This window comes from Gemmobacter nanjingensis (genome assembly GCF_014652195.1).
GTDB classification, from domain to species: Bacteria; Pseudomonadota; Alphaproteobacteria; order Rhodobacterales; family Rhodobacteraceae; genus Gemmobacter; species Gemmobacter caeni.
Genome location: NZ_BMYI01000007.1, coordinates 1 through 56,210, shown reverse-complemented (window position 1 = coordinate 56,210; position 56,210 = coordinate 1). Strand labels below are relative to the sequence as shown.

Sequence of the window (56,210 nt, the reverse complement as noted above, 5' to 3'; positions counted from 1 at the left end):
GTTCAGGCAGGTTGACCATCGGGAAGGCGGCGGATCGCGGACTGCATCCAGACGAGGCTGGCCAGCACGATCACAAACAGGGCGGCAAAGCAGCTTGACCAGTCGCCGGTCACGTCGCGGAGCCAGCCGAACAGCAGCGGCAGGACGAAGCCGCCAAGCCCGCCGATCATGCCGACCATGCCGCCGACGGCCCCTACATTCTGCGGATAATAAACGGGGATGTGTTTGTAGACCGCAGCCTTGCCAAGCGCCATGAACAGGCCCAGCACGAAGACGATGGCGATGAAGCCCGCAGGTCCGATGCCCAGCGGCAGCGCCAGCAGCAGGGTCGCCACAGCCGAAATACCAAAGGTCCAGTAAAGGATCGCCCGCGCACCGTATTTGTCGGACAGCGCGCCGCCCCACGCCCGGAACACCGAACCGGGCAGCGAATAGGCCGCGCCGATCATGCCTGCCGTGGCCACATCGAAGTGGTAAACTCCGATCAGGTAGCGCGGCAGCCACAGTGCCAGCGCGACGAAACCACCAAAGACGAAGAAGTAGTAAAGCGAGAAGCGCAGCACGCGGATGTCGGCCATGACGGCAAATTCTGCCTTCAGCCTGCGGGGAGTGGCGGTGGCCTGTTGCGGATCATCCTCGGACATGAGCCAGAACAGGATGGCGGTCACGGCCAGCACGGCGGCATAGACCTGCGCCGCGCCCTGCCAACCCAAGGCGATCATCAGGAAGGGCGCGCCGAACTTGGTCAGCGCGGCGCCGACATTCCCGACGCCGAAAATGCCAAGCGCCGTGCCCTGCCGCCCGGCGGGGTAGAACCGCGAGACATAGGCGACGCCCACCGCAAAGGTGCCGCCTGCCAGACCGACGCCAAGCGCCGCGACAAGGAATTGTGCATAGGTGGTCGCAAAGCTGAGCAGCAGGGTCGCCAGCGCGGCGGCCAGCATGGTCAGTGTAAAGACTGATCTGCCGCCGATACGGTCTGTCCAGATGCCAAGCACGACGCGCACCAGAGATCCGGTCAACACCGGCATGCCGACCAGCAGGCCGAACTGGGTGTCGGTGAGTTGAAGCAATTCACGGATTTGCAGGCCGATGATCGCAAAGATCGTCCAGACGGCAAAGCAAATGGTGAAGGCGAAGGTGGACAGGGTCAGCGCCCTGGTCGGGGAGGAAAGGGAAATCTGGGCCATGGGCTCGGGCTCCGGTTTCGTCAGAGGATGGGGAGGGGCGAGGCGGCGGCAACATGGCTGCCGCTGGGGCGGGCGCCCTTTCGGGCGAGCGGGCCGGGCCATCGGATCAGCAGGATGGCCGGATTGGTCATGTCGGCGGCTGCGGCGGCCATGCCGCGCAGCACAGTTGTCAGGATGCGCTCTGCCGCAGTTCCGGCCTGCTGGACGATTTCGACCGTGCAGGTTTCGGGGGCGCCCGTGGCCAGCAGTTCCGCCTCGACGGCGGGCAGGCGGTGCATCGCCATGTAAAGCGCCAGCGTGGTGCCGGGACGGAAGCTGCCTGCCAGATCGGCGGTTTCGCCGGGACGGCAGGTGGCAGTGGCGAGCACCAGCCGCTCGGTCTGGCCCCGCTCGGTCAGCGGGCGGGTCAGCGCGGCGGCGGCGGCGCTGGCCGCCGTGATGCCGGGCACGATCTCGACCGGCACGCCTGCAAGTCGGGCGGCCGCGATCTCTTCGCAGGCGCGGCCGAAGACCGAAGGATCGCCGGATTTCAGCCGCACGACCCGCAGTCCCGACAGGGCGGCCGCGATTACAACGCAATTGATGCGGGGCTGGGGCCAGTGGTTTGCACCGACCGCCTTGCCGACATCGACCTTGCGTGCCGGGGTCAGGGCCAGCACCTCGGGGCTGGCCAGGCGGTCATGGAACACGACATCGGCCTCGCGCAGCCGGTGCAGTGCCCGCATGGTCAGCAGATCGGCCGCGCCGGGCCCGGCACCTACAAGGGCAATCCTGCCCAGCGGGTGCCCGTGGGGTGGGTCGGGGGGCAGCAGGCTCATGTCTTCACCGCAGTCGGGATCATGGGGTGTCCCTTTCTGGAAATGAAAAAGCCGCACGACAGCAGGGAACGGACCCTGCGGTCGAGCGGCTTTGCTCGGATGATGTTCGGGGGGTGTCTTGCGGGAACGCCATTGTTCCCGAAGTCCCCTTCACGCTGCGCCCCGCTGCCGGTCTGGTCAAGCGATCCGCCGGGCCAGCCGGTGAAGGCGCGGAAAATGCCTAGAATATGTGCTGATCAGGCGGTGTCTGGATCAAAAACCGCACCGTCGAAGAACCTGTCAGGCAGCAGAAGCACCCGTCCCGCGGCTGCCGGATGCAGGCCGGGTTCACTGACCGCGCCTTCCAGCCGGGAGGAGGCGGCGGGCAGGTCTGCCCCTGCCGGTCTCAGATGGAGACGGTAAAGATCGCTGCGAAACACTGCCTGCGCGGCATGGCGGGCCTGCGTGACATCCAGCCCGTGTCTGCGGGCCAGCCGTGCGCCGATCCATTCGGCCTGACTGCGCCAGGGAAAGGTCGCGCAGCCTTCGAAGAACTCCACACCGCTGTCCATCGCGCGCTCGATCAGGTCGGGCGGCAGGTCGAGATAGGGGCTGCGGGCCATGATCTCGGCGGCCGTGATCCGGTTCTCGCGCAGCCGCAGCCAGCGGCAGGCCCGCCAGACGGCCCGCATCAGACGGCCGGTCAGGTCAGGGTCGGCCTCGGCCCGGTCGCGCCGCATCGCCAGCACCTTGTCGGGCGGCGCCCGCCAGATCGCGGTGCCAGGCAGCAGAAGGCTTGCGATGCCCCGGTCTGCCGCCCCGGTTGCCCAGGGTTCGCCCACGATGAACAGATCCAGCTCGCCTGCCGCCATGGCATCGGGCAACAGCGGCGGCGGTACGGTCTGCACCGTGATCTCCTCTCCCAGCCAGCGATACAGAAGCTCGGCATGGATCGAGAAGGGAAAGGGCACCCCGATCCGCAGCGGCATCGGCAGCGCAGAGCGAAGAGCCACCGGATCGGTGCGATCCGCCCCGCCCAGGTGCCGGACGATATGATCAGGAAAGGCGATCATCTCGCCCCCCAGCGATGTGACCATCAACGCATCCAACGCCGCAGCCCCGCCGCCCAGCCCAAGCGCCTGAGCCACCGGAATGGGTGACAGCATCGAGGCCGCATCGACCTGACCAAAGGTCAGCAGATCCCGCAGCGCCGACCACGAGGGCGCGCGGCGCAAGGTCAGGTTCAGCCCCTCCTCCTCGGCGAAGGCCAGTTCACGCGCCACGATCAGCGGTGCGGCGTCGATCAGTGGCAGAAACCCGGCGGTGACGGACAGATGGCTCATTTCAGCAGGTCCGCTGCCGTGAGTATGGCTTGGGCGATTTCGACGATCTTCTTCTTCTGGTCCATCGCAGTGCGGCGCAGCAGGGCATAGGCCTCGTCCTCGCCGATGCCGCGCGCCTTCATCAAAATGCCCTTGGCGCGGTCGACGATCTTGCGTTCCTCCAGCGCCGCGCGCGTGGCGGCCAGTTCGGCGCGCATCCGCTGGAACAGGTGAAAGCGCGCGATGGCGGCATCCAGCACCGGGCGCAGACGCTCGGCCCTGAGGCCGTTCACCACATAGGCCGAAAGCCCCGCCTCGATGGCCGCGCGCGTCAGATCGCGGTCAGAGCGGTCGACGAACATTGCCACCGGGCGTTCCATGGGCGAGGAGGCGAGGCTGAGTTCTTCCAGCGTATCGCGCGAGGGGTTGGCCACGTCGATCAGCACCAGATCTGGGGCGAGTTCGGCAATACGCCTGGCCAGCCCCTGCTCACTGTCGATCACCGTCACTTCACATTCTGCACGCAAGGCCTCGGTGATCAGCACGGCGCGTTCTGGGATTTTTTCGATCAGGACGATGGACAGGGGTTTCATCAGGCCGGTCAGTCAGCAGGACAGGGTGAGCCACAGGATGCGGCGCACCCCGCGACATGGCAATCCCGCAGCCCCCGGCGCTGCCGGCCGGCCCCCCGATCCGCCCGCCGTTTCAGCACCAGCGCCTCAAAGGTCATCATCACATGGCAGTTTGAAACCCCGGCTCAGGCCGGGCGCCATGGCGTGGCGGTGGGCCCTGCGAGGCGCAGCAGATCTACCGCGCGGGCAGCGATCTGCGCACTGGCCTCTGCCAGCGAGGCCGGCCGAAGGTAGAAGGCCGGCACCGGCGGCAGGATCACCGCCCCCATTTCGGTGGCGGCGGTCATGTTGCGCAGATGCGCCAGCGTCAGCGGAGCCTCGCGTGCCAGCAGGATCAGCGGGCGGCGCTCTTTCAGTTGCACACCCGCCGCGCGGGTCAGCAGCGTGTCGTCCAGCCCCTGCGCGATCGCGGCAAGGCTGCGCATCGAACAGGGGGCGACGATCATCCCCGCCACGGGATACGACCCCGAGGCGATGCTGGCGCCAAGGTCGCGGATCTCATGGCAGCGGTTGGCAAGGGCGCAAAGCTCCGCCTCGGCGTCGGGCCCAAGTTCCTCGGCCAGTGTGCGGCGCGCCATGGGTGAGATGACCAGATCGACCCCGGCCCCAAGTCGGTGCAACAGCCGCGCGCAGTCCCGCGCCAGCATGGCGCCTGAAGCTCCCGAAACCCCCAGAACCACCCGCGCGCTCATCGAAGAACTTCTGCCAGAAGCGTGGCGGCGCGGGCTTCATGGGCCGGGTCCAGCGCCATTATGCGGCCCCAGTCGCGCGTGGTCTCCGTCCCGGTCTTGGTGGTTGCATCCAGCCCTATCTTGCCTGCAAGGGCCTCTGTCGGGCTGGCGAAATCCAGATAGTCCATCGGCGTGCCGGTCACCTGCATAATATCGCGGCCGGGATCCATCCGGGTCGAGATCGCCCAGAGCACATCGTCCCAGTTGCGGGCGTCGATGTCCTCGTCCACCACGACGATCATCTTGGTATAGCTGAACTGCGGCAACATGCCCCAAAGCGCCATCATCACGCGGCGCGCCTGACCGGGATAGCTTTTGGCGATCCTGACCACGGCGATCCGGTAGGAACAGGCGGCGGGCGGCAACCAGAGGTCCAGCACCTCGGGGATTTGTGCGCGGATCACCGGCAGCGCCAGATCATTGAACACCTCGCCAATGACGGAGGGTTCGTCGGGCGGGCGTCCGGTGACGGTGGACAGATACAGCGGATCATCCCGGCAGGTGATGGCGCTGACCCGCATGACGGGGAAAGGCTCGGCTGCATTGTAATAGCCGGTATGGTCGCCGAACGGGCCTTCGGGCGCAAATTCGCCGGGGTGAACCCAGCCCTCGATCACGATTTCGGCGCGTGCGGGTACCATCAACGGCACGCTGACGGCAGCCGCTACCTCGGCTCGCGCTCCGCGCAACACGCCGGAAAAGGTGAGCTCCGACACCGTTTCGGGCAGCGGCAGCGCGGCTGACAGCAACAACGCCGGATCGCAGCCCAGGGCGATGGCTACCGGCATCGGCTCGGACCGGGCAGCCCAGGCACGGTAATGCGCCGCGCCGCCACGATGGGCGAGCCAGCGCAGGATCAGCCGGTCCGGCCCGATCACCTGCGCGCGGTAAACCCCGAGGTTCAAGGCATTCAGATCTCCGGGCCCGGCGCCGGGCGGGCGGGTGATGACCACCGGCCAGGTGATCAGCGGCCCTGCATCTTCGGGCCATGGCACCTGTACGGGCAGCGCAGAAAGATCGGCCAGCCGCGCTGCCTGCACCGGAGGGCGGGCCAGAACTTTCGCACGCGCAGACAGCGCCGCGCGCATCATCGGCCAGCGTGACAATGCGTCCCGCAGACCGGCAACCGGGGCCGGCGCGCGCAGGGCGGCCAGAAATGCGCCCAGGTCCGGCACCCGGTCAGGCGTGATCCCCAGCCCGGCCGCGACGCGCGCCCGGGTGCCGAACAGATTGCCGATGACCGGCAGCGCAGCAGCCCGGCCTTGAACCATGGCCGCGTCAAAGCGCAGGGCGGGCCCTCCGGCCCGCAGGGCCGCCAGCATCACGGCTGTCATCTCGTGTCTCGTGTCCACCGGCGCGGCGACTGTCGCCAGGCCGCCCGTCCGCGCCAGATGGTCGAGGAAGGCGCGCAGATCGGGAAAGACAGGCAGGTCACGCATCACGGGGGTCCGGTTCTCTTTTGTCGCGTGATAGACCCGGAGGCGGCTGCCAATCTTGATCATAGTCAAGTCCTGCCCGGCGCAGAGGCGTTATGCCCCGGTCATGCAACCTGACTTTCCGTTCCCGGCGTTTGTGCTGCCCGGCCCGCTGAACCTGATCCTGACCCGCCTGATGCGCGGCATGGCGCGCCGCCATCCGGCGATCCTGCGCCGTCTGGGTGACAAGGCAGGCGCCCGCATTCTGGTCGACGTCACCGACGCACCCTTTCCGCTGCTGATGGAGCCTGCCGCCCTGCGCCTGACCGCCGTGCGACGCGATGTGGCCTGCGATGCGGTGATCCGGGGGCGGCTGGCAGCTTTTCTGGACATGCTGCATGGCGGGGCGGACGGCGATGCGCTGTTCTTCTCGGGCGCGCTGGAAATCTCGGGCGATACTGCAGCGGTGCTGGCCCTCCGTAATGCGCTGGATGATGCCGAACTGGATCTGACCGACGAACTGGCGGCCGAGGGCGGCCCGCTGGCGCCGATCCTGCGGCGGGGCGCGGCCCTGCTGGCACGGCGGTCAGGCCTGATGCTGACCCGTCATACCGGAGGAATGCGATGATGGAGCTGGTCTGTCCGGCGGGTACTCCCGCTGCTCTGCGGGCGGCTGTAGAGGCGGGGGCCCATGCCGTCTACTGTGGCTTTGCCGACGAGACGAATGCCCGCAACTTTCCCGGCCTGAATTTCAGCCGCGCCGAACTGGCCGCAGGCGTGGCCTTCGCCCATGCGCGTCATGCGAAGGTTCTGGTGGCGATCAACACCTTTCCCCGCGCGGGGGAACAGGCGCTCTGGCACCGTGCGGTGGCCGATGCGACGGCGGCGGGCGCGGATGCGGTGATCCTTGCCGATCCCGGCCTTCTGGCACATGCCGTCGAGCATCATCCCGGTCTGCGGCTGCATCTTTCGGTGCAGGCGGCTGCCGCCAATCCCGACGCGATCAACCTTTATGCCGAGGCTTTTGGTGTGAGGCGTGTCGTGTTGCCCCGCGTGCTGACCGTGGCCGAAATTGCCGCCATCACCCGCGAAGTGACTGTGGAGACCGAGGTATTCGTCTTCGGCGGGCTTTGCGTCATGGCCGAGGGGCGCTGTTCGCTGTCGTCCTGGGCGACGGGGCTGTCGCCGAACATGAACGGGGTCTGCTCTCCGGCCAGCCATGTGGCCTATGCCGATGTCGCTGGCCGGAACGAGGCGCGGCTGGGCGGCTATCTGATCCACCGGACCGCCAAAGAGGCGCCGGTGCCCTATCCGACGCTGTGCAAGGGCTGTTTCAGCGCGCCTGACGGCAGGGGAGGGGGGCAGACCGGCCACATCTTTGAAGATCCCGCAAGTCTGGATGCCACCCGTCTGATCCCCGCGCTGGCGCGAGCCGGTGTTCGGGCGCTGAAGATCGAGGGGCGGCAGCGCAGCCGCGCCTATGTGGCGCAGGTTGTCCGCACCTTCCGCGCGGCAGTGGATGCGGCGGCCAGCGGGGCGCCGATGCCGGACAGCCTGTTGGCCAGCCTGACCGAAGGACAGGCCGCCACGACAGGTGCCTATGCGAAGACATGGAGGTAAGCCCTTGGACCTGACGATCGGCGCCATCCCCTTCTTCTGGCCTGCTGAAACTGTGCGCGCCTTCTATGCAACTCTCGCCAGGACGCCTGCCACGCGGGTTTCGGTCGGGGAATGGGTCTGTTCAAAGCGCCTGCCTTTCTGGCAGCACGAAATCCCGGCTGCCGTCGATTGCTTGCAGGTGGCGGGCAAGGAGGTGGCACTGGCCAGTCTCGCGCTGATTACGCTGCCGCGTGAAAGGCGCCAGACCGCCGAACTGGCAGAAGCCGGGCTGCCGGTCGAGGTGAATGACCTGAGCGTGCTGCGCCACCTGCCGCAAGGTGCGGCCTTCTGGGTTGGCCCGGTGGTCAATGTCTACAACGAGGGCACGCTGGACTGGCTGGCACGACGGGGTGCCACCCGCATCTGCCTGCCGCCGGAGCTGCCCTTGCCCTCGGTCGCGCGTCTGGCTGCGGCTGGCCGTTCGGCTGGCGTCGCGGTCGAGGTCTGGGGGCATGGTCGTGTGCCACTGGCGATCTCGGGCCGGTGCTATCACGCGCGGCTGCATGACCGCGCCAAGGACAGTTGCCAGTTTGTCTGCGGCGATGACCCGGACGGTCGCGATATCGACACGCTGGACGGCCAGCCCTTCCTGACCGTGAATGGTGTGCAGACGCTGGGGCGGGCGATCACCACGGCGGCCAGCCATCTGGAGGCGCTGCAAGCCGCCGGGGTGGCGGCGCTGCGGCTGTCGCCGCATGCCGGGGATTTCGCCGGAGTGGTGCATCTGTGGGCGTCGGCGCTCGCAGGCGGTCGCCCTCTGTCGCTTGGCGACCTTGCCCGCCTGATGCCGGGACAGAGTTTCTGCAATGGCTTTCTGTCCGCCGCGCCGGGCGCCCGGCCAGCGGCAACGCTCTGACTCGGCTGTCTTGACTATGGTCAAGGCTGTGGCGGCCCTGCGGACCTAGACCTGCCGCATGCGCCGCCTTTTCCAAGCCCTTCTCTGCCTTTCGCTGACGCTGGCCTTCGTGCTGTCAGGCGCGCTGCGCAGTGATGCGGCCCTTGGCGGCGTCACCGAAATGGTGATCTGCGGAGAAGGCGGGGCCTCTACAATCCTGCTGGATGCGCAAGGCAACCCCGTTGACGGCAAGCGTTGCTGCGATTGTGTGAAGTGCCTGCCAGTCCTGACGTTTCTGCCCGAACCTGCTGTCGTCGTTCGCCCCGCGCCGGTCGGCTTTGTCCGGCTGGGCAGGGTGTTGTCCGGTGCGACCGTCATGCGGCGCCAGCACCTGCGCCCGATGCCGCGCGGTCCACCGCTGGCATCGCACATACGTCATCGCCGGCGCGGCGGCCTGCCGCAGCCCCGACGTTTCGCCACGGGTCTTGAGTTTGGTCAAGTCCTCTTGCGCAGCGCCGGGGCAGAACCCGGGCACCTGAAAGAGGTTGCCCGATGATTCTGCTTGTCCGCCTGATTCTTGTTTGCCTTACGCTGATGCTGCCACGGTTCGCACTGGCCGAGCCGCTTTTGCCCGGCCTCCTGGCCAAACTGCCCGCCGCTGCACTGGTGCCACAGGCCGATGGCTATGGTCCGATGCGTGACGACCTGCCGGTTGTTCCCGTCCTCAGGGGCGGCGAAACCATCGGCTGGGCTTTCGCGACCAGCGATTTTGTCGGCACCACCGGCTATTCCGGCAAGCCGATCCACACGCTTGTCGCGCTGGACCCGCAGGCGCGCATTCTGGGGGTCGCGCTGGTCAAGCATTCCGAACCCATCGTGCTGATCGGCATTCCCGATGCGAAAATCAAGGCGATGGTCGCGGGCTATGTCGGGCTGGATCTGGTGGCCGAGGTCAATGCCGGCGGCACCGGACATGATGTCGACATCATTTCCGGCGCCACGGTCACGGTCATGGTGATCGACGATTCCATCGTGCGGTCGGGGCTGAAGGTGGCGCGGGCCCTGAGGCTTGGCGGTCTTCACCCCGAGGCCCCTGCGCAGGGGCCGGTGTTGCAGGTCGATCCCGATGCCGCCGCCCCTGCCGACTGGACCACGATGGAAGGCGATGGCACGCTGCGCCGCCTGTCGCTGGATGTGGCGCAGGTGAACGAGGCTTTCGCCGCGCTGGAGGACAAGCGGGCGGGCGAACGCGCGCTGAAGGATGCGCCTGACACCCGCTATATCGAGATTCAGGCGGCGCTGGTGTCCGTGCCGGGGATCGGCCGCGCGCTGCTGGGCGAGGCGGAATACGCCAATCTGCAAGGCTGGCTGCAACCGGGCGATCATGCGCTGATGCTGGCGGGGCGCGGCCTCTACAGCTTCAAGGGGTCTGGCTATGTGCGCGGCGGCATCTTTGACCGCATCGTGCTGATTCAGGACGATGTCTCGGTGCGCTTCCGCGACCGGATGCACCGCAGGCTTGTCAGCCTCGCCCCTGCCGATGCGCCGGATTTCACCGAGAAAGACCTGTTCCGCATTCCCGCCGACAGCGGCTTTGATCCGGCGAAACCCTTCCGCATCCAGTTGCTCGTGCAGCGCGAGATCGGGCCGATCGAAAAGGCATTTACCACCTTTGATCTGGGCTACCAGTTGCCCGCCGCCTATCTGCGCAAGGTAACGCCCGTCTCGGCCCCTGCCGAAGCGATGGCTACGCAGGAGGAAGGCAGCGCCCAAGCCGATCTGTGGAAGAAGATCTGGCGCGGCTCGAAGGCCGACATCATCGCGCTTGGCGGGATGCTGCTGGTGCTGACCGGGGTGTTCTTCTTCCAGACCTTCGCCACCCGTAATGCGCGGCTTTTCTTCTGGTTCCGCATGGGCTTTCTGACCGTCACGCTGGTCTGGCTGGGCTGGATCGCCAATGCGCAACTGTCGGTCGTGAACCTGATGGCGCTGTTCGGCGCGCTGGTGAACGGGTTTTCCTGGCAGGCGTTCCTCCTGGACCCGCTGACCTTCATCCTGTGGTTCGCCGTAGCGGCGGCGCTGCTGTTCTGGGGGCGCGGAGCCTATTGCGGCTGGCTTTGCCCCTTCGGCGCGCTTCAGGAAATCACCAACCGCATCGCGCGGGCGCTCCATGTGCCGCAATGGACACTGCCCTGGGGCCTGCATGAACGGCTCTGGCCAGTGAAATACATGATCTTCCTCGGCCTGTTCGGGGTCAGCCTCATGTCCATCGAACAGGCCGAGCATCTGGCAGAGGTAGAGCCGTTCAAGACCGCGATCATCCTGAAATTCATCCGCGCCTGGCCCTTCGTCGCCTATGCGGCGGCGTTGCTGATGGCCGGGCTGTTCGTGGAGCGGTTCTATTGCCGCTATCTCTGCCCGCTGGGGGCGGCGCTGGCGATCCCCGCGCGTATCCGCATGTTCGACTGGCTGAAACGCTACAAGGAATGCGGCAGCCCCTGTCAGAGCTGCGCGAACCAATGCCCGGTGCAAGCCATTCATCCGACAGGGGAAATCAACCCCAATGAATGTGTGAACTGCCTGCATTGCCAGGTTCTGTACCAGTCAAAAACCATCTGCCCGGTGGTCATCAAAAAGATGAAGCGGCGCGAGGCGATCGGCACGCCACCCGCCGGGCATCCCAACGCAAAACCCGTCGCCTCTGAAGGAGTGACCCCATGACCACCGAACCGAAATCCGGCCTGAGCCGCCGTTCCCTTCTGGGCGCCACCGCAGGCGGGGCCGCCCTTGCCAGCACCCTTGGTGGACGGCTGGCGCTTGGCGCCGGTGCCTCGGGCCTTGCCACCATGGCCGCGACGAGCGCCGCCCGCGCCGCGGGCATCGAGGTCGCGCCGGGGCAGCTTGATGAATACTATGGCTTCTGGTCTTCAGGCCAGACCGGCGAGATGCGCATTCTGGGCATCCCCTCGATGCGCGAACTGATGCGCGTGCCGGTGTTCAACCGCTGCTCCGCAACCGGCTGGGGCCAGACGAATGAATCCCTCCGCATCCACCAGCGTACGATGAGCGACAGCACAAGGAAATTGCTGGAGGCAAATGGCAAGAAGATCCACGACAATGGCGACCTGCACCATGTCCACATGTCCTATACCGAGGGCAAGTATGACGGCCGCTACCTCTATATGAACGACAAGGCCAATACCCGTGTGGCGCGGGTGCGTGGCGATGTGATGAAATGCGACGCCATTCTGGAAATCCCGAATGCCAAGGGCATTCACGGCATGCGTCCGCAGAAATGGCCGCGTTCCAACTATGTCTTCTGCAACGGCGAGGATGAAGCGCCGCTGGTGAACGACGGTTCCACCATGAAGGATGTCAGCACTTATGTGAACATTTTCACCGCTGTGGATGCCGACAAGTGGGATGTCGCATGGCAGGTGATGGTGTCGGGCAACCTTGACAACTGCGATGCCGACTACGAGGGCAAATGGGCCTTCTCGACGAGCTACAACAGTGAAATGGGCATGAATCTGGCCGATATGACGGCCAGCGAGATGGACCATGTGGTCGTCTTCAACCTCGCCGAGATCGAGAAGGCCATCGCGGCCGGGCAGTATCAGGAGGTGAACGGCGTTAAGGTTCTGGATGGCCGGAAAGAGGCGAACAGCCAGTTCACCCGGTATATCCCGGTCGCCAACAACCCGCATGGCTGCAACATGGCGCCCGACAAGCGCCACCTCTGCATCGGTGGCAAGCTGTCGCCCACCGTTACGGTGATCGACGTGACACTGCTGGATGCGGTGTTTGCCGGGGCCGAACCGCGCTCCTGTGTGGTGGCCGAGCCCGAACTGGGTCTTGGTCCGCTGCACAACGCCTTTGACGGGCAGGGTAACGTCTTTACCTCGCTGTTCCTCGACAGCCAGGTGGTGAAGTGGAACATCGACAAGGCGATTGCCGCCTACAAGGGCGAGAAGGTCGATCCGATCCTCGACAAGGTGGATGTGCAGTATCAGCCCGGCCACCTGAAGACCTCGATGGGCGAAACGCTGGAGGCCGACGGAAAATGGATGGTCTGTCTCTGCAAATTCTCGAAAGACCGCTTCCTGAACGTCGGTCCGCTGAAGCCCGAGAATGACCAGCTGATCGACATTTCGGGCGACAGGATGGTGGTGGTGCATGACGGTCCCACCTTCGCCGAACCCCATGATGCGATTGCGGTTCATGCCAGCAAGATGACCAACATCAAATCAGTCTGGGATCGCAATGATCCGATGTGGGCAGAAACCCGCAGGCAGGCCGAGGCCGATGGCGTGGATCTTGACGGCTGGCAGGATCAGGTGATCCGCGACGGCAACAAGGTGCGGGTCTACATGTCCAGCCAGGCGCCGCAGTTCGCGTTGGAAGAGTTCACCGTCAAGCAGGGCGACGAGGTCACGGTGACCATTACCAACCTCGATGACATCGACGATCTGACCCACGGTTTTACCATGGGCAATCACGGCGTCGCCATGGAGATCGGGCCACAGCAGACTTCGTCGGTGACCTTCGTCGCGGCCAATCCGGGGGTTTACTGGTATTACTGCCAGTGGTTCTGCCACGCGCTGCACATGGAAATGCGCGGTCGCATGTTCGTGGAGCCGAAATGACCCTCCGGCTGGCCCTTACCCTGTGCCTTCTGGCATTGCCCGCTTTGGCGGATCAGCGCGCCGTGGCGCCGGGGACGGGGCTGGCCGCCGCCATCGCCGGGGCAGCCCCCGGCGATGTGCTGCTGTTGCAGGAGGGGGACTACCCTGGTCCCGTCCGCATCGACCGCCCGCTGACCCTGCGCGGCCCGCGCGGGGCACGGGTTGACGGGCTGGGGCAGGGCACCGTCATCACCATCGCCGCGCCTGATGTGACGCTGGAAGGGTTCAGCCTCACCGGATCGGGCAATGCCAATGCCGATCTGGACTCAGGGGTGAAGATCCTCAAGGGCGCCGACCGTGCCCGAATTTCGGGTCTGCTGCTGCAGGACAACATGCACGGGATCGACGTGCATGGCGGGCGCGATGCACAGGTCACCGGCAATGTGATCGAGGGCCGCCGGAACCCCCGCATGAATGACCGGGGCAACGGCATCTACATCTGGAACAGTCCCGGCACAATTGTCACCGGCAATTCCGTGCGCTGGGGACGCGACGGCATCTTCTCCAACACCTCGCGCAAGGGGCTGTATCGCGGCAACCTGTTTCGCGATCTGCGCTTCGCCGTCCACTACATGTATACCCATGACAGCGAGGTGTCGGACAACATCAGCATCGGCAACCATCTTGGCTTTGCCATCATGTTCTCCGACCGTGTGAAGGTGCAGGGCAACCGCAGCCTCGGCGACCGCGAGCATGGCGTGATGCTGAACTTCGCCAACAGCGCCGATGTCTCGGGCAATCTGGTGCGGGGCGGCACGAAGAAATGCCTGTTCATCTACAATGCCCACAAGAACCTGATCTGGGGCAACAGGTTTGAGGGCTGCGGCATCGGCATCCACTTCACCGCCGGATCGGAACGTAATGTGCTGACCGGGAATGCCTTCATCGGCAATGCCGAGCAGGTGAAATATGTCGGCACCCGGCTTCTGGAATGGAGCTTCAAGGGGCGCGGCAATTACTGGTCGGATCATCCGGCCTTCGACCTGAATGGTGATGGCATCGCTGATTCAGTGTTCCGCCCGAACGATCTGATGGACCATATCCTCTGGTCGCAGCCTGCGGCCCGGCTGCTGACCGGCGCGCCATCGGTGCAGCTGATCCGCTGGTCGCAATCCAACTTCCCTGCCACGCTGCCCGGTGGCGTGGTGGACAGTGCGCCGCTGATGGCGCCGCTCTCCCTTCCCGTATCCGCAGACATCGCCGCGATGGAGGCCGAAGTGGCCGGCCGTTGGGCGAAAGGCAAATTCGATGACTTCAACCCTGACGATCTCGGGTCTCACTAAGCAATTCGCGGGGGTGACGGCCCTGTCGGACGTGACGCTTTCCGTCGCGCCGGGCGAGCGTGTCGCGCTGCTGGGCCATAATGGTGCGGGCAAGTCGACGATGATGAAGATCATCCTCGGGCTGATCCCGCAAACGGCGGGGCAGGTTACGGTCTGCGGCGCCGCGCCGGGGTCGGCTGCGGCGCGGGCGCAGGTGGCCTATCTGCCGGAAAACGCGGCCTTCCACCCGGCGCTGACCGGGCTGGAACAGATGCGCCACTACCTCGCGCTGCGCGGTGAGCCTGCAACGGCGGCGCTGCCACTGCTGGAGCAGGTGGGGCTGGGCGCGGCCGCGCGACGGCGGATCGGCACCTATTCCAAGGGGATGCGGCAGCGTGTCGGCCTTGCGCAGGCGTTGATCGGCAGCCCGCGCCTTCTGGTGCTGGACGAACCGACTTCGGGCCTGGATCCGGTGTCGCGGCGCGATTTCTATGCGCTGCTGGACGGGCTGGCGGCACGGGGGGCCGCGATCCTGCTCTCCTCGCATGCGCTGACCGAGGTGGAGGCGCGGACGGATCGTATCCTGATCCTCTCGAAAGGGCGGCTCGTGGCCGAAGGCCCGCTGGCCGATCTGCGGCGGCAGGCGGCGCTGCCCGTCGCCCTGCATGTGACGCCGCGCGCGGGGGCAGAACTGGATCTGCCGGGCGCGGTGGCAGTGGGCGGTGCGCTGCATCTGACCTGTGCGCAGGACGAGAAGCTGGCGCTGTTGGCGCGGATTACCGCGATGGGCGATGCGGTTGCCGATCTGGAGGTGCTGCCCCCCAGCCTTGAAGACATCTACAGCCATTTCAGCCAGAGGGCCGGGCAATGATCCGACGCATTCTTGCCACCGCCGCCTGCGAGTTCCGCATCTCGCTGCGCAATCGCTGGGTCTCCATTGCCGTTGCGCTGATGGGCCTGTTCTCGCTGGTGCTGGCCGCCGCCGGATCGGCGCCTACCGGAGGGCTGGGGGTGGACCGGCTGTCAGTCATCGTGGCCTCCCTCACCTCGCTGGGTGTCTATCTTGTGCCGCTTCTGGCGCTGCTGATGAGCTTTGATGCCATCGCGGGCGAGGCGGAGCGCGGCACATTGCCCCTGCTGCTGACCTATCCGGTCGCGCGGACCGAGGTGCTGGTGGGCAAGATGCTAGCGCATCTGGCGGTGCTGGCCCTGGCTTGCGGCACGGGCTACGGGCTGGCCGCTGTTGCGGCGCTCTCGTCCGATCCGGGGGCGGTTGCCGGGCTGCCTGCGCTGATCCGATTGTTCTGGACCTCGGTTCTGCTGGGCGCGACCTTCATCAGCGCGGGCTATGCGCTGTCGTCCCTGTCACGGCGGCCCTCGGGGGCGGCCGGGCTGGCAATCGGGCTGTGGCTCGGGTTGGTGGTTCTTTATGACCTTGGCCTGCTGGCCGCAGTGGTGGCCGACAATGGCGGGTGGTTCACGCTCAATGCCTTTCCGCTGGCCTTGCTGGCGAACCCGGCCGATGCGTTCCGGCTCTACAACCTCGCGGCATCCGAGGCGACGGCTGCGGCGGCGGGCGTGGCGGGTGCGTCCGCAACCATCCCGCCGTGGCAGTCACTGGCCTCTGTGCTGCTGTGGCCAATGCTGGCGCTGGCGCTTGCCGTGCTCGGGTTTCGCAGGGTGACGCCATGAAACGCCTGTTCCTCATGCTGCTGCTGGCCGCCTGTCAGGAACAGGCCGCGCAAGTCACCGATCCGGTGGCGCTGACCCCCGATGCGGTGGGCTACTACTGCCAGATGAACCTGCTGGAGCATCCGGGCCCCAAGGCGCAGGCCCATCTGGAGGGGCTGCCCGGCGCACCGCTGTTCTTCAGCCAGGTTCGCGATCTGGTCGCCTATCTGCGCGCGCCGGAACAAAGCCACCGCGTGCTGGCGGTCTGGGTCAATGATATGGCCGCGCCCGGCGCCACATGGGAAACCCCCGGCGCGACCAACTGGATCGACGCGCGGACGGCGCTTTACGTTGTTGGGGCCGAAATTGAAGGCGGCATGGGGGCACCGGAATTCGTGCCCTTTTCCGATATCGCCGCCGCCCGCGCCTTTGCCGCGCGCCATGGCGGGCAGGTCATGTCCTTGCAGGCGATCCCCGATGCGCTTGTGACCCTTGCCGCCCCCGATACCGCAGAAGACGCCGACTGGCAGCGCCGCCTGCAAGACCTGTCCCGCCAGACCGGAGGTTGATCCGATGCTGACCCGTCGCCGCTTTCTTGCCATTTCCGCCGTAATGGCGCTGCCCGCAGCCGCCCGCGCCGCGCCGCCCTTGCATATTGCCACCGGGCAGGCACTCGGCGCGCAGGTGACGCTGCGGCTGGCGCATCCCGAAGCCCCTGCGATTGCCGCCCGCGCCATGGCCGAGATTGCCCGGCTGGAGGATGTGTTCAGCCTGTACCGCCCGTCATCGGCGCTGATGCGGCTGAATGCGGCGGGTGTGCTGGAGGCACCGCCATTCGACCTGCTGGAGTGTCTGACGCTGGCGGGACGGGTTCATGCGGCAAGCGGGGGCCGCTTCGATCCGACAGTGCAACCGCTCTGGTCCTTGCAGGCCGAAACGGCGAGCCGGGGTCGGGTTCCTGATGTCGGCGAACTGGCCGCCGCCCGCGCCCGGACCGGCTGGCACCGGCTGCGGATCGAGGCGGGACAGGTCCGGATCGACCCCGGCATGGCGCTGACACTGAACGGTATCGCACAGGGCTATATCGCCGACCGGGTGACGGATCTGCTGCGGGCAGAGGGGCTGGGCGACATCCTGATCGACACCGGCGAGATGCGTGCGCTCGGCGGCAATCCGCGCGGCGGTGACTGGCCGGTGCAGTTGCAGGACGGCAGAACCGTGCCGTTGCGCGACCGGGCACTGGCGACCTCGGGCACGCTGGGCACGACTTTCGATGCGGCAGGGATGCGGGGCCATATCCTTGACCCGGTGACGGGCAACCCCGCGCGGCCGGTCTGGCGCGCGGTGACCATCGCCGCGCCTTCGGCGGCGCTGGCCGATGCGCTGTCAACCGCCGCCTGCCTGATACAGGACCGCGCCGACATCACCGCGCTCTGTGATCGGTTTGCCGAAACCGCTGCCCTGTCGCTTGTGCCATTGTGACCCTGCCCTGCCGGGGTGTCCGGCAAGGCAGCCATTGTGCTTACTGCGTGGCGCCGATGGCGCTCAGGCCCGTCACCGCGCAAGCCGCGTCGATGTCGCCCGAGGGCGCGCCGCCGACACCGATGCCGCCCACCAGGGCCTCGCCCATGCGGATCGGCAGGCCGCCCGCCTGAATGACCATCCGCGCATCCATATCGCGCAGACCATCATTGGCAGGTTTTCCGGCGATGAACTCGGCCAGACCGGCGGTATCGCGGCCCATTGCCGCCGCAGTGAAGGCCTTGCCGGTGGCGCTGCTGCCTGTATGCGGGCCAGAGCCATCGGCCTTCAGCATTACCTTGGTGGCACCGTCGCGGGCCACGATGGCCACGCTGACCTTGTGCCCTTCTGCGGCGCAGGCCTGTACGGCGGCATCGGCGGCTTTCACCGCCATGTCCAGCGGCAGATAGGGTGCGGTCGGCAGATCCTGCGCGGTGGCGGCAAAGGGCGCCAGCAGGACAGCGGCCAGAACGGGAATGCGGATCATCGGTATCTCCTGTCATGGGTGATGACAGAAACCTAAACCGGCGACGCCGGGGCCGGTATTCGTAGGCCTTGCACGCTGGCTCCGTAGAACTACGGAGTGGCGCGGCCTTCCAGCCAGAGCCGCGTCATCTCTGCCTGCGAGATTGTCCCGAGCTTGGCTGCGATGGAGGCGCGATGGCTTTCCACCGTGCGGGGAGACAGGCCCAGCCCCCCGGCGATCTGGCGCGTGGTGAAACCTGCTGCGATGCGCTCCAGCACCTCCGCCTCGCGCGGGGTCAGGGCTGCCAGCAGAGCGAGCGTTTCCGCGAGTTCGGCCCGACGGTCCAGTTGGCGGTCCAGAATGCCCTGCGCCTTCTGGATCGCGTCGATCAGATCCTGTTCGTCTACGGGCTTTGACAGGAAGTCGATGGCCCCGTTGCGAAAGGCGCGGCGGCAGGCCTCGATATCACCATGACCGGACATCACGATGGTGGGCCAGTCGACTGCAAGTTCCGCCAGACGTTCCTGCAACTTCAGGCCGGAAATCACCGGCATGCGGATATCCAGGATCAGGCAGCCGGGCGTCAGCTGCGGCAGGCGGGCCAGAAAGGCTTGCGGATCGGCGAAGCCCGTCACGGGAATATCGACCGTCGACAACAGCAGCGTCAGCGCCTGACGCACCGCCGCATCATCATCGACCAGATAGACAGGGCGGGTCATGCGGCGCCCTCCAGCGGCAGGGTGATGCGAAAGCTGGCACCTTCGGCGCTGTCTTCCAGCCCGATTTCGCCCCCGGCGCGTTCGATCAGCCGCTGGCTGAGCGCGAGGCCCAGCCCGGTGCCTTCCGGGCGGGTGGTGGTGAAGGGCGTGAACAGCCGGGGCCGCAGATCGGGCGCGATGCCGGGGCCGGTGTCGCGCACCGTAAGTTCCGCACGGCCGGCCCCCGCCCGCAAGGTGACACGGATCTGCCCGTCGGGCCGGTCTTGCAATGCTTCCAGCGCATTCCTCAGCAGGTTGAAGCAAACCTGCTCCATCTCGACCGGATCGGCACGGACGCGAACCGCCTCGGCGGGCAGATCGAAGGTCAGTCTTACCCCCTGCGCCGCCGCCTGCGGCGACAGCAGGGCTGCGACATTGTTCAGCGCCTCACGCAGGTCGAAAGCCTGCACCGGCGCAGCTTGCGGCCGCGACCAGTTGCGAAAGCGTTCCAGTATGGCCGAGGCGCGGCGGGCCTGCGTCACGGTATCTTCCAGCACGGAGGCAAGCCGGTCCCGGTCATCGCGCGCGAGCAAGCGCCGCCCGGCCTGTGCCTGCGCCAGAATGGCAGTCAGCGGCTGCGTCAGCTCGTGCGTCAGTCCGCTGGCCAGCTCGCCCATTGCGTTCACCCGTGCCGCATGGGCCAGCCGCGAGTCGAGTGCGCTGAGCCGCGCCTGTTCCAGGGCCTGCCGTGCGCGTTGTCGTTGACGCAGAAGAGCCAGCGCCGCCCCGGCCAGAAGCATCGCGACCAGCAGGATCAGGCCGGTGCGCAACGGCGGAAACAGATCGGAAGGGGTGACGCTGCGGGTGGTTTCCAGCACCAGAGGCTGCGAGACGCTGCCAAGGGTCCGGGTTTCGTGCGCCGCGCCGGACGCACCATGGTGAAGCAGCGGGGTGCCATCGGGCAGTGACAGGGTCACGCCCACGCTGGGCTGGCGCCAGTAATCCCCGGCCTCGTCCAGCAGACCGGCGGCGTCGATGGACAGGCTGAGCCCATAGCGCGCGGCAGCGGAATTGGGGCTGCGCTTGACGATGATGTAGTGGCCCTCCCGCCCCGGATCAGGCAGCAGCGCGATCCCGCCCCCGGACGCCAGTGCAGCCGCCCGGATATTCGCGGCAAGGGTCGGGTTTATCGCGGCACCGACCGGGCGGCCTTCCGTGATCAGCGGCACCAGCGTGACGGCGCTGATGCGCGGATAAAAGCGGGTGATCGTTGCCGCCACGTCCAGAAACAGCCGTTGATCCGGGTCGTCGCTGGCCACGGCAATGGCAGAAAGTGCGGTCAGATGCGCGTCATGCTGATCGGCCCGCTGCGAGGCCAGACGGTGCAGCACAGCGGTTTGCTGCGCAAGTTCCGTGGTCAGCGTCCGGTGTTGCCAGAGGCCAAGGCCCGTCAGCAGGGCAAGGCCAAGCCCGACGCCAAGGGCAGCAAGCTTCACCGGGCTTTCCAGAAGGGGCAGGCGGCGGGTCATTGGATCAGTCTGCCAGCTTGCGGCGGCAAGGGAAATGGCCGGATCATCGGGGGAAGCTGCAAAGGGCCGCGCCGTAATCGCGGATTTCCGCGCCCTTACCCCTGCGGGGTTGGGCTTCGCTTTTTGCGGACATAAAGCTCCAGCCGGTGATGGACGATTTCGTAGCCCATCGCATCGGCGATCTCGGCCTGAAGCCGCTCGATCCGTTCGTTCGCAAATTCCACCACCTCGCCGGTTTCCACGTCGATCATATGGTCGTGGTGATGCGTTTCGGTATGTTCAAAGCGTGCGGGCGTGCCTTCGAACTGATGGCGCAGGATCACACCCTGCATCTCCAGCTCGGTCAGGGTGCGATAGACGGTCGAGAGGGAAATGCCCGGCACCACTTCCTCGGCGCGGCGGTGAAGCTCGGTGGCTTCGGGGTGGTCTTCGGCATCGGCAAGCACCGACAGCAGCGCCGCCCGCTGGCGGGTGATGCGCACGCCTGCCTGACGCAGCGCGTCTGTCAGCTTTTCGGTTCTGTGGTCGTGGTCGGTCATACTTTCTCTTCGCGCATTTTCCCGTGCGGATGCAAGTCTCAGATGCAAATGACTCGCATCTGGCTTGACAGTTGCAAATCATTCCTAAATGCATGTGGGGCGACAGGGAGAATCCGATGATCTGCAGACGAGCAATTTTGGGCATGGCCACAGCCCTTGCCCTGACCGGCCTGACAGCGGCCGCGGCCGCCGCGCAGGAGCGGCTGAAGGTCGTGACCACCTTCACCATCATTGCCGATATGGCACAGAACGTGGCGGGTGATGCGGCCGAGGTGGTTTCGATCACCCGCCCCGGTGCCGAGATTCACGGATACGAGCCGACGCCGCGTGATCTGGTGAAGGCGCAGGGGGCGGATCTGATCCTGTGGAACGGGCTGAACCTTGAACGCTGGTTCGAGAAATTCTTTGTGAATCTGCGCGATGTCCCCGCCGCGACCGTTTCGGACGGGATCGCGCCCATCGCCATTGCGGGCGGCGATTATGCAGGCAAGCCCAATCCGCATGCCTGGATGGCGCTCGACTCCGCCGAAATCTACATCGACAACATTCGGGATGCGCTCAGTGCCGCAGACCCGGACAATGCTGCCGTCTATGCCGCAAATGCCGATGCCTACAAACGGCAGGTGGCTGCGGTCATCGGCCCGCTGCGCGAGGCCGCGCGGGCCCTGCCGGAAGGGCGCCGCTGGCTGGTGACATCGGAGGGCGCATTTTCCTACCTCGCGCGGGATTTCGGATTGCAGGAGGTTTACCTCTGGCCGATCAATGCCGATGCGCAGGGCACGCCGCAACAGGTGCGGTCGGTGATCGACACCGTGCGGGCCGAAAGCATCCCGGTGGTCTTTTCCGAAAGCACCGTATCGGACAAGCCCGCGCGGCAGGTCGCACGCGAGACCGGCGCCGCCTATGGCGGAGTGCTGTATGTCGACAGCCTCTCCGAACCGGACGGGCCGGTGCCGACCTATCTTGACCTGCTGCGCGTCACCTCGGAAACCATCGTGACGGGCCTTCAGCCATGAGCGACGGCATCCGCGCCAGCGGCCTGACGGTTACCTATCGCAACGGTCATACCGCGTTGCGGGATGCCAGTTTCGCCATCCCACGCGGCAGTATCGCGGCGCTGGTGGGGGTGAACGGTGCGGGCAAATCCACGATGTTCAAGGCGCTGATGGGGTTCATCCCCGTTTCCGCCGGAAAGATCGAGATTCTGGGCCAGCCGGTGCAGGCCATGATGAAGAAACAGGCCGTCGCCTATGTCCCGCAATCCGAGGAAATCGACTGGACCTTCCCGGTGTTGGTCGAGGACGTGGTGATGATGGGGCGCTATGGCCATATGGGCTTTCTGCGCCGCCCGCGCGCGCCGGATCATGCGGCCACGACAGCGGCGCTGCAACGGGTCAACATGGTTGAATACCGGCACCGCCAGATCGGCGAGCTGTCGGGCGGGCAGAAGAAGCGCGTCTTTCTGGCCCGCGCACTGGCCCAGAATGCGCAGGTGATCCTGCTGGACGAACCTTTCACCGGCGTGGATGTGACGACCGAGGAACAGATCATCACGCTGCTGCGCGAGATGCGGGCCGAAGGGCGGGTGATGCTGGTGGCGACGCATAACCTCGGTTCGGTGCCCGAATTCTGCGACCGGGTGGTGCTGGTGAAGGGCACGGTTCTGGCACATGGCCCGACCGAGGAGGTCTTTACGCCGGACCGGCTGCGGGAAACCTTCGGCGGTGTGCTGCGGCACTTTCTGCTGGAAGGGCCACGGCTGCATGACGACGCCGACCCGCGCCGTCTGGAAGTCTATTCCGACGATGAACGGCCGCTGGTGGTTTATGATGACCGGGCCCGAACCCTGAAGGGCCGGCAATGAACTGGTTCGAGCCCTTTCAGTATGGCTACATGACCAATGCGATCTGGGTGTCGGCGCTGGTCGGCGCGGTCTGTGCCTTTCTTTCGGCCTATCTGATGCTGAAAGGCTGGTCGCTGATCGGGGATGCGCTGTCACATTCTGTCGTTCCGGGGGTGGCCGGGGCCTATATGCTGGGCCTGCCCTTCGCCCTTGGCGCCTTCCTGTCGGGCGGGCTTGCCGCGCTGGCGATGCTGTTCCTGCGCAGCCGGTCGGGTCTGAAGGAGGATGTGGTGATTGGCCTGATCTTCACAGCCTTCTTCGGGCTGGGGCTGTTCATGGTGTCGCTGAACCCGATGGCTGTCTCGATCCAGACCATCATCATGGGCAATATCCTTGCCATCACACCCGAGGATACGCTGCAACTGGCGCTGATCGGGGGGGTGTCGCTGGTCATCCTGCTGGCGAAATGGCGGGATCTGCTGGCGGTCTTGTTCGACGAGGCGCATGCGCGTTCCATCGGGCTGAATGTCACGGCGCTGCGGCTGGTCTTCTTCACCTTGCTTTCGGCCTCGACCGTGGCGGCGATGCAGACGGTGGGGGCGTTTCTGGTGATCGCGCTTGTCGTTACCCCGGGCGCGACGGCCTATCTGCTGACCGACCGCTTTCCCCGGCTGCTGGCGCTGTCAGTGGCCATCGGATCGGTCACTTCGGCCTTCGGTGCCTATCTCAGCTATTTCCTCGACGGTGCGACCGGGGCGGTGATCGTCTGCCTTCAGACGCTGCTGTTTCTGGCCGCGTTCTTCTTCGCCCCCAAGCATGGCATGCTGGCGGCCCGCGCCCGCGCGAAAGCTGCCCTGAAGGAGCCGCTGTGATGGCCGACCTGCTGTTGCCGTTCCAATTCCCCTTCATGCAGAATGCGCTGCTGATCATCCTGCTGATTGCTCCGGCGGCCGCGTTGCTGAGCTGTTTTCTGGTGCTGAAGGGCTGGTCGCTGATGGGCGATGCCACCAGCCACGCGGTTCTGCCGGGCGTTGTCCTGGCCTATGTGGCCGGTATTCCGCTGCTGATCGGCGCGTTTCTCGCCGGTCTGGTCTGCGCGCTTGGCACCGGCTTCATCAAGGACAATTCCCGCATCAAGCAGGATACCGTGATGGGCGTGGTCTTTTCCGGCATGTTCGGTCTGGGCATCGTCATCTACACCCAGATCGAGACCTCGCTGCATCTGGACCACATCCTGTTCGGCAACATGCTGGGCGTTGGCGCACAGGATCTGTGGACCAGCGGGCTGATCTCGGGCGGGGTGGCGCTGATCCTCGGGGTGAAGTGGCGCGACTTCCTGGCCCAGAGCTTTGACCCCGTGCAGGCGCGGATGATCGGGTTGCGGGTGGGGGCGCTGCATTACGGGCTGCTGGCCATCCTGTCCGCCACCATCGTTGCCATGCTGTCCTCGGTCGGGATCATCCTCTCCGTGGCCTATCTGATCGCGCCGGGCGCCATTGCCTTCCTGCTGACACGCCGGTTCGTGACCATGATGATGGCGTCGGTGGCGGTTGCGGTGCTGGCCGGAGCGGGCGGCGTTTATGCGTCTTTCTGGCTGGACGCCGCCCCGGCGCCAACCATCGTGCTGATCCTGACCGGGCTGTTCGTTACGGCGCTTCTGGCCCGCAATCTGCGCAATGGTCACGCTGCCCTGTCTGCCTCCGGGGCAGAGCGGGGGTCTGGCCTGTAACGGCTGGGGGCGCGCCCTCCTGGTTCACGCCGCTTCTGCGGCGTGGGTCAGATCCACCTGCACGACATCGCAGCGCCCGCTGGCGAAGGTGGCGGCGCAGCCCTCCAGATAGAATTGCCAGCAGCGGAGGAAGGCATCGTCATAGCCAAGCCGCCGGATGCGGGCGCTTTCCTGCATCATCCGTTCAGACCAGATCCGGCAGGTGCGGGCATAATCCTGACCGAAGGCATGGCTGGATTTCACCCGCAGGCCGGCCTTTGCCGCCTGATGCCCGATCACCGTATCGCAGGGGAGCATGCCACCGGGGAATACGTGCTGGCGGATGAAATCCGTCCGCCGCCGATAGACCGAGAATTCGGCATCGGGCACGGTAATGGCTTGCAGAACGATCCGCCCGCCCGGTGCCAGCCTGTTCTTCAGCGCGGTGAAATAGGCAGGCCAGTAGGCCTCGCCCACCGCCTCGATCATCTCGATCGAGACGATATTGTCGAACCTGCCACCGACATCGCGGTAATCCTGAAGCCGCACTTCCGCGCGACCATCAAGGCGCGCATCTGCATAGCCCTTCTGCTGATGCGACAGCGTGATCGCGGTAACAGCGTGGCCACGTTCGGCGGCGGCCTCGGCAAAGCCGCCCCAGCCGCAGCCGATTTCCAGCAGCCGCTCGCCTTTCCCCAGCCGGGAGAGGATGCGCCCGTTCTTGCGGGCCTGCGCCTGTTCCAGATCGTCGCCGGGCCCGAAAAGGGCCGAGGAATAGGTCATGCCGGGATCAAGCCAGAGCTGATAGAACTCGTTCCCGACATCATAATGGGCGCGGATATTGCGCGCGGCACCCCGGCGGCTGTTGCGGCGCAGGAACAGATCGGACAGCCGCATGCGGATGGCCTGCACCGGCCCCGGCGTTCCCAGTCCGGACAGCGCGTCAAGATTGCGCAGCGCGAGCGTCAGCACGCTTTCCAGCGTGTCGCTGCGCCAGTCACCGGCAATCCAGCCCTCGCCAAACCCCACATCGCCGCGCAGCGCCAGCCGGTGCAGGAGGCGCCAGTCACGGATATGCAATTCAGCCTCGGGGCCAGCGTGGCCAAACCTGTGGCGCGTGCCATCGGGCGTGGTGAGCGTCAGAATCCCGTGCTCGATCCGCTCCAGCGCCGCAAGGAAGCGGCCAGAGAGTGCCCGCTGCGTCATGGTGGTCATCAGGTGATCTCCTGTTCGGGCGGGGTGGGAAGACGGCGGTAGGTGGCACCCTTGATCCTGAGGCGAAGGGCATGCCAGTAGATCTGCACAATCACCCGCAGTGCGCCGCCGGGGCGTTGCAGCGCCGCGCGCAGGATGCCGCCCGAGGTCAACGGGCGCAGCGGGCCGCTCATGGCGGTATCAATCCCGTCCGCACCGTCCTTGCGCGCAATGCGGATGGCAATGCGGTCGGGGTGCAGGTTGAAAGCAAATTCATAGTCCCCCGACAGATCCTGAAACGGCGAGACATGAAACATCTTGCGGGCAGTCAGCCGCGTGGCGGCGGTGATCGGCGCCTGGCCGGGCGGGATCAGCAGATAGGAATGCCGCTGCCCGAAGGTATTGTTGACCTCGGCGATGGCGGCAATCAGCGCATCCCCCTCGATCAGCAGCCAGAAGCTGACCGGAGCGAACCAGTATCCCAGAAACCGGGGCTGCGTCAGCAGGGCAAGCACGCGGCCCGGCGCGCGGTCTATCCCGGCGGCGGCAAATTGCTGCCAGGCCCAGCCCGCGCCGGAGCCTTCGCCGCGTCTGCCGCCGTGGTCTGCATCGTGAAAGGCAATCAGGTTAAAGCAATTGTGCCCCATCAGGCGGGGTGGGCGACAGGTTTCGGGGGCCAGCAGTACATGGTCGGCAGAGGTGCGGAACGCATGATGCGGCGGCGCGCGGCGGGCATGGGTAATCACTGCCCGCAGGCCCAGCACCTCGCCCGCGTCCAGCCGTGCGGCCAGTGTCATGGCGTCACCTGTTCCGGCCGGAGGCGCCGGGCGATCCGCATGGCACTTGCGAAGCCGTCTTCATGGAAGCCGTTGCGCAGCCATGCTCCGGCAAACCATGTGTTGCGCTGGCCTTGCATCGCCGCGATTTGTGTCTGCGCCTCCAGCGCCGCCTGATCGAATACCGGATGGCGAAAGACCGTCTCGTCCTGGATCAGCCGGGGATCAATCTCCTGCCCCGGGTTCAGCGTCACGAACAGCGGATCATCCTCGGGGATATTCTGAAGCCGGTTCATCCAGTAGGTCACGCCCACCCCCGTCGAGTCACCATGGCTGACCCACGAGCTCCAGCACAGGCGGCGTTTCGGCATGATGGATGGATCGGCATGCAGCACGGCCCGGTTCGGCTGAAACCGGATGGCCGACAGCGCCGCGCGTTCTTCGGCAGAGGCATCGGTCAGCAGGGACAGCGCCTGATCCGCATGTGCGGCCAGAATGACATGATCGAATTCCTCCGGCTCCGCCCCCTTGGCGCGCAGTGTCACGGTTCCGGCGTGGCGCGTGACAGCCCTGACCTCGGCCCCGCGCCGCAGTTCGACCCCGGATTGTTGCAGCGCTGTCGCAAGACGAGCGACATAGACGGTCGAGCCACCCGCCACGGTCCACCACTGATGATGCCCGGTGCGCGACAGCAGCCCGTGATTGCGCATGAACCGTAGCAGCGCCTGTGCGGGAAAGCCCCCGATCTCGCGGTCGGGTGTGGACCAGATGGCGCCGCAGAAGGGGAAAAGGTAGTGATCGCGAAACCGCGGTCCCAGCCCCATTTGCGCGATCAGTTCCGCAATCGACAGATCCGGCGCAGCGGCGACCAGATCCTCGGCCCTGCTGTTGAAGCGCAGGATGTCGCGGATCATCCGGTAGAAGCGCGGGTCAATCAGGTTGCGCCGTTGCGCGAACAGCGTGTTGCCCGATCGCAGTGCATATTCCACCCGGCCACCGTTCAGCGACACGCCATAGCTCATGTCGCTTTTCTCGACAGGAATATCGAGGTCACGGAACAGCGCGGTCAGATGCGGATAGTTCACATGGTTGAACACAATGAAGCCTGTATCGACCGGCTGGTCGCCCCGGCGTCCGGCCACGACTGTGCGGGCATGGCCCCCCAGCCGGCTTTCACTTTCAAACAGCGTGACATGGTGGCAGGAGGACAGGGCCCAGGCAGAGGCCAGACCGGCAATGCCGCCGCCGACAATAGCGATGCGCCTCGGGGCGCCTTTGGAAAGGTCGAAGGGCATCAGGGCTCCACTTGGTTTGTCCCTGTCCTACGCCGCCGCGCCCGGAACGGATCACTTCGGCAGAAAATTTCCCTGCGCGATGATCCATTTGACGGGCTTCGGCGTATATTGCACATGGAAACCGCAATCGTGCCCGCCGGACCACGGCCCCGCGCCAGATACAATCCGCCCGAGCATCTGGCGGAGCAGCTTTGCGCGCAGGGGGCGCAGGGAATGGACGAGCCAGTAATACAGGCGCTTTCCAGCCAGACCTGCGATCTGATCGCCGTGCGCGATCAGCGTGACAGGGCCGCCTTTGGCCGATTGTTCGACCATTTCGCCCCGCGCCTGAAGGCGATGATGCTGAAGGGCGGGCTGCGGGACGGATCGGCCGAGGATGCGGTGCAGGATGTAATGCTGGCGGTCTGGCACAAGGCAGCACAGTTCGACCCGCATCGCGCCGATGCCGCAGGCTGGATCTACGGCATCGCCCGCAATCGCCGGATCGACCTTGCGCGGCGGCGGCCTCTGGCCCAGCCGGAAGATCTGCCCGAGATCGAAAGCGATGCGCCCGATCCGGCTCAGATTCTTGCACTGCAACAGGAAGCCAGCCATCTGGTCGCCGCCCTGTGCAGGCTTGCCCCCGAACAGGCAGAGGCACTGCGGGCGGCTTATTTCGACGATATTCCCCACAGTCGGATCAGCGAGATGACGGGTCTGCCGCTTGGCACCATCAAATCCCGCATCCGGCTTGGCCTTGAACGCCTCAGGCATGAACTGAGGAAGATTGCCCCATGACCCAGATCACACACCATATCCCGGACGATATCCTTGATGCCTGGCGCGCGGGCGCCCTCTCACACCCCTATGCCGTCGTCGTCGCGGCGCATCTGTCGCTCTGCGATGAATGCCGCGCTGCGGTGGAAACCGCTGACATGATCGGCGGTGCTCTGCTGGACGGTCTGGAGGGGCAAGCGCTTGGGGCAGGGGCGCGTCAGCGCATGATGGATGCGCTTGATACGCCCGCGCCGCCGCCGCCTGTCCGGGGATCCGGTGTCTTTCCCGCGCCGGTCGTGGCCGCGCTGGGGGGGCAGCCGCCGCAATGGCGGATGCTGGGTGGTGGTATCCGCCAGCAGATCCTTTCCGCCGACAGGGAAGGGGCATTGCGGCTGCTTTACATCCCGCCGGGACGCGCCGTGCCGGAGCATGGCCATCGCGGCCTGGAACTGACGCTGGTCTTGCAGGGCAGTTTTTCCGACAGCGAAGGGGCTTTCCTGCGTGGCGATGTCGAGACAGCGCATGACTCGATCGACCATCAGCCTGTTGCCGGTCCGGGGGCGCCCTGCATCTGTCTCGCCGCCACTGATGCGCCGCTGCGCTTCCACGCGCTGTTGCCACGTCTGCTGCAACCGATCTTCCGGATCTGAGCGATGGATTTCGCGGGTCAGCGCATCTGGATCATCGGGGCCAGCGCCGGAATAGGGGCGGCTCTGGCCCGCGCACTGGCCGGGCAGGGTGCGCGGCTGGTTCTTTCGGCACGGGATGCAGCGGCGCTCTCCACCCTTGCCGCCGAATGCGGCGAGTCCCATATCGAGCCTCTGGACCTTGGCGAGGCGGGGGCGCTTGCCGCCACGGTGGCGCGGCTTGCCGATCTGGTGCCGTTTGATGCGGTGATCTGCACCGCGGCGCTTTACGATCCTGCCCGCGTCGCCGATCTGGACCCCGCCCACACCGAGGCCATGGTGCGGGTAAACCTTCTGGGGACACTTGACGTTGCGCGGCTCTGCCCGCCGCTGATTAAAGAGGGCGGGCAATTGGTGCTGTTCGGCTCAGTGGCCGGATATATGGGGCTTCCAGGCGGGCAGCCCTATTCAGCGACAAAGGCCGCCGTCAACAATCTGGCCGAAACGCTGGCCGCAGAACTGGGCCCCCGCATCCGGGTGCGGCTGGTCTGTCCGGGTTTTGTCCAGACCCGCCTGACAGCGAAGAACCGTTTCGCCATGCCCGCGATCATCACGCCCGAGGAAGCCGCCGGGGCTGTTCTGCGCGGTTTGGCCCGGCGCGGGTTCGAGATCCACTTTCCGCGCCGCTTCACCCTCGCCGTGAAACTGCTGCGTCTGCTTCCCTATGGCCTGTCGCTGCGCCTGACGCGGCGGCTGGGCTGATCTGTCAGGCCAGCCGCCCGCTCAGCGCCGCGACACCGGCCCAGGCGGCAAAGCCGGTCAGGACCGTGCCCCAGATGCCGTCGATGATCACCTGTTCCAGCGACCATGCGGCCAGCGTGGCATAATTCGTCATCTCATAAGTGCCATAGCACAGCAGCCCCAGCACCATGCCGCCGATCAGCGCCTGCAACGGATCACCCGCCTTCAGCGCGGGCCAGCTGACCATCCAGACAAGGCCCGCGACATAGGCGAGATAGAACAGCGCTGCCGGACCCAGCCGCAGCGGCTGGGCCAGAAGATCGCCGATATGGCGTTCAAAGACCGGGCGGATCAGGAACCGGATGCCCAGGGCATCAAGGCCAAGAAACACCCCGGCGGTGACAAGATAAAGCAGCGCAGCTTGCAGCATGATACATCTGTCCTCTGTCAGTCGCGGTCTGCCCGGAGCAGTGCGAGCGGGTCGCGCCGCAGGTCACCATCGGTCCGCATGCATTCTGGCGGTCTTGTCCGCCGGGCGAGGGGGAATTTCCAGGGCACCGGCAGTCTGATCGTCCATCCTATACGCGGCATTTGCCGGGGCGGATCACTCGGGCGCCGGCGAAGCGGTGCGAGTTCTGAAAGCGAGGCGATGTGCGCGCGGCGTCAGGGCGCCGTTCGGTTTGACGAGGAATCGCGGGGGGGCGTCGTGCCCTGCGGCAGGGGGGAGGCATATCGCGTGCCGCCGCCCCGGCGCTCCAGTTCGGCCCAGGCGCGGGTGCGCAACTCGGGGTCGCGGACCACGCGGGCGGCCGTGGCGGCCATCACCTTCGCTGCCGTCACCATCGCTTTGTGGGCATGAGGCATCGTGCCCTGCGTCACCGTCTGCCATGTATGGAACGGCGTGCCCACAACGGCGGTCGCAGTGAGGCATTGGGCGGTGGGGACGATACAACTGACATCGCCCACATCGGTCGATCCGTAGAACTGCCGTGGCTCCGGCGGCAGCGGCAGGATTTCATCATGCAGGTTGCGCGGAAAACCCGGAGGCGCATTGAAAGCCTCGGCACTGGCGCGGCGGTCGGCATCGGTCAGCGCCGCGGCGGCCAGCCGGTCGGCATAGTCGAAGTCGGCGGCATCGAAGGGCGGGGGGCCGATGTGTTCAAATTCCTGCTGCATCACCTCTTCCAGCGCGCGATTGGGCATGATCCCCGAGGTGGCGCGGTCAAAAATCATCTCAACACGGGTTTCCGTCATCAGCGCGGCGCCCTCGGCGATCTTCTGCACCCGGAGGAAGAGATCCTGCACATCCTGCATCCGGGGCGCCCGGATCAGATACAGGCCCTCGGCATGGGGCTGTACCACATTGGGTGAAACGCCGCCCGACTGGGTAATGGCGTAATGCACCCGTGCCTCGGAGGGCATGTGTTCGCGCATGAAGTTGATGCCGACATTCATCAGTTCCAGCGCATCCAGTGCCGACCGCCCGACCTGCGGGCTGACGGCGGCATGGGCAGCGCGGCCCGTGAACCGGAAATAGGCCTGGATATTGGCAAGCGTCGCTGCCGACATGACATGGTTGTAATCGGCCGGGTGCCAGCAGAAGGCGGCGTCCAGCCCGTCGAAAGCCCCGGCTTGCGCCATATAGGTCTTGCCCGATCCGCCCTCTTCGGCCGGGCAGCCGTAATAGCGCACCCGGGCCGCGACCCCTGCTTCTGCCAGCGCATCGCGCAGCGCAACCGCCGCCAACAGCGAAGCCGCGCCCAGAAGGTTGTGATGGCAGCCATGGCCATTCCCCCCGGCCAGCACCGGATCGGGTTCCAGCGCGCCCGCAACCTGTGACAGGCCCGCCAGCGCGTCAAATTCCCCAAGAAAGCCGATGGTTACATCGCCGCTGCCCGACTCGGCCATGAAGGCGGTGGGCATGCCTGCGATATCGCGGGTGATGGTGAAGCCTTCCGCCTCCAGCGCGGTGATATGTTCCTCGACCGAGCGGAATTCCTCGAACCGCAGTTCGGGCATGGCCCAGACCCGGTCGCTGAGGGCGATGAAAGTGGCGGCCTTGCGGTCTGCGCAGGCAAGGATCTGATCAGTGTTCAGCAAATCGTTGCGGCCCGGAAGCGGCGAGCGGTCCATGTCAAATACTCCGGTCGGGGAAGGGTCAGACCGCAGTGCGGTCGTTGAGGTGGCAGGCTGACAGCCGGTCCGCTGCGATGGGGCGCAGGGCGGGGGCCTCGGCCCGGCAGCGCGCGGTGGCGGCGGGGCAGCGCGGATGGAAGGGGCAGCCGGGCGGGGGCGCCAGCGGCGAGGGCAATTCACCCCGGATCGGCTGATAGTCCCGCGCGCCTGGCTCCAGCACCGGCAGTTGTTCCATCAGCAACCGGGTGTAGGGATGGTTCGGGTCAGAAAACAGCGCCTCGGTCGGAGCGATTTCCACGACCCGGCCCAGATACATGATCACCACCCGGTCCGAGATATGTTCGACGACCCCCAGATTGTGCGAGATGAACAGGTAGGTCAGGCCGAACTCATCCCGCAGGTCCATGAACAGGTTCAGCACCTGCGCCTGAATGGACACATCAAGCGCGGCCACCGCCTCGTCACAGATGATCAGCTTCGGTTTCACGGCCAGCGCGCGGGCGATCCCGATGCGCTGGCGCTGACCACCGGAAAACTGGTGCGGAAAGCGGTCGGCATAGGCGCCGGACAGGCCCACCTTTTCCATCAGCGCGGTTACATAGGCCCGCTTTTCCGAAGCAGGGATGATGCCGTGACAGACCGGCGCCTCGCCGATGATGTCCAGCACCTGCATCCGGGGGTTCAGCGAGGCGAAAGGATCCTGGAAGATCATCTGCACCTGCAAGGCGAAGTCGCGTTTCTGATCTGCGGTCATCGCGCGGTCAGAGACGCCCTTCCACAGGATATCACCTTCCGTCCGGCTGCTGATGCCAGCCAGCATCCGCGCCACGGTGGATTTGCCGCAGCCGGACTCACCGACGATGCCGACCACCTCGCCGGGCAGGACGGCCAGATCGACCCCGGCCGCCGCGCGAACCTCGATCTTCTTCTGTCTGGCGCCAAACAGGTTTGCGATATGCCCCGCGACGGAGACGGGCTTGACGAAAGTCTTGGTCAGGCCGCGCAGTTCAAGGATCGGCTGGGTCATCGGCGGTCTCCGACAGGATGCCAGCAACGGAAGGCGCGCCCCGCGCCGGTCTCGGTCAGTTCGGGGGCAGTGCGGCAGGTTTCGGTGGCATGAGTGCAGCGGGCACTGAAGGCGCAGCCCGGCGGCAGGTTCAGCAGCGAAGGCGTCATGCCCGGAATTTGATACAGCCGGTGTCCCCGCGTCTCGCGCGAGGGGACCGAGGCGATCAGCCCCTGCGTATAGGGATGTTGCGGATTGCGGATGACCTCGGCGGTTGTGCCCGTTTCGACCACGCGGCCCGCATACATCACGGCGATGCGGTCGGCGAGACCCGCCACCACCGCCAGATCATGGGTAATCCAGATCAGCGCGGTGCCGGTCTGGCGGCACAGGGCCTTCACCTCATGGATGATCTGTCCCTGGATCGACACATCCAGCGCGGTTGTCGGCTCATCCGCGATGATCAGGCGCGGGCGGTTGATCATCGCAATGGCAATCGCGATCCGCTGGCGCATCCCGCCGGACAGTTCGAACGGATAGGCTTGCAGCCGTTCGTCGGGCGAGGGGATGCCGACGGCGACCAGCACGTCGCGGGCGCGGCGCAACGCCGCCTGCCGACTGATCTTTTCATGGACCTGAACCGCCTCGATCATCTGGGTGTCGATGCGCAGAACCGGGTTCAACGTCATCGACGGGTCCTGAAAGATCATCGCGATGTCCTTGCCGCGCAGGCGGCGGCGCTCGGCCTCGGGCAGCGTCACCAGATCGCGGCCGTCAAAGCCGATGCGCCCGCCTGAGATGCGGCCTGGCGGGTCGATCAGACCAAGGATCGAGAAGCCTGTGATCGACTTGCCCGAACCGGATTCCCCGACAAGGCCCAGGATTTCGCCACGCCTGAGCGTGAGGTCGACCCCGTCCACTGCCTTCACCACGCCAGCGCGGGTGTGGAAGTGGGTCTGAAGGCGCTCGACCGACAGAAGGGGCCGTTCGGCTGCGGTCATTGGGCATTCCTCGGGTTCAGGATGTCGCGCAGATGATCGCCCACCAGATTGATCGCAAGGATCAGCAGGGCCAGCGCCATGCCCGGAAAGAACGAGATCCAGTATTGCCCGGACATCATGAATTCAAAGCCGTTGGCGATCAGCATGCCCAGCGAGGGTTCGGTCACCGGGACGCCGATCCCCAGAAAGGACAGCGTTGCCTCGGCGGCGATGGCATGGGCGAGGTCGATGGTGGCGATCACGATCAGCGGCGGCAGGCAGTTGGGCAGCATGTGGCGAAAGATGATCCGGCGCGACCCCAGGTTGAGACAGCGCGCGGCCAGTACATATTCCCGGTTCCGTTCCACCATCGCCGTGCTGCGGGCCGTGCGGGCGAAATAGGCCCATTGCACGATGACCAGCGCAAGGATCACCTTGTCGACGCCTTGGCCCAGTACCGACAGCAGCACGAGCGCGACAAGAATGGCGGGGAAGGACAGCTGGAGATCGACAATGCGCATCAGCACCGCATCGACCCAGCCCCCGATATAGGCCGCGACCATGCCGATTGTCGTGCCGATCAGCAGTGCCCCCAGCACCGATGTCACGGCGACGATCAGGCTGGTGCGCACGCCGTACAGCATCGCGGACAGTACATCCCGCGCCTGTCCATCGGTGCCCAGCCAGTAGGTCGTGCCGGTGAATTCAGAGACTGATCCGGGGGGAAGCTGGGAATCGAAGATCTCCAGCGCGCCGATGTCATAAGGGTTTTGCGGCGCAACCCATGGGGCCAGTGCAGCAAACCCCAGAAGCAGCAGCAGCGTCCCGAGGCCCAGTACGGCCAGCGGGCTTTCGGCAAAGCGCTGCATCAACAGGCGGCGCGGGCTGGCGGTCTTTGCCGCAGGGATCATGGGAGCTGCCATCAGTCGCGCACCTTCTCGCGGGAGCTGGGGTCGATGGCCATGTAAAGCAGGTCCACCACCAGGTTCAGGATGACCAGGAAGAACACCATGATCAGGACGTAGGCCACGACCACGGGCCGATCCAGCGTGATGATGGAATCGATCAGCAGCTTGCCCATGCCGGGCCAGGAAAAGACGGATTCCGTTACGACCGCAAAAGCGATGGCCTGCCCGAATTCCAGCCCGCTGACCGTCAGGATCGGGATCATGATGTTCTTCAGCAGATGAACGCCAAAGATGCGCCGCGCGGGCAGGCCCTTGGCGCGGGCGAATTTGATGTAGTCCATCGGCAACACCTCGCGCGTCGCGGCGCGGGTGACGCGGATCAGCAGCGCGGCCTTGGCAAGGCCGAGCGTCAGGGCAGGCAGTGCCACATGATACCAGCCTTGCAGCGTCAGCAGGCTGAGCTTCAGCGGCCCCACCTCGACCGCCGGCCCCCGCCCCGAGGCGGGCAGCAAGCCCAGCTGCACGGCGAAAACCATGATGAGCATGAGCCCGATCCAGAAGGTCGGCAGGCTGAAGCCGAAGATCGACAGGGCCATGATGGCGCGCGAGGACGGCGCCTCGGGCCGCATCCCGGCGAGCATGCCCAGCGGCACGCCCACGAGCACGGCAAAGCCCATGGCGACGATCACCAGCTCGAATGTGGCGGGCATCCGTTCGAGGATCAGCTGAAGCGCGGGCTGCCCGGTCAGGAAGCTGCGCCCGAAATCGCCCTGCAAGGCATTGCCCATGAAAGACAGGTATTGCACCAGCATGGACCGGTCGAGGCCAAGCGCCTCGCGCACCATCTGGCGTTCCAGATCGGTTGCCTCGGGGCTGACCAGCATCGCGGTCGGATCGCCGATGAGGAAGATGCCGACGAATACCAGAACCGACATCACCAGAAGGACGATGACGGACTGGAGCAGCCGGTTGATGACAAAGACAAGCACGGGGCGGCGGTCCTCAGAAAGAAAGGGGCGGCATCACAGAGCCCGAAAACCCTGTGATGCGGCCAGTCGGGGAGCGTCAGTTTTCCGTCGTCACGAATTGCGGCAGGGTGAACTGGTCGGCGCGCGCCGCATAGGTCAGCCCGCTGCGCAGCGCCCAGGACGGCACTTCGAAATGCAGTGGAAGGATGGCGTAATCTTCCATCGCCAGCGCATCCGCCTGTTCCAGCAGAGCCTTACGGGCCGCGTCGTCCATCGTGCCGCTGGCCTCGTCCAGCAGGCGATCAAGCTCGGGGTTGGAATAACGCCCGCCATTCGCCGTGCCCTGGCCCTTTGCCTTGTCATAAGTCATCAGCTGCGCCGTCAGCGTCGTGCCGATTTCGGCCGTGTTATTGCCCCAGCTGCCCAGATAGGCGCTGTAATCCAGCGCATCACGGTTCTTAAAGTACACCGGGGGTGCGACAGCATCGACGGCGGTGGTAACGCCGATCCGGCTCCACATCGCGGCGACGGTCTGGCTGACGCGGGCATCATTCACATAACGTCCGCTGGGCGAACCGAGGGTAATGGTAAAGCCGTTGCCCCAGCCTGCTTCGGCCAGCAGCGCCCTGGCGCGTTCAGTGTCCGGCCTGGGCGCGTCGACATGCGCCGGGCTGGTGCCGAACATGGTGCCGGTGCCAAGGCTGCCCGCTGCCACCGCCGCACCGCCCATGATGCGCTCGACAATGGCCGCGCGGTCGATGGCCAGTGACAGGGCCTCACGCACGCGCTTGTCCTTCAGCGGGTTCTTGCCCCCGGCGCCCCCGATGCCGGGGCTGTCATCCCGCTCCTGATCCAGCGCGATATAGATGGAGCGCGCAGGCGGGGCCGAAACCACATTGACCGCCTTATTCGCCCTGAAATCCGCGATGCTGGCGGTGGGCAGGTCTTCCATCATGTCGATATCCCCGGCCAGCAGCGCCGCCGCCCGCGCGGCGGGGTTGGTCATCGGGCGCATGACCACGCGGTCCCAGGCCGGGGCAGTGCCCCAATAATGTTCGTTGCGGGCCAGAACGAGGTCAGCCCCCTTCTGCCAGGACACGAAGGTGAACGGGCCAGTGCCGATCAGGCCCTCGCCGCGGTTCATCTCGGTCGTGGTGCGGCCTTCGGGGGCGGGGCCGGAGGCGGCAGTCTTCGACAGGATCGGAATGTTCACGATGTCGACCAGCAGCAGCGGATAGGGCACTGTCGTCGTGATCCGCACGGTTGCATCATCCAGCGCGGTGACAGAGGCGATCTTGCGGGTGAACAGGGTGAAGGCGGTCGGGCTGTTCGGCACCTTGGCGACGCGGTCGAAGGTGAAAACCACATCCGCTGCCGTCAGCGGGCTGCCGTCCGAGAAGGTGACGCCGGGCCGCAGCTTGAAATCCCATTCGGTCGGGCTGGCCAGTGCCCAGCTTTCCGCCAGCAGGGGTTTGACCGCGCCGGTCGGATCCTGCGTGGTCAGGGCCTCGAAGATCGATAGGGCCACCTGCATATTCGGTGACAGCACATGGAACTGCGGGTCCAGCGACGAGGGCTCGGATTTGAGGCCAATGGTCAGATCGTCGGCAAGGGCGGGTCCGCCAAGCGTCAGCGCGGCGAAAGCGGTGGCGGTCAGAAGGCGGTGTCTGGTCAGGCGCATGTCAAATCCTCTTCGCCGCAGGCTCGGGGCCACGCGGGCATCGCTGTTGTCTTGCATTGCTGCGCGCAGTGGGCCTGCCCGGCCTGCGCATGGCCCCGTTTCCCGGTGTACCTGCTGCATTCGCCTGCCGGTACCGGTTCGGAGCCGTGGCGGGCAGGGGAAATCTGGGTCGGTTCCTGCCGGGATGCAATGAACTTACCCGCCCGCAGCGATGAATATAAGTTATAATGACATGGCAAAAACTTGATGTAATAACGGGATGGCGCCATAAATCATTGTTATTCCGGTCAGAGGATCGCAGGAGGCCATGGATTTCCGGCAGTTGAGAAATCTTGTCTTTGTCGCCCGTTACGCCAGCTTCGGTGTTGCCGCCGACAAGCTGAACGTCACTCAGCCCGCTCTGAGCAAAAGCATCCGCGCGCTGGAACAGGCGACCGGGGTGCGCCTTCTGGACCGTGGGCCATGGGGCGTGCGCCCGACCGCGTTCGGCGAGCGCCTGATCGAATATGCCGAGGCGGTTCTGGCCCTGACCGACGAGGCGCGGGACGAGCTGGATGCGATGCGGGGGGCGCAGCGCGGGCGGCTGCGGGTCGGTGGGATTGCCACAACCTTGCGCACGATCCTGCCGAATGCGGCACGGCGCTTTCTTGCAAGCCACCCCGGCGTGAACCTGACCCTGAACGAAGAGTTGAGCCCCGCCCTGCAACATCAGGTGCTGAACGGAACCATCGACATCGCGCTGATGTCGCGCCCCCGCGACTTTCCCGATGAGGAACTGGAATATCGCGATCTGATCAAGGTGCCTCTGGTGATTGTGGCCGACCGGGCGCATCCCCTCGCCGCTCGTGACAGCCTCCGGCTGGCCGACCTGCGCGACTGGCTGTGGATCATTCCCGCCCGCCCTGACCCGGACCGCACGGCGCTGGATGCGCTTTTCGCCAATGCGCAACTGCCGCTGCCGCAGGCGATCTGCGAGACGACCTCCTCCACCTTTCAGGTGTCGATGCTGGCTGGTTCGCCCTGGCTCAGCTATTTGTCGAACACCAGCGCCTTCGCGCGCGGCGCATCGGCGCAGCTGGTGCCGCTGAAACTGGATGTGCCACTGTGGACGCGCAGTATTGGCATCGTCTACCGCCGCCGTCCGGCGCATCGCCCGCTTGTTACCAGTTTCATCCGCGAGATGACGGAGGTCTGTGCCGAAATACAGGTCTGACAGGCTGCCCCCCGACGGCGTGTCGGGGCGTCATCCTGTTCCCGGCAGAGGTGCTGCAAAAGCAGAAAAATCATATCCGTCCACATGATCCCGAAAGGCCAGCTGGGCGCGCGAGGGGTTTTCCCGGCTCGGGAAGATCATCGTCATCTCGTAGGGCGCAGGGGTCCAGCCCGGCAGCAGGCGGACGAGGGCGCCGCTGGCCAGTGCGGGCTGGCAGACATAGGCGGGCAACAACGCGATGCCGCTGCCAAGCAGGGTGGATTGCAGCAGGAACCCCATGGAATCCGAGGAAAACGAGGTCGGTGGTCGCAGGCTGACCTGTTCCGCCCCGTGGAAGATCCAGTCGGGCTGGGTGTCATGGACAAGACAGCGGTGCTGCACAAGCTCGGCGGGATGGCTTGGTGAGGTGCAGGTTGCCAGATAGGCCGGGGCGGCGACCAGCAGCCGCTGGATGGCGGAGATCCGCCGCAGGATCATGTCCTGCCCCTGTGGGACGCCGACACGGAAGGCAAAGTCGATCCGTTCGCGCAGCAGGTCCAGCGGACGGTTGGTGGCGAGCAACTCCACCGTGATGCCCGGATGGCGACCTGTAAAGCCGTGCAGGAAGCGCGGCATGAAATGGCTGGCGGTGATCTCGGGGCAGGTGATGCGCAACTGGCCTTCCGGTTGCGTCTTGAGATGGCCCATGGCCACGGCGGCGTTCTGCGCCTCTTCCCTGACCCTCCGGCAATAGGCCAGATAGACCTCGCCCGCCGCCGTCAGCGTCACCTGCCGGGTGGATCGGTTCAGAAGGCGCAGGCCCAGCCGGGCCTCAAGCTGGGCAATGCGTTGGCTGACAGTCGATTTCGGGATGCCAAGCCGTTGACCGCCTTGTGTGAAGCTCCCGGTTTCGGCCACCTCGGCCAGAAGGATCATGTCATCCAGACTGTCCACCTTGTCACCCGTAATGTCCGGCTCGTGGAACAGTATCCGGCATGACCGGCAGCCCGCAATGGCCTCTGGATCAGAGCTTCACCAGCTGCTTGCCGAAATTCTCGCCCTTCAGCATGCGAATGAAGGCTTGCGGCGCGGCTTCGATGCCTTCGGCTACATCCTCGCGCGCCTCCAGCAGGCCCTGCTGATACCAGGCGGTCAGATCGCGGCGCGCCTCGGCATAATGTGCCTCGAAGTCATTCAGCAGGAAGCCCTCGATCCTGGCGCGGGTGACCAGAATGCGGCGCAGGAAGCGCGGCCCGATGTCGGGCTGGTCGAACCTGTCGGCAAGCGCCACAGTGCCAACGACGACGATCCGGCCAAAGGTGTTGAGGTTCAGCAGGGCTGCGTCATGCAGCGGGCCTGCGGTACTGTCGAGGAAGACATCGACGCCATCGGGGCAGGCGCGCGCGATGGCGGCGGTCAGGTCGCCCGCTGTCCGGTGGTTGATCCCGGCCTGATAGCCGATGCTCCTGCACCATTCGACCTTGGCATCGGACCCGGCGATGGCGACCGGATTGAACCCCTTGATCCGGGCAATCTGGCCGGCAATCTGACCCAGCGCGCCCGAGGCGGCCGAAATCAGCACCGTCTCGCCTGCTTTGGGGCGGCCGACATTCAGCAAGGCGAAATAGGCGCTGAGGCCAGGCATCCCGAGGCATCCCAGCGAGGTTTGCACAGGCGCGGCATCAGGGTCCAGCCGCATGGCGGTATCCGCCGCCACCGTGGTGTAGGGCTGCCAGCCGAAATCATCGGCCTGAATGATATCGCCGGGGCGAAACAGCGGAGAGTTCGAAGTGACGACCTCGCCCACCCCGCCGCCCTGCATCACCTCGCCGATCTGCTGCCCGGCAGCATAGTTCTTCGCCGGGCTCAGCCTCGCGCGCATGTAGGGGTCCACCGACAGCCAGAGCGTGCGCACCAGAAGCTCGCCGGGTCCGGCAACGGGGGCAGGCCGGTCCTCAAGGCTGAAATCCTCCGGGGCAGGCATGCCGGTCGGGAAGCGTTTGAGGGTCCAGGTGGGGTTTGAGGTCATGGCTTTGTCCTTGGTGTCAGGATGCAGGGGCAGACTAGCCGCCACCGGGGTGGCGAGACAGCCCTTGCTTGCAGACACAGTGTTCAGCCTGGCGAACAGTTGCCCCAATTCCGCGTGGCCCTCCGAGGGGCCTTCGGGCCGGATGATTCGTCAGCTCGGGTTTGCTCTGGGACGTCCTGAAAGTGTCCGGCGCGTCGGATTTCTAAAAATGTTAACATTTTCAACATGATGTTTCCCTGCTGCAGCAAAAATTTCAAAAGTCATCATTTAATTGACATTAGTCAGTTCGGAGATATCTTACAAATGTCGACCATTTGGTGACTTATGGTCGATACCGGGGAGGGGAAGATGGCGGCACTGCTGGAGGTCTCGGACCTCGTGAAAAGCTTTTCAGGCGTTCCGGCGTTGCGGGATGGGCGGTTCCGGCTGGAACCCGGCTCGGTCCATGCGCTGTGCGGCGGCAATGGTGCGGGCAAATCGACCTTTCTGAAGATCGTCATGGGCATCCAGCCACGCGACAGCGGCGTGATCCGGCGCCGCGGGGACGAGGTCAGCTTTTCCAGCCCGGCCGAGGCACTGGCCAACGGCATCGCCATCGTGGAGCAGGAGCTTTCGCCGGTGCCTGCCATGTCGGTGGCCGAGAACATCTATATGGGGCGCGAGCCGGTGGGCCGTTTTGGCCGTATCGACTTTGCCACCCTCAATCGTCAGACGCAGGATTTGCTGGATGGTTTCGGCTTCTCCATCCGGGCGACCGATCTGATGATGGATCTGACCGTCGCGCAGACCCAGCTGGTCGAGATTGCCAAGGCGCTGAGCTATGATGCCGAGGTCATCATTCTGGACGAGCCGACTTCGGCGCTTGGCGAGGCGGAGGCCGGACATCTGTTCGCCGCGATTGCCACGATGAAGGCGCGAGGCAAGGGGGTGATCTATGTCAGCCACCGCCTGTCGGAAATCTTTTCCATCGCCGACAGCTACACCGTGTTCCGCGATGGCAGCTTCGTCCAGACCGGCGCCATGGCAGAGATCAGCAAGGACCAGTTGATCCAGCTGATTGTCGGCCGCCCGCTGACCGAGGAATTCATCAAGGAAAACACGCCGGGCACGGAAGCCGTGCTGAGCGTCAGCGGTTTGTCGGCGGCGCGCGGCGTGCGCGATATCTCTTTCACCGCGCACCGGGGCGAAATCCTCGGGCTTTATGGCCTGATGGGATCGGGCCGGACCGAGATTTTCGACCGCCTGTTCGGTCTTTGCGCGGAAACTGGCGGGCAGATCGCGGTGGGGGGGCGGCAGGTGCTGCTGCGCTCGCCTGCCGACGCCATTGCCGCGGGCATCGCCTATGTGACCGAGGATCGCAAGGGCTCGGGCCTCGTGCTGTCGGGCAGCGTGCGCGACAACCTGTGCCTTGCCACGCTGGCGGCGCTGTCCCGCGCTGGTGTGATGCGCGCGGCGCAGGAGGGCGATGCGGCGGCGCGAATGATCGACGAGCTGAGGATCAAGACCGCCAGCGATGCGCTGGGTGTCGGGCATCTGTCCGGTGGCAATCAGCAGAAGGTGGTGTTGGGCAAGTGGTTTCTCACCGCGCCGCGCATCCTTTTGCTGGACGAGCCGACACGCGGCGTCGACGTCGGCGCCAAGCGCGAGATCTATCGCGTGATGTCCGATTTCGCCCGCGCGGGCGGCACCGTGCTGATGGTGTCCTCGGAAACCGACGAAATGCTGGGCATGGCGGATCGGGTCATCGTGCTGAAGGACGGTCGCATGGCCGGAGAACTGGGCCGGGATGCGCTCTCGGCTGAAGGATTGCTGCATCTGGCCGCGTGACGGCAGGCGCAGAGGGAGGACAGGGATATGGAACTCAAGGCAAAGACCCCGGCGGGCGGTGGTCTGTCGGCCGGACAGATCGTGCAGAAATACGGCATCGTCTTCGCGCTGCTTCTGGCCTGTCTGACGCTGACGCTGATCAACGAGAACTTTCTGACCACGCGTAACGTGCTGAACGTTCTGCGGCAGACCTCGATCAACGGGGTTCTGGCGATTGGCATGACCTTTGTCATCCTGACGCGCGGGATTGATCTGTCGGTCGGTTCGGTTGTGGCGCTGACCGGGGTGGTTTCCGCCTCTTTCGCGACCACATCCTCGGCCGGGTTCATTCCGGGCGCGCCCTGGCCTGCGCTGGTGGCCATCGCCATCGGGCTGCTGGTCGGCATGGGCTGTGGCGGCGTCTCCGGGGTAATCGTGGCGCGGTTCCGCGTGCCGGCCTTCGTGGCGACACTGGGCATGCTGTCGGCGGCGCGCGGGCTGACCCTGCTTTATTCCAGCGGCCGCCCCATCCCGGCGCTGAGCGATTCCTTCCGCTGGATTGGCACCGGCAGCGTTCTGGGCATCCCGGTCCCGATCTTCGTCCTGCTGGGCACCTTTGCCGCTGCGCATTTCGTGCTGACCCAGACTCGGTTCGGTCGCCACATCTATGCCGTGGGCGGAAATCCGCATGCAGCCAAGGTTTCGGGCCTGCCGGTGAACCGCATCCGCTTCATGGTCTATGTGATCTCTGGTGCGCTTGCCGGGCTGGCCGGGATGATCCTTGCCGCGCGCACCGGATCGGCGCTGCCGCAGGCGGGTATCGCCTATGAACTGGACGCCATCGCGGCGGTGGTGATCGGCGGCACAAGCCTTGCGGGCGGGGTGGGGCGGGTGTCCGGCACGCTGATCGGGGCGCTGCTGATCGGCGTGATGAACAACGGGCTCGATCTGATGGGGGTCGAATCCTACTACCAGCAGGTCATCAAGGGCTTCCTGATCGTGGCTGCCGTGATGCTCGACCAATCCAAGAACAAGCAGGACTGACCGTCCTCGACTTGAGGCGCGGGCGAACGGCCCGCCGCCATGACCGCGTGATCCAAATGGGAGGAAGAACGCAAATGACCAAGAAGACGCTGATGCTTGCGACGGCGCTGTCGCTGGTGGCTGGTCTGGCCGGGGCGCAGGACAAGCCGAAGATCGGGGCTGCTGTCTACGGGCTCAATGCCGAGTTCATGCAGATCTGGGCCCAGGCGGCCGAGAACCACCCGGCGGTGAAGGAAGGTCTGGTGGAACTGACCGTATTCGACGGCCGCTATGATGCGCTGGTCCAGCAGGAACAGTTCGAGACGATGATCACCCAAGGCTACAAGGCCATTGTCTTTGTGCCCATCGACATCGAGGCCGGTGCCGCCGCCGTTGATGCCGCCGCTGCGGCAGGCATCCCGGTTTTCGGGTCGAATACCCGCGTGAACAGCGACAAGCTGACGGCCTATGTCGGGTCGGACGACGTGCAGTCGGGCTATATGGAAGCCAAGCATGTGCTCGACAAGATCGGTTGCAAGGGCAATGTCGTGATCATCGAGGGGCCGATTGGTCAGTCGGCGCAGATCCAGCGGCTTGAAGGCAACCAGAAGGCCCTGGCCGAATGCCCTGATGTGAAGGTGATCGAGCAGCAGACCGCGAACTGGAGCCGTGCCGAGGCGCAGACCCTTATGGAAAACTGGCTGACTGCGCATCCGGGTGAGATCGCCGGGATCATCGGCCAGAATGATGAGATGGCACTTGGCGCGATCGAGGCCGTGAAAGCCGCGGGTCTCAAGCCGACCGATTTCGCCATCGCGGGCATCGACGGCGTGACCGACGCGCTGCATGCGGTGAAGGCTGGCGATATGGCTTCGATCCTTCAGGATGGTCATGCGCAGGCGCAGGGTGCCCTGGATCTGGCCATTGCCGCCGTGCTGCCGGATTACAAGCCGATGTCGGAAATCTGGTCGCAATATCCCGACATGCCCTGGGCTGATGGCAAGGCCAAAGAGTACAATGTGCCGTGGACGCCGGTGACGGCGGACAACGTGGACGCGCTGCTGGCCACCCGCCAGTAACCGACCCGGGCCACAGACCCGAGGGCCGGGCTTCTCGCTCCCGTCCCGGCCCCGGGTGCCTTTCGACAGGGCTCCAATCTCAAGGAACAGAACCATGGTCGCTCCGACTTTCGACTTTTCACTTGCCGGCAAGCTGGCCGTCGTGACCGGCGCGGCCTCGGGCATCGGCGCGGCGATTGCCGAAGCCTTTGCCGCCAAGGGCGCGCGCGTCGCGCTTCTGGACATGATCGGCGAGGCAGCTGCCGCCCGCGCGGCGGACCTGCCGGGGGCTGCGGCCTTTGCCTGCAATGTGACCGATGCGGATAGCGTCGCCGCTGCCGTGGCCAAGGTGCAGACCGAGATGGGCGCCATCGACATTCTGGTGAATAGCGCCGGGATCGTCGATCTTGCCCCGGCCGAGGATTTGGGCACCGTCGCATGGGATCGCACCATCGCAGTGAACCTGACCGGCAGCTTTCTGATGGCGCAGGCAGTGGGCCGGGCGATGATCGCCGCCGGGCGCGGCGGCCGCATCGTCAATCTGGCAAGCCAGGCGGGCTCGGTGGCGATTGACGGCCATGTCGCCTATTGCGCCTCGAAATTCGGGATTATCGGCGTCACCAGAACGCTGGCGCTGGAATGGGGCCGCCACGGCATCACGGTTAACTCCATCTCGCCAACAGTGGTGCTGACCGATCTGGGTCGCAAGGCCTGGGACGGGCCGAAGGGTGAGGCGATGAAAGCGCAGATCCCCGCAGGCCGTTTTGCTGAACCGCATGAAATTGCGGCGGCAGCTGTCTTTCTGGCCTCCGCCGAGGCCGCAATGATCAATGGCGCCGACCTTCTGGTCGATGGCGGCTATACCGTGAAGTGAGACGAACATGCAGAGATTCATTAACAATCCCGACGATCTGGTCGATGAAACCGTCGCCGGTTTCGTGAAGGCGCACCGGGATCTGGTGCATCTGGATGCCGGAAATCCGCGTGTGGTCGTGTCGAATGCCGCGCCGCAACAGGGCCGCGTCGGCATTGTGACCGGCGGGGGCTCCGGCCATGAACCGGCCTTCATCGGCTATGCCGGGCGCAATATGGTCGATGCGGTGGCGGTGGGAGAGCTGTTTTCCTCGCCCACGGCGAAAAGCTTTGCCGATGCGATCAGGGCCGCAGATGGCGGGGCCGGGGTCGCGGTGCTGTATGGCAATTATGCGGGCGACAACATGAATGTGAAAATGGCCGCCCGGATGGTGGCCAAGGAGGGTATTGAGGTCGCTACCGTCGTCGCCAATGATGACGTCTGTTCGGCCCCGCCCGGGGAACGCGCCAAGCGGCGTGGCGTCGCGGGCGAGATTTTCATGTGGAAGATCGGCGGGGCGAAAGCCGCGCAGGGTGCGAGCCTCGCCGAAGTGCAGGCGGCGGCGCAGAAGGCGATTGATGCCTGCCGGTCTGTCGGCGTGGGCCTTGGTCCCTGCACGCTGCCGGGCGTCGGGCACCCGAACTTTCAGATCGAGCCGGGCACGATGGAAGTGGGCATCGGCCATCATGGGGAGCCGGGCACGCGGGTCGAGGCGCTCAAGACGGCCAACGAAGTGGCCGATGACATGCTGAAGATCGTGATGGAAGATCACGCCCTGCCCGCAGGGACCGAGCTTGCCGTGCTGGTTTCCGGCCTTGGTGCCACGCCGGTGAACGAGCTTTATGTGCTTTACGACCGGATCGAGGCGGGGCTGACGGCCATGGGCATGGGGATCCACCGGGCGCTGGTCGGCAACTATTTCACTTCGCTCGAAATGGTTGGCGCCACGCTGACCGTGATGGCGCTGGATGCCGAACTGAAGGCGTTGCTTGATCTTGAAACCGCATCTCCGACACTGTGAGGCTGACATGACCACAATCCAGAATGCAGATCAGGCCACCATCGTCGAGGAACTGGCCGCGGTGATCGTGGCCAACAAGGCCTTCCTGTCGGAAATCGACGGCAAGATCGGCGATGGCGACCATGGGATCAACATGGCCAAGGGATTTGGCCGCGCGGCAGAACGTATCCATGGCAAGGGCATGACGCTGGATGCCGCCATGCTGGTGCTGTCCGATGTGCTGATGTCAGAAATCGGCGGCTCAATGGGTCCGCTTTACGGGCTGATGTTCGAGGATATGGCCGGGGCGCTGACAGGCCGGGAGGTGATTGACGCGGCGACCTTCTCCACCATGCTCAATGCCGGGCTGGAGGGCGTGCGCGGCGTCGGATCGGCCGAGGTGGGCGACAAGACGCTGATGGATACGCTGGTTCCCGCCGTCGCGGCCTTTGACGCAGCGCAGGGGCAGGGTTTTGCCGCAGCGCTTCGGGCTATGGCTGCGGCGGCGGAAACCGGGCGCGACAGTACCATTGATCTGGTGGCGAAGATCGGGCGGGCCAGCCGGCTTGGCGAAAGGTCACGCGGGGTGCTGGATGCGGGGGCGACCTCCTGCTGCATGATCCTCACGACCCTCGCGCAATCGGTACAGCGCAGGCTGGCCTGAGCCAGGAGGCCGCTCCCGCTTCGGCTCTTGCGTCGGGGCGGGGATTGGGGCCAAGTGACCACATGAGCCCGCTGGACGCCAATCAGATTGTTGCCCTTTTTCGTGTGATCGCCCGGCGTCTTGCCGAGGCGCGGTCGGAACTTGGTGTGCTGGACGGTGCTATCGGGGATGCGGACCACGGCAATTCCATGGCCGATGGCTTTGCCGCCGTGGTGCGGGCCAGTGCCGAAGCGGCGGCAGTGGGTTGCGCAGCGGGGGATCTGTTCGCCGTTGCGGGCCGGGCCTTCCTGAATGCCGTTGGGGCCACGACCGGCCCGCTTTATGCCAGCGCCCTGTTGCGGGCGGGGCAGCAATTCGCCGGACGGGCCGAAATCGCGGCAGAGGATGTGCCTGCTCTGGTTTCGGCCTTCGCGGCGGGCATCCGGGATCGGGGCAAGGCCCGGCCGGGTGACAAGACCATGATGGATGTCTGGGCGCCTGCTGCGCGGGCGGCTGAACTGCCGGGCGATCCCCTGACGCGACTGGACCGCGCGCTGCGCGCAGCCGAGGACGGGCGTGATGCGACGCGCGCCATGGTCGCCTCTGTCGGTCGTGCCGCCCGGCTGGGCGAGCGCAGCCTTGGCCACATCGACCCCGGCGCCGCTTCGGCTGTCATCGTCATCGCCGCCCTCCGTGACGGGCTGGCCCGGTATCTGTCCGAGGCACGGCCCTGATGGCGCCGCGTCCGGGCAGCAAATCAGGTGACGGGGATACCGCTTCTGCCATGCCGCTGCGCTATGGCGACGATCCCCTGCTCTGGGCCGCCTGGCTTTATTACGAGGAAGGGCTGACCCAGGGCGAAATCGCCGAGAAGATGGGTCTGTCCCGCGCCTCGGTGAATGCCTATCTGGCCGATGCCCGCACGCGCGGCATCGTGAATATCGAGATCGCGCCCGACAAATTCCGCAGCCTGTCCATCGCGCAGGCGCTGCGCGATCATTTCGGCTTGCAGGATTGTCTGGTGATCCCGACCGAGGGCGGTGACCGTTCGCTGATCGCCCGGCTGGGGGCAGCCGGGGCACAGACCTTGCAGCGCTTCGTCAAATCCGGAGACACGCTGGCCGTGACCTGGGGCCGCACCGTTCTGGCGCTGGCCGAGGCGCTGGACCGCCCGGGGTTGCAGGATGTGCGGGTGGTGCAGGCCACCGGCGGCACCACGGCGAAGATCCCGTGGACACCCGAGGCCTGCGCCTCGCGTCTCGCCGAGGCGCTGAACGCGCGCAGCATCCCGATTTCGGCCCCCGCGACAGTGTCTTCGCCCGAGATCCGCGCCATGCTGATGCAGGAGCCGGTTCTGGCCGAGCAACTGGCCATTCTGGCCGAGGCTGACCGGATCGTGATGGGGATTTCCTCGCTGCGGCCGGAAAGCACGATCCACAGCAGCGGCTTTCTGGATGGCGGCGTGCAACATGCGCATTATCAGGATGCCGTGGGCAGCATCATCGGCCGCTTCATCAACGCGCGCGGCGAGCCGGTGATCGGGCCGATGCATGAACGCACCATCGGCATCGACCTCGACGCCCTGCGCCGCATCCCGCAACGCATCGCGGTCGCAGGCGGAGTGGACAAGCTGCCAGCCATTCTGGCGGCATTGCGCGGGGGCTATGTCAATGTGCTGGTCACCGATATGGTGACCGGGCGCGGGATTCTGACCGCAGAAGGCTACAAGGACACGCCGCGCCGCAGCCCGCCGCCGGTTCAGGCGCCGCTGACCGCGCGCAGCCATGTGAAAAAGCTGATCAACGCGCCGCAGGACGCGGTGGACGAGGCGCTGAAAGGCGCGCTTCTGGCGCATGAGCATCTGATCGCCGCGCTGCCGGGCAGCCCGCGCGCCATCCGTGCGCTGGAAGGCCCGCGTGCGGGCAAGGTGGGCATCGTGATCGGTGGCGGCGCCGGGCATGAGCCGGGGTTCTGGGGCTATGTCGGCCGGGGGCTGGCCGATGCCGCAGCAATTGGTAACCTGTTCGCCTCGCCGCCGCCCGGCCCGATCCTCGCCGCGACACAGGCTGTGGATGGCGGGGCAGGTGTTCTGTATATCTACGGCAACTTTTCCGGCGATGTGATGAACTTCGACATGGCGGCAGAGCTGGCCATGGCCGAGGGGATCGCGGTGCGTGCCGTGGTCACGACCGACGATATCGCCTCCTCCCCGGTAGAGAGCCGCGCGGCGCGGCGCGGTGTGGCGGGCAATGTGTTCATCTTCAAGATCGCCGGGGCGGCAGCCGACCGGATGCTGCCGCTGGAAGCCTGCGACGCGCTTGTGCGGCGGGCCAATGCGCGCACCTACACCATGGGGCTGGCGCTGGAACCGGGCAGCCTGCCGGAAACCCGGCGACCCAGTTTCGAGCTTGGCCCGAACGACATCGAAATCGGCGTCGGCGTACATGGCGAGCCGGGGGTGGTGCGTCAGCCACTGGCCCCTGCGGATGATTGTGCCGACCTGCTTCTGGATCGCATCCTCGCCGAAATGGCCCCGCATGAAGGGGACCGGGTGGCGGTTCTGGTCAATTCGCTGGGTGGCACACCGGCGATGGAGCTTTACATCATTCTGCGCCGGGTGCGGCAGCGACTGAAATCGCGGGGGATCGAGGTCCACAGCAGTCTGGTCGGGCCTTACTACACCTCCCTCGACATGGCGGGCGTGTCGCTGACGCTTCTGCATCTGGATGACGAGCTTGCAGGCCTGCTGGAGGCGCCCTGTCGGTCAGCGGCGCTGGTGGTTCCCTGACGCATCACGCGCCTGTCGCAAACCCTGCTTCTGCGGCCGTTCGGCGGGCTGACTGCGGGTTGCCGGGAATTTTGGCATTCTCCCGCTGCGGGAAACCCTGCTAGCATCCCGTGGGAAGCTGGGCTGCTGCAATGTCGATCCGCGAACTTCTTGATAACCTGCACAATGTCGTGCGCGATCCGCGCGGCGAGACCCGCTATTGGGGTGACCCGGCGCACAGCTTCAACCTGTTGCCCGGCATCGAGCTTGCAGGCCAGATCGTGCCCGCGCTTTATTTCTCGCACTGGCGCATTCTTGCGCCGCCAAACCTGCCCGCCGAGATTGCCGCGCCGGTTGCCGCCGGGCAGGCGATGGTCGATCAGTTGCGGGAGGGACGGCGTGATCCCTGCGGGCTGATCAATGGTCAGCTGCTTGTGATCCGGCCGGAGGCCGAACGCGGGATGGGCATGGTGGTCTTTCTTGACATGTCGTCGCTCGCGCGCTGCCTCGCCGCAGATTTTCCCGACGTGCGCCTGACACCAGCCCTTTTGCAACTGCTTGCAGCGGTTCTTGCAGGTATCCCGATCAAGACGGGCCATCAGGATGACCTGCGATCCGCCGAGACCCGCAAGACACAAGCCCGTGCGTTGCGCGACAGGTTCGGTCTTGCCACGACCGAAGAGGTTGGCCGCATTGTCGGTGCTTTCATCCTGCGCCGGGTCGAGGCCGCGGCGAGCCAGCGTCAGCGCGCCGACAGTCAGGCCTTTCACGCCCATATCGACCGTTTCTACCCCGAGGGTGTGCAATCGCTTGTTCTTCTGGGCCGTGATGGTGAACCGTGCCGCGTTCTGGCGATGGGGCCGGTGGCGGGGCGGCCCGTCATCATGCTGCATCCCCTGATCCTGCCAAGTATCGCCGATGAGGATATCGAGGAACTGCACAGGCTGAACCTGCGGCTGTACTGGCCGCTGCGGATCGGTCAGCTTGCCCCGCACGACAGGCCCGCGTCGGAAGAGGAAACGATCCGCCACGCGTTGCGCGGGATTGACCTTGTGCGCAGTTGTTTTTGCGGGCCGACGGCGACACTGGTCAGCATTGCGGCGGCCTCGAAGATTGCCCTGGCCTATGCCCGGCGGCACCCCGAGCGGGTGAACATGATCTGCACTGCGGCGGCCTGTGTGCTGCGCGGGCGGCCGCAGACCGCGAACCGGCGGCTGGCCAAAAGCATTCTCGACATTCTGGACCGGACGCCCTGGCTGGCAGAGGGTGCCCTGCGGATCGCGACGAGCCACCTGCTGTCAGAGCGCCGGTTCCGCCGCTTCCTTACGGACCAGTTTGCCGAAAATCCGGCGGATGGGGCGATCATCCGCTACGAGCTGGACGAAGTTGCAGGCGGGCACCGTATCAAGGAGGCGATCGAGCTTTCGCTGCATTCAATCCGCAACGATTTCGCCTTCCAGCTTGATCTTGAGTGGGATCAGGCCCGGCATCTGAAAATGCCGCTTCATATCCTGCATGGCGCGCAGGACAGCATCCACCCGCTGCCCATGATCCGCGCGCTGGCCGCCGGATTGCCCGACGCAGAGTTGCATGTCATGCCTGAAACCGGGCAATTGCTGATGGGGCCAAGCCTGCGGCGGATGTTTCGCCTGCTGGCGGGTCTCGTGCCCCGGACCTAGCCGGTTCCCGATGTAACGAGAGTTCCTGATGTTGCGCCGACTTGTCTTTGCCCTGCCTGAGCTTTCGCAAAACCTGATGTTTGCCTCGGTGAATGGCTGGTTTCTGTATTACCTCGTCACCGTGCTCGGGCTTTCGCCTGCACTTGCGGGGGTGGTGTTCCTGATCGGGCGCGTGCTGGATGCGGTGCTGGATGTTCCGGTGGGCTTCCTGTCCGACCGGATGGCGCGCAGGGGCGGGCGGGTGCGGCTGATCGGCGTCTCGCTGCCGCTTGCGGCATGTGCCTTTGTGGTGATGTGGCTGGCCCCGGCGATGGGCACCTCGCATACCGTGGTTTTTCTGGCGGCGACGGCAGGGTTCTCACTGTTTGCCCTGTTCTACACACTGGTTGCCGTGCCGCGCATCGCGCTGTTGCCGGGCTATGCCCGCACGCGGCCCGAACGGATCCGTCAGGTCGCCATCGACATGGTTGTCGCATGGTTTGCGGTCGGGATGGCCTCGGCGGCATTTCCCGCGCTGGTCGGCCAGGCTGCCCGCCATACCGAAGCCCCGCTGACCTGGGGGCTTGCGGCTGCGGTCGTCGCGGTCATCGGACTGGCGTTCTATCTGCCGTTTCTGCTGCGGGTTGATGACAGGATGCTACATCCGCAGGGTGCGGAAGCCCCCCTGACATTGCGGCAGGGTCTCTCGCGGCTGCGAAGGCTGCGGCAGAGGCTGCCATTCGGCCGGTTCTTCCTGCTGGTGCTCGCGCCATTCCTGCTGCAATCCGTGCTGCCCTTCTATCTGAGCCTGCATATCGGCCTGCCGGCTGAGCGGCAGTTTCCGGTGCTGGGCGCGGTCTTCGCCACCGCTTTGCTGGCTTTTCCGGTCTGGTCCCGCATCGCGCAGCGTGTCAGCGCCAGAAGCCAGACGCTTGCCGCGCTGGGGATAACGGCTTGCGCTCTGGTGGTGATGCCCTTTCTGCCCGCCGGGCTGTCTGCCCCGATCTTCGCGCTTGCAGTGATCTGCGGTGCGGGCCTGTCCGGTCTGGCGCTTGCGGCCTGGGTGCTGATCCCGCAGACGGTCGACCGGGCGCAGCAGATGGCAGAAGCGCCGGGGGAGGGGCTGACCTCGGCGGCCTTCACCTTCATCAACAAGCTGGCGGCAGGTGGGGCGGCGATGATTAACGGCATCGCGCTGTCGCTTGTTCCGCCCCGCGCCGGGGGTGGTGACAGCCTGATCGGCTGGGCGGCTTCGCTGCCCGCGCTGGCCTGCTGCCTGATCGCGGCGGCGCTGCTGTTGCGCGGTGCCCGGTAAAACCGGCCTTCCCGTGGCAGCGCCAGACCGACAATCGCCCGGCTATCCCCCCCAGGGGGGAAGCGGGTGGCAGGGCTTTGAGTTAAATTCTCAATCAAATCTGTTGGTTGCCATGCTGACCGAGGGCGCATGCCCCGGTGGATCAGGGCGTGCCGTCCCCCTGTGACGTCGCATGTGATTGCGTGCGTCCGGCGATTCCGGAGGAATTTGAATGAGCTTTTACATCCCCGTCTCCATGCGCATTGAATACACACTGGATTCGCGATCAGCTTTTTACAGCTACGCAGAGACCTACGATCCTTACAGCTTCAGCGATTCCGGTGACCCGACCGGGGCCTCGCTGAACGAGGCGGCGCAGGATCTGGTGTTCACGGGCAGTGTGGAAGGGCAGGCGTTCGAGTTCATTCTGGTCGAACAACTGCGGCACATGCTTGGCACGCTGAATACCTCGCTCAGCGAGACCTATGCGACCTATTCACATTCTTATTCAAACACCTGGGACATGTGGTACGCCAACGGCGCCATCACGGAATGGTTCGTGGGATACGGCCCGGGAACCAATGCCTACGACACCCTCTTTGGCACGGCAGAGTGGTATCGGAACGATTACGGCAACGTTTCCAGCGGGTCGGACGAGACCTCGCTCGTCTATCAAAGCTGGACCTGGTGGACCGACTCCTTCGAGGTTGACTACGATCTTTATGATGAAGTGGTGAACTTCAATGCGCTGTCCGGGCTGCAATCGCTTGCGATCCTCTATGGCGATCACCCGCTTGCCAGCGGTGGGGAGGACGCCGATGTCGTGGTGCTTTCCGATACCGGCAGGATCGAGGTCAGTTATCAGGGCAATACCCGGATTTACGATCTGGAAAGCATCTTCGATGCTGCCGGCGGCAATGACAGCATCACCGGCGGCCTGCGCGAAGATCAAATCTCGGGCGGTGAAGGGCAGGACACACTGAGCGGCGCGGCGGCGTCCGACAGCCTTTATGGCGGCGGCGGCGCCGATCTTCTGTATGGCGGCCTGGGCGATGATGAATTGCAGGGCGAGGGCGGAAACGACTCGGCCTATGGCGGTGAGGGGCAGGATTACCTGCTTGGCGGTGATGGGGATGACCTGCTGGATGGCGGCGCCGGAGACGATACGCTGGACGGGCAGGGCAGCGGAAATGACACGCTGTTCGGCGGTGATGGGAATGACAACCTGTCCGGCCATGACGGCGCCTCGATCTACGGCGGGGCGGGGAACGATACGATCTACGGCACGCTTTATGGCGGCGAGCTGGTCGCCGATGGCGGGGCAGGGAGCGACTATTTCGACGTTTCGGCAACTTCCGCCGGTGTCGTCACCCTGTCGGGGGGCGATGGCGATGATACGCTGCTCGTCTGGGCGGATGTTTCCGGCGAGGTCGATCTGGGGGACGGGGCGGATACGCTGAACGTCGATGCGCAGAACGCGATCCGCGTGACGACCGGCGCCGGGAAGGACCGGATCGTGCTTCAGAACTGGTCGGAAGCCGTCGACAACAAACTGGAAATTACCGATTTTCAGGCAGGAACAGGCGGTGATGTGCTGGTGCTGGACCGGCTGTTCGGCGCGGGCCGTGATCCCTTTGCCGAGGGGATGCTTTCCCTCCGCCAGGCGGGGGGCGATGCGGTTCTTTGGCTGGACAGCGACGGGGACGGGGCGGCTGAGGCAGTCAGGCTGGTCACCTTCCGCGACACGGATGCCGCGGCTTTCGCGCCGGGAAATATCTCGCCCTTGTCAGCCTCGCTGGACGATGCGCCCGTTGTGACCCGGCCGCTGGCGAACCGCAGGTTTGCGGAGGACAGCGGCAGGTTCAGCTTCACCCTTCCGTCCGACAGTTTCACTGACCCCGAGGGCAAGATGCCCGTCCTTTCGGCAAGGCTGGCAAACGGGCGGGCCCTGCCTGCCTGGTTGAGCTTTGATACCGCGACAGGCAGCTTTACCGGGACACCGCCCGCGAACTTCAACGGCGCTCTTGATATCCGTGTGACGGCAAGCGATGGCCGATGGAAGGTCAGCGATGAATTCAGGCTGGCCATCCTGCCGGTCAACGATGCGCCGACCGGGCGTATCCTGATCGACAAGTCAGTGCATGTCGGCACTGCCGTGCGTGCCGATGTCTCGGCGCTTGCCGATGCTGACGGGCTTGGCGCATTTGCGTTTCAATGGTTGCGCGACGGCAAAGCGATCCGCGGTGCAACGGAGGCCGCCTATATTCCGTCGGTGGCGGATATCGGGGCAAGACTGTCTGTCCGCGTGCGCTACGAGGATGGCGATGGCACGCGCGAAACCATCACCTCTGCCGCTACAGCGCGCGTTCCGCTGGAACCGCTGGTGGGAACATCCGCAAAGGACACGCTGACCGGATCGCATCGCAATGACACGATCCGGGGAGGCGGTGGCAATGACACGCTTGATGGCCGGGCCGGAAGCGACAAGCTGTTCGGCGGTTCGGGCGGCGACGAGCTGAAAGGCGGAACCGGGGCCGACACGCTTGATGGCGGCAGCGGCAACGACAGGCTGTTCGGCGGCTCGGGCCAGGATCTGCTGCGCGGCGGGGCAGGGGCCGATACGCTGGACGGCGGCGGTGGAGCGGACAGAATGGCCGGAGGCAGCGGAAACGATACCTATATCGTGAATGCGACGGGCGATCTTATCAGCGAGGCGCGGCGGGGCGGCGTGGATCATGTGCGGACCTCGGTTGATCTGACGCTTGCCGCCAATGTGGAAAATCTCACGATGACCGGAAAGGCCGATCTGACGGCCGTCGGCAACAGCTCCGCGAACCTGATGACCGGCAACAGCGGCCGCAACACGCTGAATGGCGCGCGCGGCAACGATACGCTGGATGGCGGTGGCGGCAATGACCGGCTGACCGGAGGGCAGGGCAATGACCTTCTGAAAGGTAGCACCGGGGCCGACACGCTGGATGGTGGCTCGGGACGCGATGTGCTGACAGGCGGCGGCGGGGCGGATGTCTTCGTTTTCGCCGCAGGCTCAGGGCGCGATGTCATCACCGATTTCCGCAAGTCTGCCGACATGATCCAGCTGCGCGACCTGGGTGTATCCTCGTTCAGCGAAGTGCGGGCCCTTGCCACTCGGGTTGACGGCGACGTGGTGATCCGGTTCGGCGAGGGCGATACCCTGATCCTCCGCGACACCACGATCCAGGCGCTGTCCGAGGCGATGATCTTCGTCTGACCTTCAACGGGCGGACGCCCCCCTGATCTTGCGCGGCCCGGCTGAATGCCGGGAGCCGCCGGGGCCA

The 56,210-nt window shown here is 65.5% G+C and carries 52 protein-coding genes; 29 read left to right on the top strand and 23 right to left on the bottom strand.

Going from position 1 to position 56,210, the window contains the following annotated elements:
• Window positions 1-2: 2 nt before the first annotated feature.
• From IE126_RS12700 to IE126_RS12675, 6 genes are all read right to left on the bottom strand, one after another.
• Complete coding sequence (locus tag IE126_RS12700) at window positions 3-1,190, bottom strand: MFS transporter (RefSeq protein ID WP_189381210.1); 1,188 nt, start codon at window positions 1,188-1,190, stop codon at window positions 3-5.
• Between the two features lie 20 nt (window positions 1,191-1,210).
• Entirely contained in the window at window positions 1,211-2,008 is a 798-nt protein-coding gene (gene cobA / locus IE126_RS12695; RefSeq protein WP_189381209.1) for a uroporphyrinogen-III C-methyltransferase, read from the bottom strand.
• Window positions 2,009-2,244: 236 nt separating this feature from the next.
• Window positions 2,245-3,330, bottom strand: coding sequence for an ABC transporter substrate-binding protein (locus tag IE126_RS12690; RefSeq protein ID WP_054302152.1), 1,086 nt, complete (start codon window positions 3,328-3,330; stop codon window positions 2,245-2,247).
• Window positions 3,327-3,905, bottom strand: a complete 579-nt coding sequence (locus IE126_RS12685) for an ANTAR domain-containing response regulator (RefSeq protein WP_189381315.1) — start codon at window positions 3,903-3,905, stop codon at window positions 3,327-3,329. The genes IE126_RS12690 and IE126_RS12685 overlap by 4 nt, the downstream gene beginning before the upstream one ends.
• A gap of 161 nt (window positions 3,906-4,066) precedes the next feature.
• Window positions 4,067-4,633, bottom strand: a complete 567-nt coding sequence (locus IE126_RS12680) for a UbiX family flavin prenyltransferase (protein WP_189381208.1) — start codon at window positions 4,631-4,633, stop codon at window positions 4,067-4,069.
• Window positions 4,630-6,111, bottom strand: coding sequence for a UbiD family decarboxylase (locus IE126_RS12675; protein ID WP_189381207.1), 1,482 nt, complete (start codon window positions 6,109-6,111; stop codon window positions 4,630-4,632). Before IE126_RS12675 ends, IE126_RS12680 begins: the two co-directional genes overlap by 4 nt.
• Before the next feature lie 103 nt (window positions 6,112-6,214).
• Between IE126_RS12675 and ubiT the strand changes: the two genes are divergently transcribed.
• From ubiT to ubiV, 3 genes are read left to right on the top strand one after another with little or no spacing between them, the layout of a single operon-like run.
• Window positions 6,215-6,715 (top strand): ubiquinone anaerobic biosynthesis accessory factor UbiT, encoded by a 501-nt coding sequence (gene ubiT / locus IE126_RS12670; protein WP_189381206.1) that lies wholly within the window; start codon window positions 6,215-6,217, stop codon window positions 6,713-6,715.
• Window positions 6,715-7,707, top strand: a complete 993-nt coding sequence (gene ubiU / locus IE126_RS12665; RefSeq protein ID WP_189381314.1) for a ubiquinone anaerobic biosynthesis protein UbiU — start codon at window positions 6,715-6,717, stop codon at window positions 7,705-7,707. The genes ubiT and ubiU overlap by 1 nt, the downstream gene beginning before the upstream one ends.
• Window positions 7,708-7,711: 4 nt before the next feature.
• Entirely contained in the window at window positions 7,712-8,602 is an 891-nt protein-coding gene (ubiV, locus tag IE126_RS12660; RefSeq protein ID WP_189381205.1) for a ubiquinone anaerobic biosynthesis protein UbiV, read from the top strand.
• Between the two features lie 115 nt (window positions 8,603-8,717).
• On the opposite strand, the gene IE126_RS12655 is transcribed toward ubiV, so the two are convergent.
• A complete protein-coding gene (locus IE126_RS12655) occupies window positions 8,718-9,080 on the bottom strand; it encodes a hypothetical protein (protein ID WP_145693638.1) in 363 nt (120 codons plus the stop codon).
• Between the two features lie 53 nt (window positions 9,081-9,133).
• Here IE126_RS12655 and IE126_RS12650 point away from each other — a divergent pair, with 53 nt between their 5' ends.
• The 7 genes from IE126_RS12650 to IE126_RS12620 are packed head-to-tail and all read left to right on the top strand — an operon-like array spanning window position 9,134 to window position 17,681.
• Window positions 9,134-11,302, top strand: a complete 2,169-nt coding sequence (locus IE126_RS12650; protein ID WP_189381204.1) for a NosR/NirI family protein — start codon at window positions 9,134-9,136, stop codon at window positions 11,300-11,302.
• Window positions 11,299-13,227, top strand: coding sequence for a TAT-dependent nitrous-oxide reductase (gene nosZ / locus IE126_RS12645; RefSeq protein ID WP_054302144.1), 1,929 nt, complete (start codon window positions 11,299-11,301; stop codon window positions 13,225-13,227). The genes IE126_RS12650 and nosZ overlap by 4 nt, the downstream gene beginning before the upstream one ends.
• On the top strand, window positions 13,224-14,549 hold the full coding sequence (locus IE126_RS12640) for a nitrous oxide reductase family maturation protein NosD (RefSeq protein WP_189381203.1): 1,326 nt from the start codon (window positions 13,224-13,226) through the stop codon (window positions 14,547-14,549). The genes nosZ and IE126_RS12640 overlap by 4 nt, the downstream gene beginning before the upstream one ends.
• Entirely contained in the window at window positions 14,515-15,399 is an 885-nt protein-coding gene (locus tag IE126_RS12635; RefSeq protein ID WP_189381202.1) for an ABC transporter ATP-binding protein, read from the top strand. The genes IE126_RS12640 and IE126_RS12635 overlap by 35 nt, the downstream gene beginning before the upstream one ends.
• Window positions 15,396-16,220, top strand: coding sequence for an ABC transporter permease (locus IE126_RS12630; RefSeq protein WP_189381201.1), 825 nt, complete (start codon window positions 15,396-15,398; stop codon window positions 16,218-16,220). Before IE126_RS12635 ends, IE126_RS12630 begins: the two co-directional genes overlap by 4 nt.
• Window positions 16,217-16,768 carry a nitrous oxide reductase accessory protein NosL gene (locus IE126_RS12625; RefSeq protein ID WP_189381200.1) on the top strand — a complete coding sequence of 184 codons (552 nt, stop codon included), beginning with the start codon at window positions 16,217-16,219 and terminating at the stop codon, window positions 16,766-16,768. The genes IE126_RS12630 and IE126_RS12625 overlap by 4 nt, the downstream gene beginning before the upstream one ends.
• Before the next feature lie 4 nt (window positions 16,769-16,772).
• Entirely contained in the window at window positions 16,773-17,681 is a 909-nt protein-coding gene (locus IE126_RS12620) for an FAD:protein FMN transferase (RefSeq protein ID WP_189381199.1), read from the top strand.
• A 40-nt stretch (window positions 17,682-17,721) separates the two neighbouring features.
• Here the strand turns inward: IE126_RS12620 and IE126_RS12615 are convergent, their stop codons facing one another.
• From IE126_RS12615 to IE126_RS12600, 4 genes are all read right to left on the bottom strand, one after another.
• Window positions 17,722-18,207: a GlcG/HbpS family heme-binding protein gene (locus IE126_RS12615; protein WP_189381198.1), complete on the bottom strand. Its 486-nt coding sequence runs from the start codon at window positions 18,205-18,207 to the stop codon at window positions 17,722-17,724.
• An 89-nt stretch (window positions 18,208-18,296) separates the two neighbouring features.
• Window positions 18,297-18,905 carry a response regulator transcription factor gene (locus IE126_RS12610; protein ID WP_054302138.1) on the bottom strand — a complete coding sequence of 203 codons (609 nt, stop codon included), beginning with the start codon at window positions 18,903-18,905 and terminating at the stop codon, window positions 18,297-18,299.
• On the bottom strand, window positions 18,902-20,413 hold the full coding sequence (locus IE126_RS12605) for a sensor histidine kinase (protein WP_189381197.1): 1,512 nt from the start codon (window positions 20,411-20,413) through the stop codon (window positions 18,902-18,904). The genes IE126_RS12610 and IE126_RS12605 overlap by 4 nt, the downstream gene beginning before the upstream one ends.
• A gap of 95 nt (window positions 20,414-20,508) precedes the next feature.
• Window positions 20,509-20,952, bottom strand: a complete 444-nt coding sequence (locus IE126_RS12600) for a Fur family transcriptional regulator (protein ID WP_189381196.1) — start codon at window positions 20,950-20,952, stop codon at window positions 20,509-20,511.
• Between the two features lie 116 nt (window positions 20,953-21,068).
• On the opposite strand from IE126_RS12600, the gene IE126_RS12595 reads away from it, so the two are divergent.
• Genes IE126_RS12595 through IE126_RS12580 form a run of 4 tightly spaced genes read left to right on the top strand, consistent with a single transcriptional unit; the run spans window position 21,069 to window position 24,524 of the window.
• Window positions 21,069-21,968 carry a metal ABC transporter substrate-binding protein gene (locus tag IE126_RS12595; protein ID WP_189381195.1) on the top strand — a complete coding sequence of 300 codons (900 nt, stop codon included), beginning with the start codon at window positions 21,069-21,071 and terminating at the stop codon, window positions 21,966-21,968.
• The gene (locus tag IE126_RS12590) at window positions 21,965-22,816 is read left to right on the top strand and encodes a manganese/iron ABC transporter ATP-binding protein (RefSeq protein ID WP_189381194.1); all 852 of its coding nucleotides are present in this window, start codon (window positions 21,965-21,967) and stop codon (window positions 22,814-22,816) included. The genes IE126_RS12595 and IE126_RS12590 overlap by 4 nt, the downstream gene beginning before the upstream one ends.
• Window positions 22,813-23,667: a metal ABC transporter permease gene (locus IE126_RS12585; RefSeq protein WP_189381193.1), complete on the top strand. Its 855-nt coding sequence runs from the start codon at window positions 22,813-22,815 to the stop codon at window positions 23,665-23,667. Before IE126_RS12590 ends, IE126_RS12585 begins: the two co-directional genes overlap by 4 nt.
• On the top strand, window positions 23,664-24,524 hold the full coding sequence (locus IE126_RS12580) for a metal ABC transporter permease (RefSeq protein WP_308429977.1): 861 nt from the start codon (window positions 23,664-23,666) through the stop codon (window positions 24,522-24,524). Before IE126_RS12585 ends, IE126_RS12580 begins: the two co-directional genes overlap by 4 nt.
• A gap of 24 nt (window positions 24,525-24,548) precedes the next feature.
• Here the strand turns inward: IE126_RS12580 and IE126_RS12575 are convergent, their stop codons facing one another.
• The 3 genes from IE126_RS12575 to IE126_RS12565 are packed head-to-tail and all read right to left on the bottom strand — an operon-like array spanning window position 24,549 to window position 27,768.
• Window positions 24,549-25,718, bottom strand: coding sequence for an SAM-dependent methyltransferase (locus IE126_RS12575; protein WP_189381191.1), 1,170 nt, complete (start codon window positions 25,716-25,718; stop codon window positions 24,549-24,551).
• A complete protein-coding gene (locus IE126_RS12570) occupies window positions 25,718-26,494 on the bottom strand; it encodes a DUF1365 domain-containing protein (RefSeq protein ID WP_189381190.1) in 777 nt (258 codons plus the stop codon). Before IE126_RS12570 ends, IE126_RS12575 begins: the two co-directional genes overlap by 1 nt.
• Window positions 26,491-27,768, bottom strand: a complete 1,278-nt coding sequence (locus IE126_RS12565) for an NAD(P)/FAD-dependent oxidoreductase (protein ID WP_189381189.1) — start codon at window positions 27,766-27,768, stop codon at window positions 26,491-26,493. Before IE126_RS12565 ends, IE126_RS12570 begins: the two co-directional genes overlap by 4 nt.
• Window positions 27,769-27,882: 114 nt before the next feature.
• Here IE126_RS12565 and IE126_RS12560 point away from each other — a divergent pair, with 114 nt between their 5' ends.
• From IE126_RS12560 to IE126_RS12550, 3 genes are read left to right on the top strand one after another with little or no spacing between them, the layout of a single operon-like run.
• Entirely contained in the window at window positions 27,883-28,545 is a 663-nt protein-coding gene (locus IE126_RS12560; protein WP_229825454.1) for a sigma-70 family RNA polymerase sigma factor, read from the top strand.
• Window positions 28,542-29,174, top strand: a complete 633-nt coding sequence (locus tag IE126_RS12555) for a ChrR family anti-sigma-E factor (RefSeq protein WP_189381188.1) — start codon at window positions 28,542-28,544, stop codon at window positions 29,172-29,174. The genes IE126_RS12560 and IE126_RS12555 overlap by 4 nt, the downstream gene beginning before the upstream one ends.
• 3 nt (window positions 29,175-29,177) lie before the next feature.
• Window positions 29,178-29,912: an SDR family NAD(P)-dependent oxidoreductase gene (locus IE126_RS12550; RefSeq protein ID WP_189381187.1), complete on the top strand. Its 735-nt coding sequence runs from the start codon at window positions 29,178-29,180 to the stop codon at window positions 29,910-29,912.
• Window positions 29,913-29,916: 4 nt separating this feature from the next.
• On the opposite strand, the gene IE126_RS12545 is transcribed toward IE126_RS12550, so the two are convergent.
• The 7 genes from IE126_RS12545 to IE126_RS12515 all read right to left on the bottom strand — a co-directional run bounded on the left by IE126_RS12545 (window position 29,917) and on the right by IE126_RS12515 (window position 37,570).
• Entirely contained in the window at window positions 29,917-30,318 is a 402-nt protein-coding gene (locus IE126_RS12545) for a DUF2177 family protein (RefSeq protein WP_161806001.1), read from the bottom strand.
• A 236-nt stretch (window positions 30,319-30,554) separates the two neighbouring features.
• Complete coding sequence (locus IE126_RS12540; RefSeq protein ID WP_108129582.1) at window positions 30,555-32,024, bottom strand: amidohydrolase; 1,470 nt, start codon at window positions 32,022-32,024, stop codon at window positions 30,555-30,557.
• 25 nt (window positions 32,025-32,049) lie between these two features.
• Complete coding sequence (locus tag IE126_RS12535) at window positions 32,050-33,054, bottom strand: ABC transporter ATP-binding protein (RefSeq protein ID WP_189381186.1); 1,005 nt, start codon at window positions 33,052-33,054, stop codon at window positions 32,050-32,052.
• On the bottom strand, window positions 33,051-34,034 hold the full coding sequence (locus tag IE126_RS12530) for an ABC transporter ATP-binding protein (protein WP_189381185.1): 984 nt from the start codon (window positions 34,032-34,034) through the stop codon (window positions 33,051-33,053). Before IE126_RS12530 ends, IE126_RS12535 begins: the two co-directional genes overlap by 4 nt.
• Complete coding sequence (locus IE126_RS12525; protein WP_189381184.1) at window positions 34,031-34,936, bottom strand: ABC transporter permease; 906 nt, start codon at window positions 34,934-34,936, stop codon at window positions 34,031-34,033. The genes IE126_RS12530 and IE126_RS12525 overlap by 4 nt, the downstream gene beginning before the upstream one ends.
• Window positions 34,936-35,910, bottom strand: a complete 975-nt coding sequence (locus tag IE126_RS12520) for an ABC transporter permease (protein ID WP_054302122.1) — start codon at window positions 35,908-35,910, stop codon at window positions 34,936-34,938. Before IE126_RS12520 ends, IE126_RS12525 begins: the two co-directional genes overlap by 1 nt.
• 76 nt (window positions 35,911-35,986) lie before the next feature.
• Window positions 35,987-37,570, bottom strand: a complete 1,584-nt coding sequence (locus IE126_RS12515) for an ABC transporter substrate-binding protein (RefSeq protein WP_189381183.1) — start codon at window positions 37,568-37,570, stop codon at window positions 35,987-35,989.
• 307 nt (window positions 37,571-37,877) lie between these two features.
• On the opposite strand from IE126_RS12515, the gene IE126_RS12510 reads away from it, so the two are divergent.
• Complete coding sequence (locus tag IE126_RS12510) at window positions 37,878-38,783, top strand: LysR family transcriptional regulator (RefSeq protein WP_189381182.1); 906 nt, start codon at window positions 37,878-37,880, stop codon at window positions 38,781-38,783.
• A 30-nt stretch (window positions 38,784-38,813) separates the two neighbouring features.
• Here the strand turns inward: IE126_RS12510 and IE126_RS12505 are convergent, their stop codons facing one another.
• Together IE126_RS12505 and IE126_RS12500 are read right to left on the bottom strand one after the other, a co-directional pair.
• Window positions 38,814-39,716 (bottom strand): LysR family transcriptional regulator, encoded by a 903-nt coding sequence (locus IE126_RS12505; protein ID WP_189381181.1) that lies wholly within the window; start codon window positions 39,714-39,716, stop codon window positions 38,814-38,816.
• Window positions 39,717-39,786: 70 nt separating this feature from the next.
• On the bottom strand, window positions 39,787-40,791 hold the full coding sequence (locus IE126_RS12500; protein WP_189381180.1) for an NADP-dependent oxidoreductase: 1,005 nt from the start codon (window positions 40,789-40,791) through the stop codon (window positions 39,787-39,789).
• A gap of 348 nt (window positions 40,792-41,139) precedes the next feature.
• Here IE126_RS12500 and IE126_RS12495 point away from each other — a divergent pair, with 348 nt between their 5' ends.
• The 11 genes from IE126_RS12495 (at window position 41,140) to IE126_RS12445 (ending at window position 56,143) form a co-directional block, all read left to right on the top strand.
• Window positions 41,140-42,618, top strand: coding sequence for a sugar ABC transporter ATP-binding protein (locus tag IE126_RS12495; protein ID WP_189381179.1), 1,479 nt, complete (start codon window positions 41,140-41,142; stop codon window positions 42,616-42,618).
• Between the two features lie 27 nt (window positions 42,619-42,645).
• Window positions 42,646-43,641, top strand: a complete 996-nt coding sequence (locus tag IE126_RS12490; RefSeq protein ID WP_189381178.1) for an ABC transporter permease — start codon at window positions 42,646-42,648, stop codon at window positions 43,639-43,641.
• A gap of 74 nt (window positions 43,642-43,715) precedes the next feature.
• On the top strand, window positions 43,716-44,699 hold the full coding sequence (locus IE126_RS12485) for a substrate-binding domain-containing protein (protein ID WP_108129574.1): 984 nt from the start codon (window positions 43,716-43,718) through the stop codon (window positions 44,697-44,699).
• A gap of 94 nt (window positions 44,700-44,793) precedes the next feature.
• Window positions 44,794-45,552: a GolD/DthD family dehydrogenase gene (locus IE126_RS12480; protein ID WP_189381177.1), complete on the top strand. Its 759-nt coding sequence runs from the start codon at window positions 44,794-44,796 to the stop codon at window positions 45,550-45,552.
• 7 nt (window positions 45,553-45,559) lie between these two features.
• Window positions 45,560-46,552, top strand: coding sequence for a dihydroxyacetone kinase subunit DhaK (locus IE126_RS12475; protein ID WP_189381176.1), 993 nt, complete (start codon window positions 45,560-45,562; stop codon window positions 46,550-46,552).
• Between the two features lie 7 nt (window positions 46,553-46,559).
• On the top strand, window positions 46,560-47,195 hold the full coding sequence (gene dhaL / locus IE126_RS12470) for a dihydroxyacetone kinase subunit DhaL (RefSeq protein ID WP_189381175.1): 636 nt from the start codon (window positions 46,560-46,562) through the stop codon (window positions 47,193-47,195).
• Between the two features lie 62 nt (window positions 47,196-47,257).
• Window positions 47,258-47,908 (top strand): dihydroxyacetone kinase subunit DhaL, encoded by a 651-nt coding sequence (gene dhaL, locus IE126_RS12465; RefSeq protein ID WP_189381174.1) that lies wholly within the window; start codon window positions 47,258-47,260, stop codon window positions 47,906-47,908.
• The gene (locus IE126_RS12460) at window positions 47,908-49,962 is read left to right on the top strand and encodes a bifunctional sugar-binding transcriptional regulator/dihydroxyacetone kinase subunit DhaK (protein WP_189381173.1); all 2,055 of its coding nucleotides are present in this window, start codon (window positions 47,908-47,910) and stop codon (window positions 49,960-49,962) included. The genes dhaL (IE126_RS12465) and IE126_RS12460 overlap by 1 nt, the downstream gene beginning before the upstream one ends.
• 131 nt (window positions 49,963-50,093) lie before the next feature.
• A complete protein-coding gene (locus IE126_RS12455) occupies window positions 50,094-51,620 on the top strand; it encodes an alpha/beta hydrolase (RefSeq protein ID WP_189381172.1) in 1,527 nt (508 codons plus the stop codon).
• Between the two features lie 28 nt (window positions 51,621-51,648).
• Window positions 51,649-52,914, top strand: a complete 1,266-nt coding sequence (locus IE126_RS12450; RefSeq protein ID WP_189381171.1) for an MFS transporter — start codon at window positions 51,649-51,651, stop codon at window positions 52,912-52,914.
• A 211-nt stretch (window positions 52,915-53,125) separates the two neighbouring features.
• Window positions 53,126-56,143 (top strand): putative Ig domain-containing protein, encoded by a 3,018-nt coding sequence (locus tag IE126_RS12445; protein ID WP_189381170.1) that lies wholly within the window; start codon window positions 53,126-53,128, stop codon window positions 56,141-56,143.
• The last annotated feature ends 67 nt before the right edge of the window (window positions 56,144-56,210 follow it).

Excerpts from the sequence above, each read along its gene's own strand:
- IE126_RS12700 (WP_189381210.1), bottom strand. The coding sequence starts at position 1,190 with ATGGCCCAGATTTCCCTTTCCTCCCCGACCAGGGCGCTGACCCTGTCC.
- cobA (WP_189381209.1), bottom strand. The coding sequence starts at position 2,008 with ATGAGCCTGCTGCCCCCCGACCCACCCCACGGGCACCCGCTGGGCAGG.
- IE126_RS12690 (WP_054302152.1), bottom strand. The coding sequence starts at position 3,330 with ATGAGCCATCTGTCCGTCACCGCCGGGTTTCTGCCACTGATCGACGCC.
- IE126_RS12680 (WP_189381208.1), bottom strand. The coding sequence starts at position 4,633 with ATGAGCGCGCGGGTGGTTCTGGGGGTTTCGGGAGCTTCAGGCGCCATG.
- IE126_RS12675 (WP_189381207.1), bottom strand. The coding sequence starts at position 6,111 with ATGCGTGACCTGCCTGTCTTTCCCGATCTGCGCGCCTTCCTCGACCAT.
- ubiT (WP_189381206.1), top strand. The coding sequence starts at position 6,215 with ATGCAACCTGACTTTCCGTTCCCGGCGTTTGTGCTGCCCGGCCCGCTG.
- ubiU (WP_189381314.1), top strand. The coding sequence starts at position 6,715 with ATGGAGCTGGTCTGTCCGGCGGGTACTCCCGCTGCTCTGCGGGCGGCT.
- IE126_RS12650 (WP_189381204.1), top strand. The coding sequence starts at position 9,134 with ATGATTCTGCTTGTCCGCCTGATTCTTGTTTGCCTTACGCTGATGCTG.
- nosZ (WP_054302144.1), top strand. The coding sequence starts at position 11,299 with ATGACCACCGAACCGAAATCCGGCCTGAGCCGCCGTTCCCTTCTGGGC.
- IE126_RS12640 (WP_189381203.1), top strand. The coding sequence starts at position 13,224 with ATGACCCTCCGGCTGGCCCTTACCCTGTGCCTTCTGGCATTGCCCGCT.
- IE126_RS12635 (WP_189381202.1), top strand. The coding sequence starts at position 14,515 with ATGACTTCAACCCTGACGATCTCGGGTCTCACTAAGCAATTCGCGGGG.
- IE126_RS12630 (WP_189381201.1), top strand. The coding sequence starts at position 15,396 with ATGATCCGACGCATTCTTGCCACCGCCGCCTGCGAGTTCCGCATCTCG.
- IE126_RS12625 (WP_189381200.1), top strand. The coding sequence starts at position 16,217 with ATGAAACGCCTGTTCCTCATGCTGCTGCTGGCCGCCTGTCAGGAACAG.
- IE126_RS12620 (WP_189381199.1), top strand. The coding sequence starts at position 16,773 with ATGCTGACCCGTCGCCGCTTTCTTGCCATTTCCGCCGTAATGGCGCTG.
- IE126_RS12615 (WP_189381198.1), bottom strand. The coding sequence starts at position 18,207 with ATGATCCGCATTCCCGTTCTGGCCGCTGTCCTGCTGGCGCCCTTTGCC.
- IE126_RS12610 (WP_054302138.1), bottom strand. The coding sequence starts at position 18,905 with ATGACCCGCCCTGTCTATCTGGTCGATGATGATGCGGCGGTGCGTCAG.
- IE126_RS12605 (WP_189381197.1), bottom strand. The coding sequence starts at position 20,413 with ATGACCCGCCGCCTGCCCCTTCTGGAAAGCCCGGTGAAGCTTGCTGCC.
- IE126_RS12600 (WP_189381196.1), bottom strand. The coding sequence starts at position 20,952 with ATGACCGACCACGACCACAGAACCGAAAAGCTGACAGACGCGCTGCGT.
- IE126_RS12595 (WP_189381195.1), top strand. The coding sequence starts at position 21,069 with ATGATCTGCAGACGAGCAATTTTGGGCATGGCCACAGCCCTTGCCCTG.
- IE126_RS12590 (WP_189381194.1), top strand. The coding sequence starts at position 21,965 with ATGAGCGACGGCATCCGCGCCAGCGGCCTGACGGTTACCTATCGCAAC.
- IE126_RS12585 (WP_189381193.1), top strand. The coding sequence starts at position 22,813 with ATGAACTGGTTCGAGCCCTTTCAGTATGGCTACATGACCAATGCGATC.
- IE126_RS12575 (WP_189381191.1), bottom strand. The coding sequence starts at position 25,718 with ATGACCACCATGACGCAGCGGGCACTCTCTGGCCGCTTCCTTGCGGCG.
- IE126_RS12570 (WP_189381190.1), bottom strand. The coding sequence starts at position 26,494 with ATGACACTGGCCGCACGGCTGGACGCGGGCGAGGTGCTGGGCCTGCGG.
- IE126_RS12565 (WP_189381189.1), bottom strand. The coding sequence starts at position 27,768 with ATGCCCTTCGACCTTTCCAAAGGCGCCCCGAGGCGCATCGCTATTGTC.
- IE126_RS12560 (WP_229825454.1), top strand. The coding sequence starts at position 27,883 with ATGGAAACCGCAATCGTGCCCGCCGGACCACGGCCCCGCGCCAGATAC.
- IE126_RS12555 (WP_189381188.1), top strand. The coding sequence starts at position 28,542 with ATGACCCAGATCACACACCATATCCCGGACGATATCCTTGATGCCTGG.
- IE126_RS12550 (WP_189381187.1), top strand. The coding sequence starts at position 29,178 with ATGGATTTCGCGGGTCAGCGCATCTGGATCATCGGGGCCAGCGCCGGA.
- IE126_RS12540 (WP_108129582.1), bottom strand. The coding sequence starts at position 32,024 with ATGGACCGCTCGCCGCTTCCGGGCCGCAACGATTTGCTGAACACTGAT.
- IE126_RS12535 (WP_189381186.1), bottom strand. The coding sequence starts at position 33,054 with ATGACCCAGCCGATCCTTGAACTGCGCGGCCTGACCAAGACTTTCGTC.
- IE126_RS12530 (WP_189381185.1), bottom strand. The coding sequence starts at position 34,034 with ATGACCGCAGCCGAACGGCCCCTTCTGTCGGTCGAGCGCCTTCAGACC.
- IE126_RS12525 (WP_189381184.1), bottom strand. The coding sequence starts at position 34,936 with ATGGCAGCTCCCATGATCCCTGCGGCAAAGACCGCCAGCCCGCGCCGC.
- IE126_RS12515 (WP_189381183.1), bottom strand. The coding sequence starts at position 37,570 with ATGCGCCTGACCAGACACCGCCTTCTGACCGCCACCGCTTTCGCCGCG.
- IE126_RS12510 (WP_189381182.1), top strand. The coding sequence starts at position 37,878 with ATGGATTTCCGGCAGTTGAGAAATCTTGTCTTTGTCGCCCGTTACGCC.
- IE126_RS12500 (WP_189381180.1), bottom strand. The coding sequence starts at position 40,791 with ATGACCTCAAACCCCACCTGGACCCTCAAACGCTTCCCGACCGGCATG.
- IE126_RS12495 (WP_189381179.1), top strand. The coding sequence starts at position 41,140 with ATGGCGGCACTGCTGGAGGTCTCGGACCTCGTGAAAAGCTTTTCAGGC.
- IE126_RS12490 (WP_189381178.1), top strand. The coding sequence starts at position 42,646 with ATGGAACTCAAGGCAAAGACCCCGGCGGGCGGTGGTCTGTCGGCCGGA.
- IE126_RS12485 (WP_108129574.1), top strand. The coding sequence starts at position 43,716 with ATGACCAAGAAGACGCTGATGCTTGCGACGGCGCTGTCGCTGGTGGCT.
- IE126_RS12480 (WP_189381177.1), top strand. The coding sequence starts at position 44,794 with ATGGTCGCTCCGACTTTCGACTTTTCACTTGCCGGCAAGCTGGCCGTC.
- IE126_RS12475 (WP_189381176.1), top strand. The coding sequence starts at position 45,560 with ATGCAGAGATTCATTAACAATCCCGACGATCTGGTCGATGAAACCGTC.
- dhaL (WP_189381175.1), top strand. The coding sequence starts at position 46,560 with ATGACCACAATCCAGAATGCAGATCAGGCCACCATCGTCGAGGAACTG.
- dhaL (WP_189381174.1), top strand. The coding sequence starts at position 47,258 with ATGAGCCCGCTGGACGCCAATCAGATTGTTGCCCTTTTTCGTGTGATC.
- IE126_RS12460 (WP_189381173.1), top strand. The coding sequence starts at position 47,908 with ATGGCGCCGCGTCCGGGCAGCAAATCAGGTGACGGGGATACCGCTTCT.
- IE126_RS12455 (WP_189381172.1), top strand. The coding sequence starts at position 50,094 with ATGTCGATCCGCGAACTTCTTGATAACCTGCACAATGTCGTGCGCGAT.
- IE126_RS12450 (WP_189381171.1), top strand. The coding sequence starts at position 51,649 with ATGTTGCGCCGACTTGTCTTTGCCCTGCCTGAGCTTTCGCAAAACCTG.
- IE126_RS12445 (WP_189381170.1), top strand. The coding sequence starts at position 53,126 with ATGAGCTTTTACATCCCCGTCTCCATGCGCATTGAATACACACTGGAT.